The sequence below is a fragment of the Halorubrum sp. B53 genome (assembly GCF_059752395.1).
The window spans coordinates 1-55,423 of the sequence record NZ_MWTH01000015.1; the positions used below are offsets into that span (position 1 = coordinate 1).

The 55,423-nt window shown below is 69.0% G+C and carries 54 protein-coding genes and 2 tRNA genes (1 of these 56 cut by a window edge); 23 read left to right on the forward strand and 33 right to left on the reverse strand.

The window, feature by feature from the left end; translation table 11 throughout:
* Positions 1-727: 727 nt before the first annotated feature.
* Positions 728-1,288, forward strand: a complete 561-nt coding sequence (locus tag B4V06_RS12440; RefSeq protein ID WP_015910251.1) for a TATA-box-binding protein — start codon at positions 728-730, stop codon at positions 1,286-1,288.
* 115 nt (positions 1,289-1,403) lie between these two features.
* Here the strand turns inward: B4V06_RS12440 and B4V06_RS12445 are convergent, their stop codons facing one another.
* Entirely contained in the window at positions 1,404-2,606 is a 1,203-nt protein-coding gene (locus B4V06_RS12445) for a Cdc6/Cdc18 family protein (protein WP_123112306.1), read from the reverse strand.
* Between the two features lie 687 nt (positions 2,607-3,293).
* On the reverse strand, positions 3,294-4,424 hold the full coding sequence (locus B4V06_RS12450) for a DUF7544 domain-containing protein (RefSeq protein WP_498170078.1): 1,131 nt from the start codon (positions 4,422-4,424) through the stop codon (positions 3,294-3,296).
* A gap of 163 nt (positions 4,425-4,587) precedes the next feature.
* Between B4V06_RS12450 and B4V06_RS12455 the strand changes: the two genes are divergently transcribed.
* Together B4V06_RS12455 and B4V06_RS12460 are read left to right on the forward strand one after the other, a co-directional pair.
* Positions 4,588-5,454, forward strand: a complete 867-nt coding sequence (locus tag B4V06_RS12455; protein ID WP_123112308.1) for a DUF7117 family protein — start codon at positions 4,588-4,590, stop codon at positions 5,452-5,454.
* Between the two features lie 107 nt (positions 5,455-5,561).
* Complete coding sequence (locus tag B4V06_RS12460) at positions 5,562-5,789, forward strand: DUF7385 family protein (protein WP_123112309.1); 228 nt, start codon at positions 5,562-5,564, stop codon at positions 5,787-5,789.
* A gap of 4 nt (positions 5,790-5,793) precedes the next feature.
* Here B4V06_RS12460 and B4V06_RS12465 read toward each other — a convergent pair whose 3' ends face one another.
* Both B4V06_RS12465 and B4V06_RS12470 read right to left on the reverse strand, forming a co-directional pair.
* The gene (locus B4V06_RS12465; RefSeq protein ID WP_498170080.1) at positions 5,794-7,536 is read right to left on the reverse strand and encodes an MATE family efflux transporter; all 1,743 of its coding nucleotides are present in this window, start codon (positions 7,534-7,536) and stop codon (positions 5,794-5,796) included.
* A gap of 66 nt (positions 7,537-7,602) precedes the next feature.
* Positions 7,603-8,784, reverse strand: a complete 1,182-nt coding sequence (locus tag B4V06_RS12470; protein WP_255212516.1) for a mechanosensitive ion channel family protein — start codon at positions 8,782-8,784, stop codon at positions 7,603-7,605.
* A gap of 125 nt (positions 8,785-8,909) precedes the next feature.
* On the opposite strand from B4V06_RS12470, the gene B4V06_RS12475 reads away from it, so the two are divergent.
* The 5 genes from B4V06_RS12475 to B4V06_RS12495 all read left to right on the forward strand — a co-directional run bounded on the left by B4V06_RS12475 (position 8,910) and on the right by B4V06_RS12495 (position 14,758).
* Positions 8,910-9,665: a proteasome assembly chaperone family protein gene (locus B4V06_RS12475; protein ID WP_123112310.1), complete on the forward strand. Its 756-nt coding sequence runs from the start codon at positions 8,910-8,912 to the stop codon at positions 9,663-9,665.
* Between the two features lie 162 nt (positions 9,666-9,827).
* Positions 9,828-10,880, forward strand: a complete 1,053-nt coding sequence (gene trmB / locus B4V06_RS12480) for an HTH-type sugar sensing transcriptional regulator TrmB (RefSeq protein ID WP_123112311.1) — start codon at positions 9,828-9,830, stop codon at positions 10,878-10,880.
* A 77-nt stretch (positions 10,881-10,957) separates the two neighbouring features.
* Positions 10,958-11,926, forward strand: coding sequence for an aldo/keto reductase (locus B4V06_RS12485; protein ID WP_123112312.1), 969 nt, complete (start codon positions 10,958-10,960; stop codon positions 11,924-11,926).
* A 116-nt stretch (positions 11,927-12,042) separates the two neighbouring features.
* Positions 12,043-12,765, forward strand: a complete 723-nt coding sequence (locus tag B4V06_RS12490; RefSeq protein ID WP_176329417.1) for a hypothetical protein — start codon at positions 12,043-12,045, stop codon at positions 12,763-12,765.
* A 70-nt stretch (positions 12,766-12,835) separates the two neighbouring features.
* Positions 12,836-14,758 (forward strand): DEAD/DEAH box helicase family protein, encoded by a 1,923-nt coding sequence (locus tag B4V06_RS12495; RefSeq protein ID WP_123112313.1) that lies wholly within the window; start codon positions 12,836-12,838, stop codon positions 14,756-14,758.
* A 117-nt stretch (positions 14,759-14,875) separates the two neighbouring features.
* Here B4V06_RS12495 and B4V06_RS12500 read toward each other — a convergent pair whose 3' ends face one another.
* The 3 genes from B4V06_RS12500 to B4V06_RS12510 are packed head-to-tail and all read right to left on the reverse strand — an operon-like array spanning position 14,876 to position 16,646.
* The gene (locus B4V06_RS12500; RefSeq protein ID WP_123112314.1) at positions 14,876-15,430 is read right to left on the reverse strand and encodes an adenylate kinase; all 555 of its coding nucleotides are present in this window, start codon (positions 15,428-15,430) and stop codon (positions 14,876-14,878) included.
* Positions 15,430-15,876 (reverse strand): DUF5789 family protein, encoded by a 447-nt coding sequence (locus B4V06_RS12505; RefSeq protein WP_498170082.1) that lies wholly within the window; start codon positions 15,874-15,876, stop codon positions 15,430-15,432. Before B4V06_RS12505 ends, B4V06_RS12500 begins: the two co-directional genes overlap by 1 nt.
* Before the next feature lie 5 nt (positions 15,877-15,881).
* The gene (locus B4V06_RS12510; protein WP_123112316.1) at positions 15,882-16,646 is read right to left on the reverse strand and encodes a sugar phosphate isomerase/epimerase family protein; all 765 of its coding nucleotides are present in this window, start codon (positions 16,644-16,646) and stop codon (positions 15,882-15,884) included.
* 130 nt (positions 16,647-16,776) lie between these two features.
* Here B4V06_RS12510 and B4V06_RS12515 point away from each other — a divergent pair, with 130 nt between their 5' ends.
* The 3 genes from B4V06_RS12515 to B4V06_RS12525 all read left to right on the forward strand — a co-directional run bounded on the left by B4V06_RS12515 (position 16,777) and on the right by B4V06_RS12525 (position 20,999).
* Positions 16,777-18,528 (forward strand): thiamine pyrophosphate-binding protein, encoded by a 1,752-nt coding sequence (locus B4V06_RS12515; RefSeq protein ID WP_123112317.1) that lies wholly within the window; start codon positions 16,777-16,779, stop codon positions 18,526-18,528.
* Between the two features lie 78 nt (positions 18,529-18,606).
* Entirely contained in the window at positions 18,607-19,677 is a 1,071-nt protein-coding gene (locus tag B4V06_RS12520; RefSeq protein WP_123112318.1) for a Gfo/Idh/MocA family protein, read from the forward strand.
* A gap of 101 nt (positions 19,678-19,778) precedes the next feature.
* Positions 19,779-20,999, forward strand: coding sequence for a DUF418 domain-containing protein (locus B4V06_RS12525; protein WP_498170085.1), 1,221 nt, complete (start codon positions 19,779-19,781; stop codon positions 20,997-20,999).
* Between the two features lie 511 nt (positions 21,000-21,510).
* Here B4V06_RS12525 and B4V06_RS12530 read toward each other — a convergent pair.
* The 6 genes from B4V06_RS12530 to B4V06_RS12555 all read right to left on the reverse strand — a co-directional run bounded on the left by B4V06_RS12530 (position 21,511) and on the right by B4V06_RS12555 (position 24,960).
* On the reverse strand, positions 21,511-22,230 hold the full coding sequence (locus tag B4V06_RS12530) for a fumarylacetoacetate hydrolase family protein (RefSeq protein WP_498170086.1): 720 nt from the start codon (positions 22,228-22,230) through the stop codon (positions 21,511-21,513).
* A gap of 83 nt (positions 22,231-22,313) precedes the next feature.
* Positions 22,314-22,748, reverse strand: coding sequence for a DUF8048 family protein (locus B4V06_RS12535; RefSeq protein ID WP_498170087.1), 435 nt, complete (start codon positions 22,746-22,748; stop codon positions 22,314-22,316).
* A complete protein-coding gene (locus tag B4V06_RS12540) occupies positions 22,748-23,092 on the reverse strand; it encodes a MoaD-like domain-containing protein (protein WP_498170088.1) in 345 nt (114 codons plus the stop codon). Before B4V06_RS12540 ends, B4V06_RS12535 begins: the two co-directional genes overlap by 1 nt.
* Positions 23,089-23,370 carry a ubiquitin-like small modifier protein 1 gene (locus B4V06_RS12545; RefSeq protein WP_123112323.1) on the reverse strand — a complete coding sequence of 94 codons (282 nt, stop codon included), beginning with the start codon at positions 23,368-23,370 and terminating at the stop codon, positions 23,089-23,091. Before B4V06_RS12545 ends, B4V06_RS12540 begins: the two co-directional genes overlap by 4 nt.
* 97 nt (positions 23,371-23,467) lie before the next feature.
* The gene (locus tag B4V06_RS12550) at positions 23,468-23,851 is read right to left on the reverse strand and encodes a DUF7971 family protein (RefSeq protein ID WP_498170090.1); all 384 of its coding nucleotides are present in this window, start codon (positions 23,849-23,851) and stop codon (positions 23,468-23,470) included.
* A gap of 110 nt (positions 23,852-23,961) precedes the next feature.
* Positions 23,962-24,960, reverse strand: coding sequence for a phosphate signaling complex PhoU family protein (locus tag B4V06_RS12555; protein WP_123112325.1), 999 nt, complete (start codon positions 24,958-24,960; stop codon positions 23,962-23,964).
* 249 nt (positions 24,961-25,209) lie between these two features.
* Between B4V06_RS12555 and B4V06_RS12560 the strand changes: the two genes are divergently transcribed.
* Entirely contained in the window at positions 25,210-25,614 is a 405-nt protein-coding gene (locus B4V06_RS12560; protein ID WP_123112326.1) for a MaoC/PaaZ C-terminal domain-containing protein, read from the forward strand.
* Between the two features lie 63 nt (positions 25,615-25,677).
* Here the strand turns inward: B4V06_RS12560 and B4V06_RS12565 are convergent, their stop codons facing one another.
* The 9 genes from B4V06_RS12565 to B4V06_RS12605 all read right to left on the reverse strand — a co-directional run bounded on the left by B4V06_RS12565 (position 25,678) and on the right by B4V06_RS12605 (position 35,546).
* Positions 25,678-26,697, reverse strand: a complete 1,020-nt coding sequence (locus B4V06_RS12565) for a 3-oxoacyl-ACP synthase (protein WP_123112327.1) — start codon at positions 26,695-26,697, stop codon at positions 25,678-25,680.
* On the reverse strand, positions 26,694-27,923 hold the full coding sequence (locus B4V06_RS12570) for a branched-chain amino acid ABC transporter permease (protein WP_498170092.1): 1,230 nt from the start codon (positions 27,921-27,923) through the stop codon (positions 26,694-26,696). Before B4V06_RS12570 ends, B4V06_RS12565 begins: the two co-directional genes overlap by 4 nt.
* Before the next feature lie 79 nt (positions 27,924-28,002).
* A complete protein-coding gene (locus B4V06_RS12575) occupies positions 28,003-29,037 on the reverse strand; it encodes a branched-chain amino acid ABC transporter permease (RefSeq protein ID WP_123112329.1) in 1,035 nt (344 codons plus the stop codon).
* The gene (locus B4V06_RS12580; protein WP_123112330.1) at positions 29,034-29,732 is read right to left on the reverse strand and encodes an ABC transporter ATP-binding protein; all 699 of its coding nucleotides are present in this window, start codon (positions 29,730-29,732) and stop codon (positions 29,034-29,036) included. Before B4V06_RS12580 ends, B4V06_RS12575 begins: the two co-directional genes overlap by 4 nt.
* A complete protein-coding gene (locus B4V06_RS12585; RefSeq protein WP_123112331.1) occupies positions 29,729-30,661 on the reverse strand; it encodes an ABC transporter ATP-binding protein in 933 nt (310 codons plus the stop codon). Before B4V06_RS12585 ends, B4V06_RS12580 begins: the two co-directional genes overlap by 4 nt.
* Positions 30,661-32,091 carry an ABC transporter substrate-binding protein gene (locus tag B4V06_RS12590; RefSeq protein ID WP_123112332.1) on the reverse strand — a complete coding sequence of 477 codons (1,431 nt, stop codon included), beginning with the start codon at positions 32,089-32,091 and terminating at the stop codon, positions 30,661-30,663. The genes B4V06_RS12585 and B4V06_RS12590 overlap by 1 nt, the downstream gene beginning before the upstream one ends.
* 148 nt (positions 32,092-32,239) lie before the next feature.
* Positions 32,240-32,941, reverse strand: a complete 702-nt coding sequence (locus tag B4V06_RS12595; RefSeq protein ID WP_123112333.1) for a helix-turn-helix domain-containing protein — start codon at positions 32,939-32,941, stop codon at positions 32,240-32,242.
* Positions 32,942-33,112: 171 nt separating this feature from the next.
* On the reverse strand, positions 33,113-34,738 hold the full coding sequence (locus B4V06_RS12600) for an AMP-binding protein (RefSeq protein WP_498170094.1): 1,626 nt from the start codon (positions 34,736-34,738) through the stop codon (positions 33,113-33,115).
* Position 34,739: 1 nt separating this feature from the next.
* Entirely contained in the window at positions 34,740-35,546 is an 807-nt protein-coding gene (locus B4V06_RS12605; RefSeq protein ID WP_498170095.1) for an alpha/beta fold hydrolase, read from the reverse strand.
* Positions 35,547-35,739: 193 nt separating this feature from the next.
* Here B4V06_RS12605 and B4V06_RS12610 point away from each other — a divergent pair.
* The 4 genes from B4V06_RS12610 (at position 35,740) to B4V06_RS12625 (ending at position 38,606) form a co-directional block, all read left to right on the forward strand.
* Positions 35,740-35,850 (forward strand) — tRNA-Glu (locus B4V06_RS12610).
* Between the two features lie 94 nt (positions 35,851-35,944).
* Positions 35,945-37,120 carry a cystathionine gamma-synthase gene (locus B4V06_RS12615; RefSeq protein ID WP_498170097.1) on the forward strand — a complete coding sequence of 392 codons (1,176 nt, stop codon included), beginning with the start codon at positions 35,945-35,947 and terminating at the stop codon, positions 37,118-37,120.
* A gap of 91 nt (positions 37,121-37,211) precedes the next feature.
* On the forward strand, positions 37,212-38,159 hold the full coding sequence (locus B4V06_RS12620; protein WP_123112337.1) for a D-2-hydroxyacid dehydrogenase: 948 nt from the start codon (positions 37,212-37,214) through the stop codon (positions 38,157-38,159).
* A gap of 255 nt (positions 38,160-38,414) precedes the next feature.
* A complete protein-coding gene (locus tag B4V06_RS12625) occupies positions 38,415-38,606 on the forward strand; it encodes a hypothetical protein (protein ID WP_123112338.1) in 192 nt (63 codons plus the stop codon).
* A 126-nt stretch (positions 38,607-38,732) separates the two neighbouring features.
* Here the strand turns inward: B4V06_RS12625 and B4V06_RS12630 are convergent, their stop codons facing one another.
* Positions 38,733-39,299 (reverse strand): peptidylprolyl isomerase, encoded by a 567-nt coding sequence (locus B4V06_RS12630; RefSeq protein ID WP_123112339.1) that lies wholly within the window; start codon positions 39,297-39,299, stop codon positions 38,733-38,735.
* A 142-nt stretch (positions 39,300-39,441) separates the two neighbouring features.
* Between B4V06_RS12630 and B4V06_RS12635 the strand changes: the two genes are divergently transcribed.
* Both B4V06_RS12635 and truA read left to right on the forward strand, forming a co-directional pair.
* Positions 39,442-39,954 (forward strand): universal stress protein, encoded by a 513-nt coding sequence (locus tag B4V06_RS12635; protein WP_123112340.1) that lies wholly within the window; start codon positions 39,442-39,444, stop codon positions 39,952-39,954.
* A complete protein-coding gene (gene truA, locus B4V06_RS12640) occupies positions 39,951-40,904 on the forward strand; it encodes a tRNA pseudouridine(38-40) synthase TruA (RefSeq protein ID WP_123112341.1) in 954 nt (317 codons plus the stop codon). Before B4V06_RS12635 ends, truA begins: the two co-directional genes overlap by 4 nt.
* A 10-nt stretch (positions 40,905-40,914) precedes the next feature.
* Here truA and B4V06_RS12645 read toward each other — a convergent pair whose 3' ends face one another.
* Positions 40,915-41,445 carry an Rrf2 family transcriptional regulator gene (locus B4V06_RS12645; RefSeq protein ID WP_123112342.1) on the reverse strand — a complete coding sequence of 177 codons (531 nt, stop codon included), beginning with the start codon at positions 41,443-41,445 and terminating at the stop codon, positions 40,915-40,917.
* A 418-nt stretch (positions 41,446-41,863) separates the two neighbouring features.
* On the opposite strand from B4V06_RS12645, the gene B4V06_RS12650 reads away from it, so the two are divergent.
* Positions 41,864-42,871 carry an NAD+ synthase gene (locus tag B4V06_RS12650; protein ID WP_255212514.1) on the forward strand — a complete coding sequence of 336 codons (1,008 nt, stop codon included), beginning with the start codon at positions 41,864-41,866 and terminating at the stop codon, positions 42,869-42,871.
* A 27-nt stretch (positions 42,872-42,898) separates the two neighbouring features.
* Here the strand turns inward: B4V06_RS12650 and B4V06_RS12655 are convergent, their stop codons facing one another.
* Both B4V06_RS12655 and B4V06_RS12660 read right to left on the reverse strand, forming a co-directional pair.
* Entirely contained in the window at positions 42,899-44,350 is a 1,452-nt protein-coding gene (locus B4V06_RS12655; protein ID WP_498170099.1) for a M28 family peptidase, read from the reverse strand.
* A gap of 174 nt (positions 44,351-44,524) precedes the next feature.
* Positions 44,525-45,772 carry a glycosyltransferase family 2 protein gene (locus tag B4V06_RS12660; RefSeq protein WP_498170100.1) on the reverse strand — a complete coding sequence of 416 codons (1,248 nt, stop codon included), beginning with the start codon at positions 45,770-45,772 and terminating at the stop codon, positions 44,525-44,527.
* Positions 45,773-46,122: 350 nt separating this feature from the next.
* Here B4V06_RS12660 and B4V06_RS12665 point away from each other — a divergent pair.
* Positions 46,123-46,193, forward strand: a tRNA-Gly gene (locus tag B4V06_RS12665).
* A 249-nt stretch (positions 46,194-46,442) separates the two neighbouring features.
* On the opposite strand, the gene B4V06_RS12670 is transcribed toward B4V06_RS12665, so the two are convergent.
* Genes B4V06_RS12670 through B4V06_RS12680 form a run of 3 tightly spaced genes read right to left on the reverse strand, consistent with a single transcriptional unit; the run spans position 46,443 to position 48,857 of the window.
* On the reverse strand, positions 46,443-46,934 hold the full coding sequence (locus B4V06_RS12670) for a flavodoxin family protein (protein WP_498170102.1): 492 nt from the start codon (positions 46,932-46,934) through the stop codon (positions 46,443-46,445).
* Between the two features lie 44 nt (positions 46,935-46,978).
* On the reverse strand, positions 46,979-47,398 hold the full coding sequence (locus B4V06_RS12675; protein ID WP_498170104.1) for a hypothetical protein: 420 nt from the start codon (positions 47,396-47,398) through the stop codon (positions 46,979-46,981).
* Between the two features lie 58 nt (positions 47,399-47,456).
* Positions 47,457-48,857 (reverse strand): KaiC domain-containing protein, encoded by a 1,401-nt coding sequence (locus B4V06_RS12680; RefSeq protein WP_498170106.1) that lies wholly within the window; start codon positions 48,855-48,857, stop codon positions 47,457-47,459.
* 121 nt (positions 48,858-48,978) lie between these two features.
* Between B4V06_RS12680 and B4V06_RS12685 the strand changes: the two genes are divergently transcribed.
* Together B4V06_RS12685 and B4V06_RS12690 are read left to right on the forward strand one after the other, a co-directional pair.
* The gene (locus tag B4V06_RS12685; RefSeq protein WP_123112348.1) at positions 48,979-49,806 is read left to right on the forward strand and encodes an NAD(+)/NADH kinase; all 828 of its coding nucleotides are present in this window, start codon (positions 48,979-48,981) and stop codon (positions 49,804-49,806) included.
* Between the two features lie 77 nt (positions 49,807-49,883).
* A complete protein-coding gene (locus B4V06_RS12690) occupies positions 49,884-50,561 on the forward strand; it encodes a VTT domain-containing protein (RefSeq protein ID WP_498170107.1) in 678 nt (225 codons plus the stop codon).
* A 444-nt stretch (positions 50,562-51,005) separates the two neighbouring features.
* Here B4V06_RS12690 and B4V06_RS12695 read toward each other — a convergent pair whose 3' ends face one another.
* From B4V06_RS12695 to aspS, 3 genes are all read right to left on the reverse strand, one after another.
* Complete coding sequence (locus B4V06_RS12695; protein ID WP_498170109.1) at positions 51,006-51,704, reverse strand: DUF4382 domain-containing protein; 699 nt, start codon at positions 51,702-51,704, stop codon at positions 51,006-51,008.
* Position 51,705: 1 nt separating this feature from the next.
* Entirely contained in the window at positions 51,706-52,017 is a 312-nt protein-coding gene (locus tag B4V06_RS12700) for a hypothetical protein (RefSeq protein ID WP_123112351.1), read from the reverse strand.
* 200 nt (positions 52,018-52,217) lie between these two features.
* Complete coding sequence (aspS, locus tag B4V06_RS12705) at positions 52,218-53,522, reverse strand: aspartate--tRNA(Asn) ligase (RefSeq protein WP_498170643.1); 1,305 nt, start codon at positions 53,520-53,522, stop codon at positions 52,218-52,220.
* A 548-nt stretch (positions 53,523-54,070) separates the two neighbouring features.
* On the opposite strand from aspS, the gene B4V06_RS12710 reads away from it, so the two are divergent.
* Entirely contained in the window at positions 54,071-54,412 is a 342-nt protein-coding gene (locus B4V06_RS12710) for a hypothetical protein (RefSeq protein WP_123112353.1), read from the forward strand.
* Positions 54,413-54,481: 69 nt separating this feature from the next.
* Here B4V06_RS12710 and larC read toward each other — a convergent pair whose 3' ends face one another.
* Positions 54,482-55,423 carry the 3' portion of a nickel pincer cofactor biosynthesis protein LarC gene (gene larC, locus B4V06_RS12715; protein WP_498170111.1) on the reverse strand. 459 nt of this gene lie beyond the right edge of the window, so the window shows 942 of its 1,401 coding nt (coding positions 460-1,401); the start codon falls outside the window, past its right edge; the stop codon is at positions 54,482-54,484.

The following is a 55,423-nucleotide window of genomic DNA, read 5'->3' on the forward strand; positions in this document are numbered from 1 at the left end:
ACCCAGCGACCTGGATGACACCGAACTACCATGGCTCACATCAGATTTCCTCTTACGCCGGAGCGCAGGGGGCGAAATCCTCATATCGGTGAGTCGGACGAGCCGACTCTGCGAAACCGGGCCGAATTGAACGGCCCGAATCCGCGGTGCGTTCTTCGCGTTTCAACCGAACGGGCTTATACACTTAAGCACGTCGGAACGCTTCGACCGGCCGCGGTGCGGCCGACCGTTGTCCCCCGCGCCGGGGGACCTTCGCATTCATCACGAACCCCGGCTTGTACTTAACCCCGTCGAACTATCGCCGCCACGTCATGCGGTTTCTTGGTGAACGGTTGCCACGGGGAGTCGCGAGCGAAGAGCGCTCGTGACGCCCTCGACGAAAGACCGTTCGGGCGAGTGGGCAACCCCGATCCGGGCAAAGACATACGAAAGTTGTCACTGAATGAGCCGAGAAAACGGCAACCGAATCAAGAAGGAGATTCGGCCCCGCAAGTACCGAACGTCGGATATCATCGCGTGCGTACGAGAATACGAGATGAGCGGAGAGGATGAACTGAGTGAAGACGGATGCAGAGGAGAGCTGGGTGCGAGTAGAGACGGGGGCGGAGAAGCTGTGCTACGCGAGCGAAGAAAGATGCGAAACGCGCGTACCGAAACACGCCGCGAGCGAGTGGTCGTTTATACCACGGGCGTTTATAAGGGAGGGGGACACATATAAAAGCGAACGATGACGAACCCTGCTGATTCGATCGAGATCCAGAACGTCGTTGCATCAACCGGGATCGGCCAAGAGCTCGATTTGGAAGCACTCGCGGAGGACCTCCCGGGTGCCGATTTTAACCCGGACAACTTCCCCGGACTCGTCTACCGGACGCAGGAGCCCAAGGCCGCCGCACTGATCTTCCGGTCTGGGAAGATCGTCTGCACGGGCGCAAAAAGTATCGACGACGTCCACGAGGCCCTCGGGATCATCTTCGAGAAGCTCCGCGGACTCCAGATACCCGTCGAGGAGGACCCGGAAATAACGGTGCAGAACATCGTGTCGAGCGCCGACCTCGGTCACAACCTCAACCTCAACGCACTGGCGATCGGGCTCGGGTTGGAGGACGTCGAGTACGAGCCGGAGCAGTTCCCCGGACTCGTCTACCGGATGGACGAGCCGGAGGTCGTCATCCTGCTGTTCGGCAGCGGGAAGATCGTCATCACCGGCGGGAAACGCACAGACGACGCCGAGGAGGCCGTCGAGGAGATCGTCGAACGGATCGAGGGACTCGGGTTGCTCGGCTAGGCGGTCACTCGATCGGATCGGCTCGGCTCGATCGGTTGCGAGACGTCGCAACACCGACGTGCGGTACCGTCCGGTCGACGAACGTCGGAGCGACGAGTTCGCGTGCCAGTGACGGTTACGCGGCGCTGTCCTCAGTCAGTACGTCTTTAACGACGCTCGGGTCCTCCAGCAGTTGGTGTTTCGTGTAACTGCCTTCGGCGCTCCCGCCGCTGTGTTTCGACTGCTCGATGATATCGAGGAAGGCGTGCTCCTTGAGGAGGTCGCGGACGCGGCGAAGCGAGAGGCTGTCAGAGCCTTCCTGTCGACAGATGTTCTCGTAGATCTCGTACACGCGACTGGTTCTGAAGCCGTCTTGGCGTCCGTTCGAGAGCGACAGCAGCGCGAGCGCCTGGAGGACGTACCGAGAGTGGGGCGTCGAGCCGCGGATGAGCTCGCGGAAGCGGTCCGTCTCGGCGCGCTGACGCGCCTGCGTGACGAATCCCTCCCGGACGGTCGGTTCGTCGTTGCCCTGTGCGATCTCGCCGGCGTATCTGAGGATGTCGATCGCCTTCCGTGCGTCTCCGTGCTCTCGTGCCGCGAGCGCCGCGGCGCGCGGAATGGTAGACGGTTCGAGGACGTCGTCGTGGAACGCGTCCGCCCGCGCCTGCATGATCTCTCTGAGCTGGTTCGCGTCGTACGGCGGGAACACGAATTCGCGTTCACAGAGGCTGGATTTGACCCGCTCGTCCATGCGGTCTTTGTACTGGATCTTGTTGCTGATCCCGACGACGCCGAGCTTGCAGTCGGTGATCTTCCCGGCCTCGCCCGCCCGGGAGAGCTGCATCAGGATTGCGTCGTCGTCGAGCTTGTCGATTTCGTCGAGGATGATGAGCACGACGTCGTACCGCTGGTCGAGGATGCGCCAGAGCCGCTTGTAGTACGTCGACGTCGAGAGGCCCTTGTCAGGGACGTTGATCCCGGTCACGTCCGGATCATTCACGCCGTCGGCGATCGTCTGCACGGCTTGCGTTTCGGTCGTGTCCTGTGCGCAGTCGACGTACGCGAAGGTGGCGTTGACGCCCTCCTCGCCGGCGGTCGAGACGAGTCGTTTCGAGACGTACTTCGCACAGAGAGACTTTCCAGTCCCGGTCTTCCCGTAGATGAGCACGTTGCTCGGACTCTGTCCGAAGATCGCCGGGTTGACCGCGTTCGCGAGGTCGGAAATCTCGTCGTCCCGGCCGACGATCCGACCCTCTCCGGGGAGATGACTGATTTCGAGGAGCTCCTTGTTCGCGAATATCGGGTCCTCCCGAGTGAAGAGGTCGTCCGCTGCGTCCATGGGATCGACACCGGGTTTCCGGTGAAATGCGTTCCGTTTCGGACGTGTGGCGGAGGGGTTGATTGAGACACACACCGGGTTTCCGGTGAAATAGGTGTGGGTGGGGTGGGTAGTGGGTCGGCAGTAGGGTGGGTAGTGGGTCGGCAGTAGGGTGGGTGATAGGGTAGTCGGATGATGGAGTGATCGAGGGATTTAGCATCGGATTTCGGTTGCAGGGGGTGGCTTGTCACCCCGAACTATGGAGGCGAGATCTGGAGGTAAGATAGAGAGGGAGATAGGGAGGGAGATACCGATAACAGAGAATTACCGAAGGTCGAACGACGAAACGGACTCTCATCGGCTCTCAAATTCACCGGAAACCCGGTGTCCCGATGTGCAGCTACTAGTGTCCGACAGGGAACGGCTCAGTTGCTCCCATTTCCGATGAAAATCTCTCCACTATCGGGAGAGAAGTCTCTCCACGATACGAGCTAATGGAATGTACTCAAAACTAGTTTATAATTCTTTATAGAATAGACTGGCCAGATAGTTGTTCGTTTGACACTCAATCCGGGCTCCCCGTCTCAACGACACCCACCACTCTCACCCATTTCACCGGAAACCCGGTGTGTCACCCTCTTCTTAACCTCTACCGAGAGCGTCTCCACCCGTCTCAGCCCGCCCCGAACTTGAGTCGGCTCACAGCGCTCACGGGTCGGGGGAATCCACGGCGTCCGACTCCGCCGATTCAGAAACTCTCGGATCGAGATCGCGGTGGAGTAGCGCGAGATCGCCATCGATCCCACCGAGCGTCGAGACCTCGTAGGCGATGCGGTACGAGCTCGTGACGACCCTGACGGGCAGGACAAGCGCGATCAGGGACGCGACGGCGACGATGACTACAACGGCAAGCGCCGCCGTACCGGCCGTGGTCCCGACCAGCGCGCCGAGACCCCCCAGCGCGGCAGCCACGGCGAGAAGTACGAGGCCGGCGACTGTGCCTACGAGAGCGAACGCAAGGACGGCCGCGATCCCCTCGACCACCGACAGCCCGACCGAGACGATCACGTGAACGACGAGATAGACCACGAACTCCGTCCATCCCGTCCGCAACGTCCTCCAGAACCGACGCCACCCGCCGAGTACACCCGTCTCTTCGACGACTATTGTCGGGACGACGAACTCGTAGGTAAAACGGAGCGCGAGTGCGGCGATCGCGACGAACGCGGCCCCAACGAAGCCGAGAACGATGACCGGTCCGGTCGCCAGCGATCCGATCGATCCGGCGACCGAATCGATCGGACCAACGCCGATCGGCGCGTTCGCGGCGCTAGCGACGAGGACCGCGAGCGCGAGGGGGGCCATCGCCCCGGCGCTGAGAACCGCGGTGAATAGAAAGAGGCCGAGCGACTGGCGAAGTCGCGAGCGGAACGGCTGCCGTATCCGTACCTCGTTCGTCCGGAGAGCGTCGTAAAAGACCAGTCGTAGCGACAGCGAGACCACCGAAAATGCGGCAACCAAGAGAACGATCCCGACGGCGAGGACCGCGAGTACCCCGGGATCGATCGTCTCCACTAGTTGACCGGGAGTGACAGATCTCGGGTCGATCCCCGCAGAGCCCAGATCGGCTCCTGTAGAGACCGATCCGGTTTCCCCGGGGGAGATCACGCCCGCATCGGAGACGGCGGAGACGGACGCGTTCGCGCTCGCGGCGCCGCCACCACCCATCAGGAGCACGAGGAAGCCGAGCTTCGTCCAGCGGACGAGGCTGAACGGGAACAGGAACCGGCGCGTGGCGTCGACCGCGTCGTCCACGGCGTCGACGGCGTGCCAACTCATGTCCGGCGATTCTCGCGGATTATTTATAAAGCATTCTGCAGTCGGGGGCGCTCGTCGACTCCCGCTCGCCGGCTCTGCTCTCGACTCCGCTCGCCATCTCCGCTCGCCATCTCCGCTCGCAACGACCGCAGCCCTTTACGCCGGTCGGTGCGAGACACCGAACATGAAGGTCCGCGGCGAACGGGAGTGTCGAGAGTGCGAGACCCGATGGTCGTACTACGAGACGGGACGCGTCGAATGCCCGGGCTGCGGGAGCCTCCGGAGCGTCGGCGTCGACGACCGCACGGCCCACACCGACGCGCCCGCCTCGCTCGACCTCAGCGCCTACCGCACTCAGTTCGGGGAAGCGCGCGGGACGCTTCCCGTGGACGGCGTCGACGAACTCAAAACTGACCTCCGCGAGTACGTCCGCAAACGCGGGTTCATTCGCGGCGGGGAGCTGCTCCCGCTCGACGGCACGTACCTCGCGGCACGGGAGCTGCTGGAGGCGGTCGACTGCTACGACCGACTCCGAGATCCCGCGGATCCGGACCGCGAGTACCTCCTCAATCTGCTGGCCGGTGCCGACGATGGCGACCGTCCCGCGACCGGAGACGTCCCCGAACGCCTCCGCGAAGCGCGCGGAATGGCGGCGGCGCGCGCGGTCGACGAGTACCGGAGCGACCTCCTCGCCTTCCTCGACGAGCTCGCCGAGGGAATCGAGAACGACATCGAGGCTGACACGCCGGCAAGCGTCGACTTCGACACCCCAACGGTCGCCGACTCCGACATCCCAACGGTCGCCGACTCCGACACACCGACAGTCTCCGTCGACGGCGGAGATCCCGGCTCACGGATCGACCCGACCAAGGAGCTCCTGGAACGGCTTCGCGACCGAGCGAAACGAGTCGAGGCACTCAACGGCGATGTCCCCGCGGCCGACGCCGACGCGCTCGTCGACGTCGCAGACGCACTCGGCGAGTACGTACGAACCGGCAGCGATGCGGCGATCGAGCGAGCCCGGGCGCGACTGGCCGACCGAGACGCCTGAAGCGACTCGCGTGCGCGTGTCTGTCGAGCGTCGACCTGAGCCCGAATCGGAATCAGCCGTGATACTCGCGGGATCAGATTCAATTCCCGCGTCACCGACGTGCGCCCATGCCGCGATTCGACGTCCACGACCACCGTCACGCGTTGAAACAGCTCAAAGACACGGGCTCAACGGGTCTCTGGGAGAACCGGAAAGACATCTCGTGTCCGGTCTGTGACGCACCGTTCGACCGGCTGTTCACCACGCGGGAGTCGGGAACGACGTTCCCCGAGAGCGACGGCGCTCGTTTCTGTCTCCTCCGCGACGAGGACGCGATCCATCTCTTCCGGCACTGACCGCTCAGTCGCCAGCGACCGGATCGATGTCGGGTTCCGCCTCGTCGATGTACCGCTCGGTCCACGTTCCCCGAGCGAACCACGCGACGCCGATGATCGCACCGAGAATGTTGCCGAGCGCCATACCGACCCAGACCCCCGTCTCGCCCCAGCCGGCGATGAACACCAGATAGCCCACGCTGGCGACGCGACCGACCCAGAGAGTGAGTATCGAGATCACCATCGCCGTCTTCGTGTTGCCGGCCCCGCGGAACGCGCCGAGTATCACCTGCGAGACGCCGATAAAGGCGAACTCCACCGATCGAATCCGGACGTACTCGACCGCGTGACCGATCGTCGCGGGCGCGTCAGGCACGTCGCCGAGGAACGCGCCGACGATCGGCTCCGTGAACGTCACCGCGACGACGGCGACGAGGAACATCACGCCCGCCCCGGTCCCGGCCGCCAGCTTGACCGACCGCGCGGCGCGGTCCGCCCGGTCCGCACCGAGGTTCTGTCCCACCATCGTGTCGATCGCGCGCCCGAGTCCCATCGCGGGCAGGAAGACGAGCGAGATGAGCCGGTTCCCGAGCCCGTACGCCGCCACCACCGGCGGCGAGAACGTGACGACCATCGCCGTGAGCGTGATCATCGCGAGCGCGCTCGTCGTCTGCTCGACGCTGGACGGGAGTCCCAGGTGGAAGATGTCGCGGATGAACCCCACGTCGGGCTTGAGGTGACGCACCGTCACCGCCGGACCGAGACCGGTGCCGAACAGCAGCCAGAGGCCGATGGCGGTGGCGACCCCCCGAGAGAGGATCGTCGCCAACGCGGCCCCCTCGATTCCGTACCCGGTGAAGCCGGTGGCCGCGAACAGCGAGCTCTCCAGTGTCACCGGATCGAGAGCGCCGAGGACCGGGATCCCGGCGAGCCACTCGAACAGCGGGTTGTCCGCGAACCCGAAAATGAAGAACGGGTCGAGGAAGACGTTCAGAACAACGGAGACGAGCATCACCGCCATCGGCGTCCGGGTGTCGCCGTAGCCGCGCATCAGCGCGGAGAAGACGAAGAAGCCGAACATCAGCGGGATGCCGGCGAAGATGACTTCCATGTAGTCGGCCGCGAGGGGAATCACCGTCGCCGCCGTGGCGGGATCGCTCGGGAGGAGCTCCAGGGCCGGGCGGGTGTAGAAGTACCCCGCGACGCCGATGAGCACCGACAGCACGGAGACGGTGAAAATCGTCTGTCCCGCGACCATCCCCGCCGACCGGTCGCCGTCCGCGCCGGTGTACTGCGCCACGAGAATGGCGCCCGCGGTGGTGAACCCGCCCGCCACGGCGATAAGCAGGAAGATCAGCGGGAACGCGAGGCTGATCGCCCCTACCGCCTCCGCCGACAGTCGGCCGAGGTAGAGCGTGTCGACGACGTTGTACGTCACTTGCAGCAGCTGAATGACGACGATGGGCCACGCGAGTTGGAACAGCGGTCGCACCAGACTCCCCTCGGTGATCGACTCCTCGGGGACGCGGTCGTCTCCATCGCCACCATCGCCACTATTGCCACCGGATCCACCATCGCCACCGGTTCCACCATCGCCACCGGATCCATTATCGCCACCGGATCCATTATCGCCACCGGATCCATCATCGCTACCGGATCCATCGTCACTGAGGGCAGTATCACCCCCGTCACCGACGTCGTCATGCGAACCGTCACCGCCGTCATCCAGAGGAGTAGCTGTCCGATCTTCGGAGGGCTCGTCGCTCACTATCTTATAAATGGTACCTCCGTCAATCAGAGTTCCGGTTCCGGCGGGCTACGTGTCCCGGTCGTCTCAGCGCTCGTCGCGGCTGGTCGCGGTATCACCAGCCATATCGTCGCCAGTCGCGTCGTCGCCAGTCGCGTCATGATCAGATCCATCATTACCAGTCGCGTCGTCGCTCTTCGAACTCTCATCTGTCGACGATCTGTCGTCGGATTGTCGACCGGCTCGCGTTTCGTCGCCGGTGGGTTTGTCGCCCGCGCGCTCGCCCTCCGGGCGGCCGTCGTCCGGACCGCCGACCCGCGCGACGCCGGAGGTGTCGTCGAAGACGAGGTGGCGATGCGGGTAGGCCATCTCGACGTCGGCGTCCGTGAGCCGCTCGCGGATCCGCGTGTTCACGTCCGACTGGACCTTCGCGAGCTTGTACGGCTTCTTCACCCAGTAGCGGAGGCGGAGGAGCACGCCGTCGTCGCCGAACTCGTGGATGCGGCAGTCCGGGCTGGCGGTGTAGCGCGCGACGCCGACCCGGATGTCCGGGCCGCCGTTGATCACTGCGTCGCAGTCGCGGGCAGCGCGCTCGATCAGCTGTCGACCCTCGGAGATGTCACTCTCGTAGGTGACGAGCACGTCGATGGTCCGCCGCGTCCGCTCGTCTTCCGCCGAGAAGTTGGTCACGTCCCGCTCGCGCATGGCCCCGTTCGGAACGACGAGGAAGGTGTTATCGAGCGTGAAGATCTTGGTGTACCGGATCGTGATGTCCTCGACAAACCCGGTGGTCCCGTTCTCCAGTTCGATCATGTCGCCGATCTCGAACGGCTGGTCCGCGAGGATGAACACGCCGTTGATGAAGTTCCCGACGATCGGTGCGAGGATGATACCGATCACGGCGGAGAACACCGCCGTCCCGACGAGTAGGTCGGTGAACTGGAACCCGGCGGCGCTGAGCCCGAACAGTAGCGCGATGAGGATCGTCCCGACCCGGACCCCACGGACGATCGTCTGCGCGACGCTCTGCCTCGACACCCGCCGCGCCACCGGACGCCCGATGAGCCGGACGAGGAACTTCGAGACGAGCACTCCCAGCCCCACCGAGAGGAGCACCAACAGCAGTCGCGACCCGGGGAGCGACGCCAGCCGCGAGACGGCGTTCGCCACCGGATCGAGGACCTGCGCCAGCGCCGGATCGAGGACCTGCGCCAGCGCCGGATCGAAGAGCGTCCCCGAGATCGGCGCCGCGCCCGCGGGCTGTGCCATAGCCAACTCGCTATCGCCCACCCGAAAAAGGGTTTCTCCCCGAGGACGGGGGCAACGGGGAGGTCGGTGAACGCGCGAACGAGGCCTGAGTAACCACTATCACCCGTCCGAGCGAACTCGACAGTATGGCCCGCACACCGCCCACCGAACCGTCCTTCAGCGTCGCGCACGATTCCGCCCCGAGCGACGTCCTCGTCGCCGGATTCTCCTCGTTCGGCCTCGCCGGACTGACCGCCGTGGACTACGTGGTCGACGACCTCGGGCTCGAGGAGACCGGCCACATTCGGATCGAGGGGCTGCCCTCGATCACCCCGTTCGCGAAGGGACGACCGCGTCACCCGATCCGACTCTACTCCGCGGACGACGTCGACATCACCGTCCTCGTGGCCGAACAGTTCGTCCCGCCCGCGCTCGGGGAGCCGCTCTCGTCGTCGATCCTCGACTGGACGGAGGGCGCCGGCGTCTCCGAGATCGCGGTGCTGTCGGGGGTGCCGATCCCGCACGGCCCCGACGCTCACCGGACCTTCTACGTCGCGACGGACGACTACCGCGAGGCTCGGCTCGCGACAGAGAGGGACGGAGAGGAGGCAATCCCCCCGATGGAGGCCGGCTTCCTGGACGGAGCGAACGCGGCGCTGCTCGAACGGGGAATGGGCTCGCCGCTCGGTGTCGGGGTGTTCATCACGCCGGTCCACGCGCAGGCCCCGGACGTGGAGGCCGCGGTGCGGCTCGTGGATACGGTGAACGGGACCTACGACCTCGGGATCGACTCCGAGCCGCTGGCGTCGTTCGCCGCCGAGGTCCGCAAACACTACGAAGGGCTCGCCGAGCGGATAGAGGAGGACGAGCCGGACGGCGCCTACGATCGGATGTACATGTGACGGCCCACGCGAATCGACTTACGTACATGTACTATCGCTTCGAACCAAATACCTATCACAGCGACGCTGGTCGACGGATCGTCTCAGGGGATCTGACTCTGAAAACGCGTGCAACTCGACTCATAGTAAAAACCTATATCCGAGGGACGTATCGTCACCAGCATGACCGACGATCTCCGCGACACCCTCGATCACGTCGGGGACCGGTTCAACCTCGGCGAGTACGAGATCGACGCCTACCTCGCGGTGCTGGAACACGGCGAACTGACGGCGAGCGACATCGCCGACCGGACGGACATCCCGCAGCCGCGCGTGTACGACACGGTCCGAAGCCTCTCGGACCGCGGGCTCGTGGAGCTGCGCGAGTCGCGGCCGATGAAGATCGTCGCCGTCGACCCGGACGACGCGTTCGGCGACCTCCGGTCGTCGTTCGCCGAGATGGTCGACGAGCTGGAGGCGCGCTACACCGCGCCGACGCGGGAGACCGAGGCCGTGTCGCTAGTGAAGTCGCGCTCGACGATCCTCCGGTACCTGGAGGAGGTCATCGGCGGCGCCGAGTACGAGCTCGCCGTCTCGCTGACCCCCGGCCTGCTCCGTCGGTTCCGCGACGACCTCGCGGCGAAGGTGGCCGAGGGCGTCAGCGTCGAGCTCCTCGTCACGCCCGCGTCGAAGGCGCCGGACCCGGACGAGTTCGACTACCTCGAAGTCTCGACCATCGCCCGGGCACGCCGCGGAATCACCACGCCCATCCTCGCGGTCGCCGACGGGGAGTACTCCGTCTACGCCACGCAGGACGCCCTCCGTGACGACCGCGAGCGCTACGGGGTCATCTTCAACCGGTCCGCGCTCGGCTTCCTCGTCTCCGGCTTCTTCGGCACCGTGCTGTGGACGACCGCGGAGACGCTCGCCACTAACGGGGCGGATCGACCGTTCCCGCGCCGCTACGCGTCGATCCGCCGAGCCGTCAAGGACGTCAAGGAGTTCGGCGAGGACGACTTCTACGCCGCCGTCGAGGGACGGGACATCGAGACCGGCGAGGAGGTGACCGTCCGCGGCCGCGTCGTCGATCTCGCGTTCGAGGAGTCCGAGGAGGTCGCCTCGCTGATGGTCGAGACGGCGTCTGGGCGCGTCGAGATCGGCGGGCGGGTCGCCGCCCTCGAGGACGTCGAGGGACAAGAGATCGTCATCGGTCGCGACGAGCCGCCGGCGCTGTAGGCCGACCCACCGGTTCAATTTAAATATCCGATCGCGCAGCCGCCGCGATTTATTAGTCGGGGCGCTGCCCGTTCCGTATGGAATACACGACGCTGGGAGACACCGGGACGAGCGTCAGCGAGCTCGCGCTCGGCTGCATGAGCTTCGGGAGCGGGCACGAGTGGATGCTCGACGAGGACGAGGGCCGCGAGCTCATCGAGCGCGCCGTCGAGCTCGGGATCACGTTCTTCGACACCGCAAACGTCTACTCGAACGGAGAGAGCGAGGAGATCCTCGGCGACGTGCTCGCCGAGTACGACCGCGACCGGTTCGTCGTCGCCACCAAGGTGTACGGCGAGATGGACGAGTCGAACCCGAACTCGGGCGGGCTCTCGCGGAAGGCGATCGAACAGGAGCTGCAGCACAGCCTCGACCGGCTCGGCATGGACACAGTCGACCTGTACCAGATCCATCGCTGGGACGACGACACGCCGATCGAGGAGACGCTGGCGACGCTCGACGACGCCGTCCGCCGCGGTCAGGTCAGATACGTCGGCGCCTCCTCGATGTGGGCGCACCAGTTCGCGGAGGCGCTCCACGCGAGCGAGCGCGAGGGGTACGAGCGGTTCGTCACGATGCAGAACCTCTACAACCTCGCGTACCGCGAGGAGGAGCGCGAAATGGTTCCGCTGTGCGAGAAGAAGAACGTCGGGATGATCCCGTGGAGCCCGGTCGGCGCCGGCTACCTCGCGCGCCCCTACGAGCAGGACGACGCCACGTCCCGCGGGGAACACGAAACGGAACTCGGGCGCCCGTACCGCGAGGGCGGCGGCGAGGAGGTCAACCGCCGGATCGAGGAGCTGGCCGACGAGAAGGGCGTGCGGATGGCCCAGATCGCGCTCCGCTGGGTGGCCGGCAAAGACGTCGTCGACGCGCCGATCGTGGGCACGTCGAGCGTCGAGCACCTGGAGGACGCCGTTGAGGCGCTCGACGTGACGCTCACGGAGTCGGACGTGGAGTGGCTGGAGGAGCCGTACGAGCCGGTCCGTGTCTCCGGGCACGAGTAGCTCGCGCCCGGAGCGCAACCCGCGGCGAACGCCCGCCGATCGTCCGACGCCGATCCGCGGACCGCACCCCTGTGTCGCCGTAACACACTTAAGAGCACACTCTGTACGAACACTCAGTGGCATCCCGACAGGGCGGGCCGGGGGACGGCGAGTCGCCCCGTCCCGGATCGACGACGGAGCGTCGGACCGCGTCCACGACCGCGCCGGCGGGGTCTCGCCGGCGGGCGGCGAGGTCGGATTCCCTCCCCTTCGACCCGGAGACAGGCGACTCGCGGCGCCGGAACTCCGCTTCGGACCGACGGTCCTCGGTCGCGCGAACCGCGGAGGACCCGCCGATCCGCGACCCGGGGCTCTACGCGCTCACCGATCACTTCCGCGACCGGCTCGAACAGCCCGGTCGCTACGTCTCGACCCGCACCGTGAGCGACGCGATCCGGCGCGGACAGCTCCGGTGGAACCGGACCGACGGCTGGCGGTTCGCCCTCGTCGAGGGCGGGATCCGGTTCGTCGTCGTCGTCGGCGACACGGAGACGAACTCCCCCGTCGTCGTCACCGGCTGGACCGAGGTGGCCGACCGCGAGGCGGCCCTCGACGCCCGCCGATGGGACCCCGTCGACGTCGACACCATCGCCGTGCGAGCGGCGCTCAGCGAGTCGTCCTCGACGCCGATCCCGGACCGGATCCGCCCCCGGACCGTGACTCGCCCGTTCGTCGTCGGCGACCACCGCCTGAAGACCGAACCCGGCGAGCCGTACGTCCGCTGTGCCGACTGCGGCTGCCGGTTCCGGTCGAAGGACGCGATCACCTCCCGCGGCTGTCACGGGCGCTCCGGTCGCTGACAGCCGGGCCGTACCACCCCTCCCGCCCGCGGACGCTACCCCTTTCAGCGTCGCGCCCGAATCGGTTCTAATGACCGACGAGCCCGGCGCGTCCGGCGAAGCAGACGGCTCCGGCGCCGAGGACGACGCAACGGCCGACACCGACCTCTCGCTGGACCGTTTCCACGAGGCGCTCGAAGCCGAAGAGCGACCGATCGCGACGGCCAGCGAGGTCGCTCGCCGGCTCGGCACGACGCAGTCGGCCGCCCGCGACGCGCTGGCCGCGCTCGTCGACCGCGGCGACGTGGACCGGCTCGACGTCGAGAGCGACCCGGTCGTCTTCTACCCGACCGACTGGGGCCGACTGGCGACCCGCGAGCGCGTCGTCGCGTTCCCGAACCGCCGCGAGATCGTCGTCGACCGCCCGACGCAGTACACCCGGGCACGGCTCTCGCAGTTTGCGCACCTCGTCGACACCACCGGGACGGAGCCCGGCACCCGCGGGTACCTCTACCGGATCCGTCAGGAGGACGTGTGGGCCGCGCCGTTCGACGACGCCGACGCCCTCATCGCGAGCCTCCGGTCGGTGCTCCCGTGCCGGTACGAGCACCTCGAGGAGTGGATCCGAGACCAGTGGCGCCGCGCGCACCGCTTTCGCCTCTACACGCACGAGGACGACTACGTCGTCCTGGCGGCCGCCGCCGAGAGCCTGATGGGCAACGTCGCGGACCAGCACCTCGACGACGACCACCTCCGGGCGCCCATCTCGGAGACGGAGGCCTGGGTGAACGAGGAGGCCGTCGCCGAGGTCAAGCGCGCCCTCTACGACGCGGGCTACCCGGTCGAGGACGACCGCGACCTCGACGTGGGCGACCCGGTCGACGTCGACCTCACGACCGACCTCCGACCCTACCAGGAGACGTGGGTGGAGACGTTCCTCGAGCGCCGCTCCGGGGTGTACGTCGGTCCGCCGGGCTCCGGGAAGACCGTCGCCGCCATCGCGACCATCGCGGCGGTCGGCGGCGAGACCCTCATCCTGGTCCCCTCCCGCGAGCTCGCCGGGCAGTGGCGCGAGGAACTGCTCGAACACTCCACGATAGACCCCGCCGACGTCGGACTGTACCACGGCGGGCAGAAGGAGATCCGGCCGATCACGATCGCGACCTACCAGATCGCCGGGATGGACCGCCACCGCAGCCTGTTCGACTCGCGAAAGTGGGGACTGATCTGCTTCGACGAGGCCCATCACGTCAGTGCCCCGGTCTACTCCCGGACGGCCGAGCTCCAGAGCAAACACCGGCTCGGGCTCTCGGCCACGCCGGTCCGCGAGACCGGCAGCGAGGAGGAGATCTACACCCTGATCGGCCAGCCGATCGGCGCCGACTGGGACGAGCTGTTCGAGGCCGGCTTCGTCCAGGAGCCGGAGGTCGAGATCCGCTACGTCCCGTGGCGCGACGAGCTGGCGCAGAACGAGTACGCCAGCGCCGACGGCCGCGAGCGACGCCGGCTCGCCGCCGAGAACCCCGCGAAGATCGAGGAGATCCGGTACCTGCTGGCCGCTCACCGCGACAAGAAGGCGCTCGTCTTCATCGAGTTCCTCGACCAGGGCGAGGCGATCGCGGACGCGCTCGGCGTCCCGTTTATAAGCGGCGAGACGCCCCATCACGAGCGCGCGGAGCTGTTCCGGCGGTTCCGCGAGGACGGAGGGAGCGACGACGGCGAGGAAGCGGGACCCGGTTCGGACGTAGACGACCTCGACACCCTCGTCGTCTCCCGCGTCGGCGACGAGGGCATCGACCTCCCGAACGCCGAGGTCGCGGTCGTCGCCAGCGGGCTCGGCGGCTCCCGCCGGCAGGGCTCCCAGCGCGCGGGCCGGACGATGCGCCCCGCCGGCTCAGCGCTCGTCTACGTGCTCGCGACGCGCGGCTCCAGCGAAGAGGAGTTCGCGCAGCGGCAGATGCGACACCTCGCGCGCAAGGGCGTGCGAGTGCGGGAGACGAACGTCGCGGAGTAGCGGTCGCCGACGTCGCGGAATCGCGGTTGTCGACGTCGCAGAGTAGCGGTCGCCGACGTCGCGGAGTCGTCTACGGTCGGTCCGGTCCCGCGAGGAGGACCGACCGGAGTCACCCGGTCACAACGTCTCGGCCATGCGCTCGGCGGCCTCTTGGATATCGCCCTCGTTTTCGATGAACCGAACGGGCGCGTTCTGGTCGCGCGCGTACTGGAGCGCGGCGGACCGGTTGAGGTCCTGCTCGAAGGAGATCTTGCGCTCGGTGGCCGCCCGCGTTTCGCGGTCGCTTTCCCGTCGGCGTTCGAGAATCGTCTCCGGCTCCGCCTCCACGAGGACGAACGCGGTCGGCGAAACGTCGTGGAGCACTTCGACTGGCAGCCCCTGGATGTACCCGGCCGACGTTTCGACCGCCAGGTGCGTCGAGAGGAGAATGTCCGCGGTTTCCGCCTCTTCGGCGACGAACTCCCCCGCGCGACGCTGGAGGCGGCGCGTCTGCGTTTGAGAGAGCTCACCGAGTTCTTTCCGTTCGGTCGTGATCCCGCTCGTCGCGGCCTGTTCGAGCATCACGTCTCCGAAGTTAATCAGCCTGTACTCCTCTCCGAGTCCGCGCCGAACCGCCTGACAGACGCTGGAGAGCCCGACACCGGTGACTCCCGACACCAGCGTGACCGCCATCAGAAGCTCACCTCGCTCTCGTCGTCGGCCTGCTGCGGCATCCCGCCGCGGTCGTCGTAGTACCGGCGTCCGATGAACTGCGCTCCGACCCGCGTCATCAACGTGTCGTAGAGGTCGTCGGCCGACGCGAACTCCTCCACCTCGGACCGCTCGATGACCGTCCGGATCGTCGTGGCCTCCCCGTCCGGAGGTGAGAGCTCCGTGCTCCCCACCGTCTCTAGCACCGTATCCCGTGACGCCGGAAACTGGAGTTTCCGTGCGAACAGATCGCGTGTCTCTGGTAAACGCATACAAGACATATGACACTGAGTAGTAAAGTAGCTACGTGTGTGGTCCCGGCCAGCGGAAGACCCCTCGGGCGGTTCTCCCCCGTCTCTCACGCTTTCAGGTGCGAGGGCGGGCGGAGCGCGGTCTGACCCTGTCGAGCCCATCGATCCCGGGATCATCGCGCTCAGCGCAGCGCCCTTCGGAGCGCGTCAGCCCCCTGCTCGATCGACGCGATCGGGTCCGAGGGGTCGTCGTGCTCGTAGACGAGCCACTCCGCGTCGGCGTTCCGCGCGCTCGCGACGACCGCGTCGAGGTCCACGTCGCCGTCGCCGAGCCCGACCGATTCGCCGCGGGCGACGTCGACGTCCGCGGCGTGAACGTGCGTGATCCGGTCGGCGTGGTCGTCGATCAGCGCTGCGGGGTCCGCACCGCCGGCGAGTGCCCAGCCGACGTCGACCTCGAAGCCGACGGAACCGTGGGTTCGGTCGATCAGCCGTTCGAACGCGGGAGCGCCGTCGAGAGTCGCGAACTCCTGATCGTGGTTGTGGTACGCGAACCGGATCCCCTCGGCGTCGAGCGCGGACGCGAGGTCGTCTAGCCGCGCCGCGGCCGCGTCGATCGCGGCGGCGCTCTCGAAGTGCTCCGGGTCGAGCCAGGGGACGACGAGGGTGTCGACGCCGAGTCGATCGTACAGGTCGAGCGTCTCTTCGAACTCCCCTTCCAGCCACTCGGCCGGAACGTCCTCCAACGCCTCGATCGGGACGTGCGCGGACGCGGCGTCGAGCCCGTTCCGATCGAGGGCGGCGAGCACGTCCCCGACCGGCGACTCGCGCGCCCGATAGGCGAACTCGACCCCGTCGTAGCCGGCCTCCCCCACGCGGTCGAGAAGGTCCGGAAGCGGCGCGTCGAGCGATCGAAGCGAGTACAACTGAACCGCGATCTCGACCATGTCCCCACTCACTCGGCCAGCGACGTATCCGTTCGGATCACTCGCCGTCGCGTCGATACTGACCCCCACGCCGGCGCCCCGTATTCCGCCTCGCCGAAGGTTTCAACATCCGCTCCGTCGACCTCGAAGTATGGTCACCGACGAGTCCCCGTCCGGCGACGATCCATCGTCCGGCGACGAGCCCTCGACCGGTACGGAGCCGGGCGCGGGCGAGGCGCCGACCGTCGCCGAGGCGGTCGTCGACCGCATGCTCGCCCGCGGGATCGACGTCGCCTTCGGGATCCCCGGGAAGCAGACGCTCCCGCTCAACCAGGCGCTCGCGGACCGGGACGCGGGGTTCGTCGTCGCGCGTCACGAGACGGCGGTCACCCACCAGGCGTGGGGGTACGCCGAGACGAGCGAGCCCGGGGCGATGGCGGCCACGGTGGTCGTCCCCGGGCCGGGAGATATGAACGCGATGAACGGGCTGAAGAACGCCCTGAACGACTGCGTCCCCCTCCTCCACCTCGCCGTCGAGACCGAACGGGAGGTCCGCGGCGGCGACGGGATCCACGAGACGCCGCCAGAGACGTACGACACGGTCGTCAAGGAGAACGTCCTCGTCGACTCACCCGCGGGCGCGGTTCCCGCGGTCGCCGACGCGATCCGCGTCGCCCGCGAGCATCCGCAAGGCCCGGTCCGCGTCGGGATCCCGAAGGACGTCCTCGCGAGCCGGACGCCCCAGCCGTCGGTCGGCGAGCGCTCGCCGAGCGCGCCGCCGGCGCCCCCCGACGACGCCGTCGACCGCGCCGCGGAACGCCTCGTCGACGCCGACGTCCCGGTAATCATCGCGGGCGGAGGCGTGCGACGCGCCGGCGCGAGCGACGCGCTCCGATCGGTCGCGGCGGCGCTCGACGCCCCGGTCGTGACCACGTATAAAGGAAAGGGGGTGTTCCCGGAGACGCACCCGCTCTCCGCCGGGGTCCTCTGCGGGGGGTCGAGCACGGCGCTCCGGGAGCTGCTCGCCGCAGCCGACATCGGGCTCGTCGTCGGATCCGACCTCGACGCGGTCGCGACCGCCTCGTGGTCCGTGTCGATGCCGGACCGGCTCGTCCACGTCACCCTCGACGGCGACGACGTTGGATTCGGCTACGAGACCGAGCTCGGGATCGTCGCCGACGCGGACCGGTTCCTCCGGGCGCTCGATGACCGGCTCGACGGGGGAGATCCGGCATCACCGGCACTCCGAGGCGCCGACCGCGCCGAGGCGGTCAGATCCGCCGACGAGGAGCGGTTCGCGGCGCTCGCGAGCGACCGCGATTCCGCCGACCCACTCCGATCCGTCGAAGTCCTCCGCGAGGTTCGCGAGGCGCTTCCCGAGGAGACGGTCGTCACGGCCGACGCCGGCGGCTTCCGGCTCTGGACGCTCGTCTCCTTCGCGGCGGCGGGCCCCCGCTCGTACGTCAACCCCGGCTCGTGGGCGACGATGGGGACCGGCCTGCCGTCGGCGATCGGCGCGAAGCTCGCGAACCCCGGCCGCGACGTGGTCGCGCTCACCGGCGACGGCGGGCTCATGATGTGCGTCCACGAGCTGCACACGCTCGCCGCGGAGGGGATCGACGTCACGGTCGTCGCGCTCAACAACGACGACTACGCGATCATCAGCGAGGAGGCGTCGCGGTCGTACGGCTTCTCCGAGGGCGCGTACGGCTGGGCGGACGCGGGGCTCGACCTCGTGCGCGTCGCGTCCGGGATGGGCGTCCCCGCGGAGCGCGTGACCGACCGAGACGCGGTCGGCGACGCGGTGGACGCCGCCCGGCGCCGCGACGGGCCCGCGCTCGTCGAGGTCGTCACGGACCCAGGGGAACCGCAGGCGAGCGAGTGGATGACGCGGGATCGGTGACGAGGAGGCGCTTCGGGGCGATATCGCCTCTACGAATCGGAGCGTGAACCTTAACAACATTCGTTGTGAATCCCGTCCATGACTCACGCGAACGACGTCGCCGTCGGCATCGTCGGGCTCGGCGGCATCGGCACCCACCACGCGACGAAGCTGAGCGAACGCGGCGCGAACCTCGTCGGCGGCATGGACATCGACGCCGACGCTCGACGGCGGTTCCACGAGGAGTTCGGCGTCCACGCCTACGAGAGCGAGGCGGACCTCTACGAGGAGTGCGACGCGGTCCTGATCACGACGCCGAACCGGTTCCACGAGGAGTACGCGACCTCGGCGCTCGAGGCCGGCCTCGACGTGCTCCTGGAGAAGCCGCTCGCGCACACCGTCGAGAGCGCGGAGCGTATCGCCGCGGCCGCCCGCGAGGCCGAGGGGTTCTGTATGGTCGGGTTCAACAACCGGTTCGCGGAGCCGGTGCAGGTGATCAAGGGGTACCAGAACGAGGGGCGGTTCGGCGAGACGACCCACGTCGAGGCGAACTACGTCCGGCGCCGCGGGGTCCCCGGCCGCGGCTCGTGGTTCACCTCGAACGAGGTCGCCGGCGGCGGCGCGCTCATCGATATCGGCGTCCACGCCATCGACCTGGCGCTGTACTTCCTCGACCACCCGGAGGTCGTCGAGGTGTCGGGCCAGACCCGCTCCGAGTTCGGGAACCGCGACGACTACTCGTTCGTCCACATGTGGGGCGACGACAACGGCGCCGACGGGTTCGACGTGGAGGACTCCGCGTCGGCGTTCATTCGCGACGAAAACGGCAACACGGTGTCGCTGGAGGTCGCGTGGGCGACGAACCGCCCGACGAACGACGAGTTCGTGATCCGGGGGACCGAGGCGGGCGCGACGTTCGATCGCGGCAGCGACGAGCTCACGATCCACGAGGCGAGATCCTTCGACGACGACCAGCACCACTTCTCCGACGCCGAGGTCGAGACCCGCGAGGGCGACAGCCACGCCGCCGAGCAATCGACCTTCCTCGAAGCGGTCGCGGCGGGCGAGGCGCCCGCGATCAACACGGTCGACGAGGCGCTCTCCGTCCAGCGCGTCATCGACGCGATCTACCGGTCCTCGGAGCGCGGCGAGGCCGTCAGGCTGGACTGAGCGGGTCGTCGGCCGGTCCGTCACACGAGTCAGTTCGTCGCGTCGGCCGCTCCCGCTATCCGAACCTATTCGGTCCTGCGGTCCCTCCTCGGAGCCAACTCGTGACACGCGACGCCGGTCCGACGCCCCCCTCCGAACGCATCGTCAGCCTCGACGCGCTCAGAGGCTTCGCCCTCCTCGGAATCTTGCTCATCAACGTCTGGGTGTTCGCGATGCCGGAGGCGAGCCTGTTGAACCCCACCGTCTACGCGGACGCCGCCGCCTACGGCGACTTCACGGGCGCGAACTACTGGGCGTGGTTCGCCGGCCACGTGTTCGCGCAGTCGAAGCTCATCACGCTGTTCTCGGCGCTGTTCGGCGCCGGGGTCCTGCTGTTCGTCGACAGCAAAGAGGAGAAGGGCCAGGACGCGGTCCGGCTCCACTACCGGCGGACCGCGGCCCTCATCGCGATCGGGCTCATGCACGCGTACCTGCTGTGGTACGGCGACATCCTCGTCGCCTACGGGTTCACGGGGCTGTTCCTGATCTCGCTCCGCGACCTGGACGCGACGCGGCTCGCGGCGCTCGGCGGGATCTTCCTCCTGTTCGTCCCCGCCACGGAGCTGTTCGCCGCGGTCAGCATCGGCGGCGACGCGATCGCGTCCCAGTGGGCGCCGAGCGAGGCCGCGTTGCGTCAGGAGGTGGCGACCTATCGGAGCGGCTGGCTGGCGCAGATGGACCACCGCGTCTCCGCCTCGTTCCAGCGGCAGACGACCGGCTTCATCGGCTCCAGCTTCTGGCGGATCGGCGGCGTGATGCTCCTCGGGATGGCGCTGTACCGCTGGGGCGTGCTGACCGGCGAGCGCTCGGCGCGGTTTTATAAACGACTCGTCGCCGGCGGGGTCGTCGGCGTCGCGATCGTCGTCGCCGGCGTCGCCTACATCGAGGCTAACGACTGGAGCGCGGGCGCCGCGCTGTACTGGCGGCAGTTCAACTACGTCGGGAGCCTCCTCGTCGCCGGCGGCTACCTCGGGCTCGTCATGCTGTACGCGAAGCGGCGCCCGGAGGGGCCGGTGACGAGGACCTTCGCCGCCGTCGGTCGGACCGCCTTCACGAACTACCTGCTCCAGACCGTGCTCGCGACCTCGATCTTCTACGGCCACGGCCTCGGCCTGTTCGGCTCCGTGACCCGCGTCGAGCAGTACGGGATCGTCCTCGCGATCTGGGTCGTGCAGGTGGTGCTGTCGGTGGCGTGGCTCAGTCGCTATCGGTTCGGCCCCGTCGAGTGGGTCTGGCGGACCCTGACGTACGGCGAACGGCAGCCCATGAGAAATCCGGACTAATCAGATTCCCAGGCTGTACTCCAGCGGCTCACTTATAAATAATCGATACTGGATCGACAGCGAACACGTCCAAAGCCCCAGCCGTGAGGCGGGCGCACGCTCGCTGTCGTTCGAAAGGCGCTCTGCGCCTTTCGTGATGTCGTCAGAATCCATCGGATTCTGACTGCTAGCCGGAAATCAGAGATTTTCGGCGATGACGAAACGGCGAAGCCGTTTCGAACCACGCGCTTCGGTCGCTCACTTCGGTCGCTCCCTGCAGTGCTTACGTCGTCATCAGAACGCTCCGCGTTCTGATTGGCTCACGAGAGCAAAGCTCTCGTGAACGCCTGCGCCCGCCTCACGGCTGTCCCTTTGAGTCCCGCCCCGCACAGCACCTCACGCCTCCCCAGCCTCGTCGGACCGGCGCGGCTGCGCCGGTCCGACTCCCTCGTGCGGTCTGCTCGCGCCCTTCGGGGCGCGAGCAGGCGCACGCCAACCGCGTCTTTTTAAATGGGTTCCTCGAACTTCGCACCTACTCCCTGTCGACGACTCGGTTCGAGAGCGTCCCGACGCCCTCGTAGGTGATCTCGACGCACTCGCCGGGCTCGACGAGCCCGGGGTTCGCCGGGCTGCCGAAGGCGACGCAGTCGCCGGGCTCGAACGTGAACCGCTCGGAGAGGTACGAGACGATCTCGTGGGGCCCGAACAGCATCAGCTCGGTGTTGGCGTCCTGGCGCTGCTCCCCGCCGACCGTCGTCGAGATGTCGAGGTTCGTCGGGTCGACGTCGGTCTCGATCCACGGCCCGAGGGGGGCGGAGCCGTCGAACGCCTTCCGCGCGGTCCGGCCCTGTTGGTCGAGCGCGTCGACGTCGTTCATGATCGTGTAGCCGCGGACGACCTCCGGGACGTCCTCGGGGTCGAGGTCGCGGCAGCGCTCGTCGATGACGGCGACGAGCTCGCCGGCGTACGTCAGCTCGTCGGTCCAGTCGGGGTACGCGATCGGCTCGCCGTGCGCGAGCAGGCTCGCCGGCGGCTTGATGAAGAAGTCGGGCTCCTCCGGGCGCTCGTACTCCATCTGGTCGAGCGTCTCGACGTAGTTCCGCCCGACGCAGTAGAGCGCGCTCGGGTCGCAGGGCGGGAGGAGCCGCCCGTCGCGGCCGACCTCGTAGCGTCCGTCGTCCGCGACGACCGTCCCGTCCTCGTAGCGTCCGGAGACCGGCCCGTCCGGCGTGAGCAGGCGTGCGAGTCGCATGGCGGCACGTCCACGCGGGGGCGTCGAAAAGGCGTCGGTCGCGGTCGGTCGTTCTCAGTCGTCGCGGACGCGGTCGGTCGCAGTCAGTCCTCGGCGCGCTCGCCCGAAGTCCCGATCACGACGCCCGACCGGATCTCCAGCGCGGTCTCGAACTCCTCGCGCCGCGTCCGTCCCGATCCCGCGCGCTCGACCGCCGTCTCGTGGGCGCGGGCGACCGCGTCGCGCTCGCGGTCCGTGAGCTCCAACCGCTCTCCCACGTCCTCCCAGTGCTCGGGCTCCACGAGGAACGTCTCGCGATCCGGCTCGGTGGCGATGCGCTCGTACCGCCGGCGGTAGTCGTCGATCCGTGGCCCGAGATCCGCCTGCACGCGGGCGAGGAGGGCGGGGAGCCGCTCGGCGGGGACGCTCGCGAGTGCGGCGGTCTTCACGAGGGCGGGCCCGTCGATCGGGTAGTCGCCCGGCCCGTCGCCGTCGGGGGCTTCTCGACCCGCGCCGTCGGCCTCCTCGTCCCCGCCCATCAGCCGCCGGCCCGCATCGCCTTCTGCCGGTACTTCGGGAGGAGCTCCGCCAGCGCCTCCGGATCCCCGACGAACTCCGCGGTCACCTCGGTGAGCGTGATTGCGGCCGCGGCCGTGACCGTCTCGGCGCTGAGCGCGACGCGCCACCCGTCGCCGTCCACGCGGGTCGCCTCCGCCGGGTCGTCCGTGCCGACGAGCTCGCCGCCGAGGTTGACGAGGTAGTGGGCCGCGAGCCGCCGCGAGATCCCGCGGTACGCGACCGTCTCGCGCTCCCAGCCCTCCTCCGCCGAAGGGAGCTCGTCGTCGGACTCGCCCCCGTCGTTCGCCCCGCCGTCGACGGTCATGCGCCGCCGGCCACCGGCGGGAACACCGAGAGTCGGTCCCCGTCCTCCAGCGCCGTCTCCAGCCCGTCGAGGTGGAGCACTTCGCGGCCGTTCTTCAGCACGTTGATCTGGGGGGCGAGATCGCCGTCGACGATCAGGCGGCCGGCCATCTCCTCGTACTCGTCTTCCAGCTCCCGCAACACGTCGCCGACGCTCGATCCGTCGGCGAACTCCGCCTCGACGGTCTTCCCGCCGGCGGCCTCGCGAAACGTCGCGAAGAACCGCAGTTCCAGTTCCATACCCGGTTATCGGAGCCCCGCGGCTTAAAAACGGGCGGCTGCGGGGATCCCTGCGAGGCGATCGACCGAGTCGGCCGCAACACGAAGCGGCGGACCCCTACAGGTCGGAGAGCCGGATGCCGTCCTCGACGAGCCGGAAGTTGCGCTCGCGGCCCAGCTCGTCGCCGAGCCACTCGTGTTCGTACAGCTGTCCGATCAGCTCCACGTAGAGGTTCCGCCACGCGATGGCGTAGATCGGCGACTGGCCCCACGCGCGCAGCTCGGGGACGTACTCGTGGTACGTGCTCGCCTGCGTCTCCATGCGCTCGACCGCGTCGGCGACGACCTCGGCCGCCTCCGCTGGTTCGGCCCCTTCGATCTCCTCGTTGATCCGCGACTGGATCCCGGCGATGGCGCGGCGCATGTCCTGCTCCGCGGTGCCGTCCTCCTCGGGCAGCGACTCGACGACCCCTCGCGGCACGCCGAGTTCTATCTCTGGCATGCCGAAGGCTCCGGCGGCGACGCTCAAAAAACCCGCTCACCCGGCGATCCGCTCGGTGTCGGAGGGTCGGCGCTGCCGCTCCCTCGATCGCGTTTTTCCGCCGTCGGCGCTCACGGCGTCGGCGCCGCCTTCTGAAGGGCCGTCTCGGCGATGTTGCCGCCGTAGTCGGCCGACCGGAGCACGGAGTCGACGACGAGCCCGAGCAGCTGTGCTCGCGCGGGGTCCAGGTCCCGGAGCAACTCGTCGATCGCGCGGACGCGCTCGTCTATCGCCCTGACGCCGGTGCGGGCCTCGTTCGCGAGACGGGTAGCCTCGTCGCTGTCGTCGGCGAACAGCGCGTCCATCGCGGTGTCGATCACCTCGACGGCGTCGCCGTGGAGCTCGCTGACCGCGTCGACGACCTCGTCGGGGAGCGGCTCCTCGATGTTGAGCGTCAGGTGGCCGATCTTCGTCGCGTGGTCGCCGATCCGCTCCAGCTGGCGGGCGCTGGAGTGGTAGTCGAAGCACTCCTCGCGCGGGAGCCCGAGCTCCTCGGCCGCCTTCGGCGTGCGGAGCGTCGCCCGGAAGATCCGGGAGACCACGAGCCACAGCCGGTCGAGGTCGTCGTCGCGACCGATCACGTCGCGCGCGAGGTCGTGGTCGCGCTCGGAGAGCGCCGCGATCGCGTCCTCCAGCATCGACAGCGAGATCAGCCGCATCCGGGTGACGGCGTTGTGGATCGACAGCTCCGAGGAGTCGAGCAGGTCCCGGATGACGACCCGGTCGCGGGTCTCCTCTAACACCTCCAGCCCGACGAGGCTCTGGACGGCCTCGCGGACCGCGGAGCGTTGCTCCGTGGTGATCTCGGTGCCCGCCAGTTCGATCACGTCGAACCCGCTGACGTACATCGTCGTCACCGCGCGCGTGAGCGCCTGCCCGGCGAGGTCGCTGATGTCGAGCGTCCCGCGCGTGCGCTCCTCCTCCGACCGCGGCGTGAGGAACAGCGAGTCGCCGTCGGGGAAGAACTCGATTTCGGTGCCGGCCTCCACGTCGTTGTCGGTCGCCCACGTCTTCGGGATCGAGACCGTATACGTCGAACCGCCGGTGACCTGCACCTTCCTCGTTTCCATGCATCGGGATAACACACGTTATCCCTTAAATCTATCCAAAATATATACTCCTTGTTCGCCCGGTATAGGCCACATTAAACGGTGTTTATGCGGCGTACACGATGCGTGACGGAGGGTGACAAAGAGATGCCTGATATCTAAAACCCAATTTATATAGTAATATATATCTCTCGTGACGTCGGTCGCGCGTCCTCGGACGTTCGAGGGTGAACCCCGGGCTTGAGGCGTCCGGACGCGGATCGAAAACGTATGCCAGTCGCGAGCGTCGGCGAGACGGCGTCCCACGAGGTACAGGTCACGGCGGAAGCGATCGACGCGTTCGCCGAGCTCTCCGGCGACGAGAACCCGATCCACCTCGACGACGCGTACGCCGCGGAGACGATGTTCGGCGGACGCGTCGCGCACGGAATGCTGTCGGCCGCCGCGGTCTCGGCGGCGCTCGCGTCGCTCCCGGGCGATATCATCTACCTCGAACAGGAGCTCACCTTCGACGCCCCCGTCCGCCCGGGCGAGGCGGTCCGGGCCGCCGTCGAGGTGGTCGAGGACCTCGGCGGTGACCGACTCCGAGTGCGGACGGAGGCGTTCGTCGACGCGCGCGACGAGCGCGTCCTCGACGGCGAGGCGACCGTCCTCTCGCTGGCGCACGAGGAATAGCGGCGAAAGGAGTGACCGCGAAGGGAGTGACGCGGCTACCGCGTCGCTCACTTATAAATCAGCTCACCCGTGCCAGCGGAGCACCGTCGCCGCCCACGTGTACCCGGTGCCCGCGGCGAGGAAGCAGACGAGGTCGCCGGCGGCGAGCCGACCGTCGGCGATCCCCTCCTCGACGGCGAGCGCCTGATCGACGCTCTGGACGTGACCGTACTCGTCGAGGTAGTACCCGTGCCGCTCGGGGTCGAGCCCGAGCTCCGCCAACACGCGGTCGTGGAACGACCGCTTCATGTGCGTGAGCGCGACGAAGTCGAGGTCGCCGCGGTCGAATCCCGAGCGCGACAGCGCCTCATCGGCGACCGACAGGAACGCCGGCAGCGAGACCGGGCCGAGCCGTTCTTTCATTCCGTCCGGGTCGGGGACCTGAAGCGTGTGGAGCCCCTCACGCACCGTCGCCTCGCTCGGGGGGCGCTTCGACCCGCCCGCCGGCATCACCACGTCGTCGGCGAAGGAGCCGTCGGTCTCGGCCGCGCTCTCGTGGACCGTCGCGCGGGCCCGGTCGCCGGGGTCGGACTCGACGACGAACGCGCTCGCGCCGCTCCCGAAGTTGAACATGAACGACGCGTCCTCGTCCCTGTAGTCGACGAGGTCCTCCTCGCGGCTCGCCGAAACGAGCAGCGCGGTGTCGGCCTCCTCGACCGCGAGCTGGGCCCTCGCCTGTCGGAGCGCGATCGGCGCGCCCGCACAGAGCGTGTAGCTTTCGGTGGCGTAGGCGTTCTCGGCGCCGAGCGCCTCGCAGATCGCGGCCGCGGCCGACCACACGACGTGGTCTTTGAACTCCGAGCCGTGATATAAGAGGAGGTCGACGTCACCCGGGTCGACGTCGGCGTCCGCGAGCGCCTCGCGGGCCGCCGTCTCGGCCATGTCCGTCGCGTGGTCGCCGTCGGGCGGGCAGACGTGTTTCTCCGTCACGCCCATCTTCTCGACGACCACTTCTTCGGGAATCCCGCTGATTTCGGCGATCTCCGCGCCGGCGATCGTATCGGGCGGGACGTACGTCCCGAGCCCGGTGACTCCGACCGTCATCGGCGGTACCTCCGCAGTCGCTCCGGCAGCCGCTTACCGACGGTCCCGCCGAGGCGGTCGCGCACGGTCCCGAGGATCCCGTTCGGGACGAACAGCACGAACAGCACGAAGACGATCCCGAGGTACAGCGGCGCTCGTCCCGCGAGCGCTGTGTTGACGAACAGCTCGACGCTGAGCCCGGCGATCTCGGTCTCGAGGACGGCCGCCGGGACGCCCTCGCGGATGTACGTGGCGAGCCCGCCGCTCTCCGTGGAGAGCACGTCCTCCAGCCACTGGTGGAACGCCGTCCCGTACAGCGGTCCGGCCAGCGTGCCGAACCCGCCGATGATGGTTGTGATCAGCGCGTCGGCCGTGACGAGGAAGAAGTACGAGTTGTCCGGCGACACCGACCGGGAGTACGCGGCGAAGATCCCGCCGGCGACGGCGCCGAAGAAGCCGCTGATCGCGAACGCGGCCAGCTTGAACCGGTAGGTCGGGTAGCCGACCGCGCGGGCGCGCTCCTCGTTCTCGCGGATCGCGACCATCACCCGCCCGAACGGGGAGTGGAGGATCCGCTGCATCGCGAAGTACGAGACCAGGACGACGGCGCCGAGCGCGTAGTAGGAGACGACCGTCGCGGAGACGTCGATCCCCAGCCCGAGCAGATTCTCGATGCTCTCGCCGGTGAGTCGACCGACCCGGAGGCTCAGCCCGTCCACGTACGGTACCCCGATCGCGAGCCCGTCGCCGCTTATCGTCGCTCCCTCCTGGGGGTTCGAGGAGACGTACCCCCACGACCGGATCAGCTCGTAGATCACCTGCGCGAACCCGAGCGTGATCATCGCGAAGTAGACGCCGGTGAGCCGGAACGAGACGGAGCCGATGACCACCGCCAACAGCGCGGCGAGCAGCGCGCCGAGCAGCAGCGTGATCATGAACGGCGTCCCGCCCGGGATCCCGGGGATCTGTCCGTTGGCCGCGAGCACGACGAAGTACGCCCCGGTGCCGTAGAACGCGGCGTGGCCGAAGGAGAGGTAGCCGGTGTAGCCGCTGACGAAGTCGAAGCTCATCGCGAACAGCCCCATGTACAACACGGCGATCATGAACGTGATCCCGGGGAGGAACGCCGCCGTCTCGGCCGCCAGCGGCGACGATTCCAGCGCTCCGTTGACCGGCGGATACAGGAAGAAGACGAGGACGACGGCGGCGTGGACCGCGTGGTCCCGGAGGTAGTCGGCGAGCGTCACGGCGCGGTCGTCGCCGCTGATTTCCGCGTCGTCGCGCCCGGCGTCGTTCCCCGCGTCGTCGGCGGGGGAGGCGGGGTCGCTAATGGCCCCCCACCTCCTCGACGCCGTAGAGCCCCTGTGGCCGGACGATCAGCATGCCGACCAGAAGCAGGAAGATGGTCACCTCGGAGAGGCCCGAGAAGGTGACGGCGCCGGTCGTGAACAGCCACGTCGTCACCGAGTCCGCGATCCCGACGATCCCGGCGGCGACGACGGTCCCGCGGAAGCTCCCGAGCCCGCCGATAATCACGACGACGAACGCGTACAGCAGCACGTCGACGCTCAACAGGACGCTCGGGCCCCAGATCGGGTCCCACATCAGCAGGACCCCGCCGACCGCGGCGAGCCCCGTCCCGACGCCGAAGACGACGGTGAACGCCCGGCGGACGTCGATCCCGAGCGCCTGCACCATCTCCGTGTCCTCGCTGCCGGCCCGGATGTACAGCCCGTACAGCGTGCGAGTGAGGAACAGCCAGACGGCGACCAGGACGACGCCGCCGATCAGGACCTCGAACAGGTAGAGCCGCCGCACCGCGATCCCGAGGAAGTCGGTGCGCCCCAACAGCACGTCCGGAGTGGTTCCCATCGGCGCCTGCCACTGCGGGTCCGGCTGGATCCCCCGCAGCGTCAACACGATCCGGGCGATCTCCTCGATGATCAGGGAGACGCCGAACGTGAGCAGGATCTGGTAGGTCGGCGTCCGGTCGTAGATCGGACGGATCAGCTTCAGCTCGATGACGCTGCCCGCCGCGGTGGTGACGGCGAAGACGATCGCCATCGCGGCGAAGAAGACGCCGATCGTCGCGAGCGTCCCCGTCCCGGAGCCGACGACCAGAACGAGCACGAGTCCGCCGAGGTACGCGCCGACCATCGTGACGGCGCCGTGCGCGAAGTTGAGCACGCCCATCAGTCCGAAGACGAGGGTGAGCCCCACCGCGATGGTGAAGTAGACGGCCGCCTTGCCGAGCCCCTCGACGAGGACGCCGATCGCCGTCCGGAGCCCGTCGACGGCGCCGCCCGTCGCGAGCAGCGGGGCCGGGTCCGCGACGCCGAGGGAGAGCGCGGTCGCGCTCATGCGGTGAGGTACCTCCGGACCCGCTCGTCGTCGCTGGTGACGCCCTCGGTATCTCCTTCCTCGACGACGACGCCGTGGTCGACGAGGTAGAACCGGTCTGCGAGGTCCATCGCGAGCCGGAAGTTCTGCTCGACGAGCACCATGGTCGTGTCCGCGGAGGCCGCCCGGAGCGCCTCGACCACGTCGCTCACGATCTGCGGGGCGAGCCCCTCGCTGGGCTCGTCGACGAGCAGCAGGTCGTTGTCGCCCAACATCCCCCGGGCGATCGCGAGCATCTGCTGTTGGCCGCCGCTGAGGTCGCCGGCCTCCTTGTCGGCGAACCGCTCCAAGGCCGGGAACAGGTCGTACGCCTCCCCCAGTCGAGCGTCCGGGTCGGCGGCCGCGTGGGCGGCGACGCGGAGGTTCTCGGCGACCGTCAGGTGTGCGAACACCCGCCGGTCTTCCGGCACCCACCCCATCCCCCGTGCGGCGATCTCGTGGGGCTCGAGATCGGTGACGTCCTCGCCCTTGAACCGAACCGTCCCGCGCCGCGGCGGGGTCAGCCCGAGCGCGGTCCGCAGCGTCGTCGTCTTTCCGACCCCGTTACGGCCGACGAGCGCGACAATCTCGTCGTCCTCGACGGACAGATCGAGTCCCTGCAGGATGTGGCTCTCGCCGTAGTACGTGTGGACGCCGTCGAGTTCCAACATGCTCACCGGGCGTCACCCCCGCGGTTCGGAGTCGGCGACGACGCGAGCCTCCGAGCGGCCGACGGACCGATCCGCCGTCCCCCGTCCGTCGCCGCCGTGGAGCCGTCGCCGTCGGGCGAGGCGTCCGTGCCCGTCTCCGTCGCGTCGCCCTCGCGGCCGTAGCCGCCGAGGTACGCCTCGCGGACCGCCGGGTCGTTGCGGACCGACTCCGGGGGACCGTCAGCGATGAGCTCGCCGCGGTGTAACACCGCGACACGGTCCGAGATGCCCATCACCACGTCCATATTGTGTTCGATCAGCATCACCGAGTGATCGGCGGCGACGTCCTCGATCAGCGCGACCACGTCGTCGACGCCCTCGCTGGAGACGCCGGCCGTGGGCTCGTCCAGCAGCAGGAGATCGGGGTCGCCCGCGAGCGCGACGCCCACCTCCAAGCTTCGCTTCTCGCCGTGGCTGAGGTTCTTCGCGACGGTCTCGCCCTCGCCCGCGAGCCCGATCCGATCGAGGATCCGGCGAGCCTCCGCGTAGTGCTCGTCGAACCCCTTGACGTTGCGCCAGAGCTTCCACGCGTCGGCGCCTCGCGCCGCCTGCGCCGCGATCCGGACGTTCTCCAGCACCGTGAGCGTCGGGAAGAGGTTCGTGATCTGGTACGACCGGTGGATGCCGGCGAGCGCCGTCTCGTGGGGCGGGGCGTCCGTGATGTCCCGGACGCCGCTTTCGTCGGCCCCGCCGTCTCCTCCCTCGCTCGACGCGAACCGGATCGCGCCGTCGGACGGCTCCAACACTCCGGTGAGGAGGTTAAAGAACGTCGTCTTCCCGGCGCCGTTCGGCCCGATGAGCGAGCAGAGCTCGCCGGCCTCCAGCGCGAAATCGACCTCGTTGACGGCCGTGATCCCGCCGAACCGCTTCGTCAGCCCGTCGGTTTCGAGCAGCATCACAGCGAGCAGCCGGCGTCCTCCTCGGGGACCATCACGTCCTCGGCGTCGAGGCGTTCGAGGGGCTCGCCGGGCATGATCGGCGCGTCCCACGTGTCGGCGTACTCGTCGCTGGTGGGCACCGGCCAGGCGACGGTCATCTGGGAGGCGGCCTGGTTGTTGTGTTCCTGGAACGTGTAGCCGTCGGCGCCCTTCGGCGTGTCGGCGACCGTCATGCCGCGCAGCGCCTCCGCGATGTCGGCGCCGTCGGTGGACCCGGACTCCGTGACGGCCTGCGAGAGCGCCGAGGCGGCCGTGAACGTCCCGGAGCTGAACAGGTCGGGGACGATGTCGTACGCGTCGACGTGCATCTCCCGGAACTCCTCGTTGATCGGGTTCTCGTACTGGTTCCAGTGGTACCGGCTGGTGAACGGCCCCAGTCCCGCGTCCCGGATGTCCTGCTCGGTGAAGTCCTCGCCGAGCGCCGACTCGATGGTGCCGCCGATGAGCTTGGTCGTGAGCAGCGCGGCGAAGCCGCCGAACACCTGCACGTCGAAGGAGATCGCAGAGGTGAGGAACTGCGGCAGCGTCGACGCGGTGAACCCGCCGACGACGCCCGTCGCGCCGTCGGAGACGGCATCCTCGAAGAGCCCGTCGAACTCGGAGTAGCCGACCTCGACGAACCGCGGTTCCAGCACCTCGACCCCTTGGCTCTCCAAGACCGCGGCGTAGTTTTCCGCGACGCTCTGCCCGAACGCGTTGTCGGACGCGAAGACCGCGACCGTGTCGATGTCGAAGTTCTCGGCGACGTACGTGCCGCCCGCCCGCGCGTCCATCGCCGTGTGCTCGCTCGCGCGGAACGCCAGCGGGTGACAGAACTCGTCGCTCACCGTGATCCCCGCGTCGGCCGCGGGGCCGATCAGATACGGCACATCGGTCTCGTCGACGACGGTGTCGATGAGCCGCCGCGCGCTGTCCGAAGACGTCCCCCCGAAGAGGATGTCGACGTCCTCGTCGAGTACGAGGTTCGTCGCGACGTTCTGGGCGGTGTCGGGACTGAACCCGGTGTCCTCGACGATGATCTCGTACGTCGGACCCCCGTCGGCCTCCACGGTGTAGGTGCCGGGCGTGAGCTCCGAGACCGGGTCCACGTCGTGTTTGTACGCCAGCCCGGAGTAGAACCCCATGAGGCTGATCTGCCCGTAGTACTGGAGGTCGCCGGAGGTGGGCTGGAGCGCCCCGATCCGGACCGTCTCCCCGGAGAGGTTGCCGCCGTCGCTCCCGCCGGAGCCGTCGCTCCCGTCATCGCCGGAACTCCCGTCGGAGCCGTCACTCCCGTCGGACCCGTCGCCGCCGTTTCCGCTACAGCCGGCGAGGCCGGCGAGGCCGACCCCTCCGACCGCCGCGCCAGTTCGTCGAAGATACGATCGCCGTGTGGTCACGTCTCGCATACCTATATCGGTGTGACCACACCCGCAAAAGGGGACGAGTTAAGATGTTAACAAGCGGCGCGAAAACGCGGAAAATCCCCCGAAACACGGGGTTCGGACGACGAACATCCGATTCGCCGATCGCTCCTCGTGGACCGCGATTCCCGGGTCAGTTCATCCGGTCGAGCGCCTGCACGACGCTGCGGAGCAGCTTCTTCTCCCCGCGCCGCATGTTCTTCGAGACCGCCGCCGTCGACACGTCGAACTCGTCGGCGAGCGTCGAGAGGGTCGCCTCGCGGGGCGACTCGAAGTAGCCGGCGTCCGCGGCCGTCTCGATGGTGTCGCGCTCGACGTCGGTGAGGTCGCGACAGGCGTCGAGCATCGTGGAGGCGGCGTTCGCGTTGCGCATGGTGTCGAACAGCGACTCCATCGCCAGCTTCGATCGGTCCTCGACGACGAACTCGTTGCCCTTCTCTAAGTCGTGCAGCGCCGCCTCCGTGGTCGCCTCGTCGTCGAAGCCGACCTGCCACTGTTCGGAGCCGTTCGCGATCCGGAACGGGCCCGTGATGTAGCCGCCGTGGTCGGTGATCGTCGACATCGCGTTCGTCTCCTCGATGACGGTCCGGATGATCGCCGTCCCGTCCCGCTTCGAGAACAGCTTGTACTCGGCCATGTTCTCGTGGTCGCGGAGCGTCGAGAGCCCCTCTCCAAGCTCGTAGCGGTCGGGGGACTCCACGAGCAGCCGGGTCTCCAGCTGTTCGGCCGCCGTGTCGAGCTGCCAGTGCATCGCGGAGAACCCGACGTCGTGGTCCGCGGAGGTGTCGATGAACGGGCAGTCGAACTGCTCCATGTCCATCGTGACGTCGATCATGGCCCCTCCTTATCTTCTACATATATAACGGTTGTTCCTTAGAAAACCGCTCGCGGCGCAAAGCGACCGAAAACACCGATCTCGGGGCGAGTGTCCGATCTCGGAGCGAGTGTCCGATCTCGGAGCGAGTGTCCGATCTCGGAGCGAGTGTCCGATCTCGGCGACCGCAGGTCACTTCCCGAACCGGTCTTTGATCGCGGTCCGGTCGATCTTCGACGGACCCGAGGTCGGCATCTCGTCGACGAACGCGAGCCCCTTCGGCACCGCGTACCGGGCGACGCGGGAGGCGAGGTGCGAGCGCAGATCGTCGAGCGTGAGCGACTCGTCGCCGACGAGAACCGCCTTCCCGACCGTTCCCCACTCGTCGCTCGGGACGCCGATCACGACGGCCTCCTCGATCCCCGGGTGGTCGGTGAGCGCGTCCTCCACGCGGGGCGGGTAGACGTTCTCGCCGCCGGAGACGAACATGTTCTTCTTCCGGCCCTCGATGTGGTAGTAGCCGTCCGCGTCGACGCGGGCGAGGTCGCCCGTCGACACCCAGTCGCCGAACGTCTCCGCCGTCTCCTCGGCGTTGTTCCAGTACCGGTCCGCCGCCGCGGGCCCGGCCAGCTCCAGCTCGCCGACCGTCCCGTCCGGGACCGGACCGTCTTCGTCGACGACGCGCGCGTCGACCGCGAGCGCGGGGACGCCGACGCTGGCGGTCTTCTCCGGCGGGAAGCCGTCGGGCATCGCGAAGTTGTTCGGGCCGCACTCGGTGAGTCCGTACCCCTGCGAGATCTCGACGCCGCGGTCTCGCCACGCGTCGATCACGCTCTCGCGGCACGGGCCGCCCCCGCTCTTGACGAACCGCAGCGAGGAGAGGTCGGTCTCCGCCCACTCGTCGTGGCGGGCCATCATCCGGAGCACCGCCGGAACCGCGACGAGGGTCGTCGCGTCCTCCCGCTCGACGTCGGCGAGGACGCGGCCGGGATCGACCTCGGGGCTCAACAGGATCCGCGCGCCCATCTGGAGGAAGGGGACGGTGAGCACGTTCCACCCGCCGGTGTGGAACATCGGGAACACCATCGGCGTCACGTCGTCCTCGCGGAGCCCCCACGCCGTGATCGTGTTGAACGCGTTCCAGCGGATCGCGCCGTGGCTGATCACCGTCTCCTTCGGCGTCCCCGTCGAGCCGCCGGTGTGGAGGAAGAGGTGCGGGTCGGCGAGCGAGACCGCGGCGGTCTCGACCGGCGAGCCGTCGTCGGGGAGGTCGTCGCCGAGCGTGCGCCACGCGCTGTCCCCGTCGGTCGCGATCGCCCGGACCGGCGGCTCGACGTCGGCGCGCTCTAAGGCGTCGACGGCGTCGCCCTCGAACGGCGTCTCGACCGCGAGCAGCGCGGGGTCGACGTCGCCGAGGACCGCCGCGAGCTCGCGCTCCGCGAGCCGGTGGGAGAGGGGAGCCAACACCGCCCCGACCTTCGCCGTCGCGAAGAACAGGTCGAGCAGCTCCACGCGGTTCCGCGAGACCACCGCGACGCGGTCCCCGCTCCCGACGTCGACGTCGCGAAGGAACCGTGCGGTGCGGTTGGCGCGCTCGTCGAGCTCGGCGTACGTGTACTCCTCGCCCGCGGCCGTGTCCGTGACGGCGACGCGGTCCGGCGAGAGCCGCGCACGTCGCGCCGACAGCGACCCGACCCACTCGTAGGCGCGGTCGCCGTGCGGGTGTGGTCGGGGATCGACCGCACCGCCGGCGTCGTCGCCGTCGGGCGCGTCGCCTCGGCCGCGAGCGCCGTCGGCCCCGGGCGTGTCGTCCGACATCTCAGGCGACCCCGTCGAGGAACGACCGGATCCTGCCGTCGACGCTCTCTCGCTCCTCGATGAAGAAGAGGTGCGGGCCGCCGTCGACTCGTTCGACCGTCGCGTGCGGCAGGAGCTCGGCCAGCAGGTCCGCGTTCCCGACCGGGAGCACCCGGTCGGCGGTGCCGTGGAGCACCAGCGTCGGGACCGAGAGCTCGCCGAGTCGGTCCGTCGCGTCGAACGCGGCGACCGCGGCGGCCTGCGCCTCCCGGCCCACGGGCGTCGCGTCGCCCGTCAGCCGCCACTCGACGATCCGGTCGACGAGCTCGGACTCGCGCTCGTAGAAGTCGTCGCTCACCGCGGGCTCCATCAGGTATCGGACCCGCTCTTTCGGGCCCGCGTCCTCGGGCGCCGAGAAGATGTGCTCCCGCACGTCGGGGGGCATCTCGGGGGCGTCGTCGCCGCCGGGCGACGTACACAGCAGGGTCAGCGAGGCGACCCGGTCGTCGGTCAGCGCGAGCTCTTGGGCGATCATCCCGCCCATCGAAGCCCCGCAGACGTGGACACGGTCGACGCCGTGGTCGTCGAGGACGGCCTGCGCGTCGGCGGCCATCTCGTCGATCGAGTACGGCCCCTCGGGCACGTCCGAGTCGCCGGTCCCCCGGTTGTCGGGCCGAAGGATCTCGTACCCGTCCGCGAGGTCCTCGGTCAGCCACCGCCACATCCAGCGACCGTACCCCAATCCCTCCAGCAGGAGCACCGTCGGCCCGTCGCTCGTCCCGTCGACGGCGTAGTCGATCCCAACGCCGTCGCGTGTCGCTCTCGGCATGCCCATACCGAAGACGCCACGGCGCATCAACCCGCACGTTAACGTTTCAACCACCCCACCGGTATCCGGCGAACGCCGCACTTCGGGCTCGGCGTCGACACGGGAGAACCCGGAGACTGGACCCCTGTCGAGCCGTCCCACGGTGCGGGGAGTTGAGAAGAGTTAAATCGGATGCGGCACAAGCGGGAATCGCGCTCGGTTGGTGTAGTCCGGCCAATCATGTTGGCCTTTCGACGGATTCGGCGCGACGCCGCGCCGGTTCGGAAGTCAGCCGACGACCAGGGTTCAAATCCCTGACCGAGCACTTCTCACACACCTACGCCGCCAGCGGCGGCGTCGTCCTCGCGACCGCCGCGTCGAAGGGGAAGAATCACCACGCTCGCCGACGAGGCTCCGGTATGAGCGACGACCCCGAAGGCGACGACTCGCGCTTCGAGACCCGCGCGATCCACGCGGGACAGGAGCCCGACCCCGAGACCGGCGCGCTGATGACGCCGATCCACGCGAACTCCACGTACAAACAGGACGCGCCGGGCGACCATCGCGGCTACGAGTACAGCCGGACCGGGAACCCGACCCGGACCGACTTAGAGGCGAACCTCGCGTCGCTGGAGTCGGGGAGTCACGCGCGCTGCTTCTCCTCGGGGATGGCCGCGATAAACACCGTGCTGAACCTGCTGTCGGCGGGCGACCACGTCGTCGCCGGCGACGACGTGTACGGCGGCACCCACCGCATCCTCACGCAGGTGTACGACGAGTACGATATCGACACCAGCTTCGTCGACACGACCGACCACGACGCGGTCCGGGCGGCGTTGCGCGAGGAGACGGAGCTCGTGTGGGTGGAGACGCCGACGAACCCGCTGATGAACGTCAACGACATCGGCGCGCTCGCGGACATCGCGCACGAGCACGACGCGCTCTGCGCGGTCGACAACACGTTCGCGACGCCGTACCTCCAGCGCCCGCTCGAACACGGCGCCGACATCGTCTCGCAGTCGCTGACGAAGTACCTCGGGGGCCACTCCGACACGATCGGCGGCGCGCTGATCGTTGACGACGAGGAGCTCGACGAGCGGCTCGGCTTCTACCAGAACTCGGTGGGCGCGACGCCCGGGCCGTTCGACTCGTTCCTCGTGCTCCGCGGGACGAAGACGCTCCCGGTGCGGATGGACCGCCACTGCGAGAACGCGATGGAGCTCGCGGAGTGGCTGGAGGACCACGACGACGTGAGCCGGGTCTACTACCCCGGGCTGGAGAGCCACCCGGACCACGAGCTCGCGGCCGAGCAGATGAACGCCTTCGGCGGGATGCTGTCGTTCGAGTTCGACGGGAGCCTCGACCAGGCGTCGACGGTCGTGAGCGAGACCGAGGTGTTCACGCTCGCGGAGTCGCTCGGCGGCGTCGAGAGCCTCATCGAGCAGCCGGCCGCGATGACCCACGCCGCGATCCCGCGCGAGGAGCGCCTCGCGGCCGGGCTCACGGACGGGCTCATCCGCGTCTCCGTCGGCCTCGAACACGTCGACGACATGAAGGCCGACCTGCAGGCCGCGTTCGACGCCGCCTCGGAGTAACGGGAGCGAGCCGCCGACTCGTCCCGTCTCGAAGCCGGCACCCTTCGCCGCACGGGCACCCTTTATAACGGTTGCGCCGAGTGGCGTCGCCATGAGCGATCCAGACGTACTCGTGTTGCGACAGACGATCCACGGCTCGGACGCGTCGGACCTCGTCGCGTCGCTCCGCGAGCGGCTCCCCGACCAAGAGATCGGGCTGGCGCGGACGCCGGCGGAGGAGCGCGAGCTGATCGCGACCGCTCGCGTCGCCGTCGGGCTTCACATCGACGAGGAGCTGCTGGCCGCCGCCGAGGAGCTCGAGCTGTTCGCCTGCGTCTTCGCCGGGACCGGCCACCTCCCGAGCGACGCCCTCGCGGACCGCGGCGTCGCCGTGACGAACGCCTCGGGCGTCCACGGGCCGAACATCGCCGAGTACGTCGTCGGATCGATGATCACTCACGCCCGCCAGTGGCCGCGCGCGCACCGGCAGAAGGCGGAGCGCGAGTGGCGCACCTACGAGACGACCGAGGTGTACGGCTCGACGGTCGCGGTCGTCGGCCTCGGCGCAATCGGGCGGACGGTCCTCGACCGCCTGAAATCCTTCGACGTCGACACGGTCGGGGTTCGGTACTCTCCGGAAAAAGGCGGCCCGGCCGACGCGGTGTACGGCTTCGACGAGTTCCACGAGGCGATCGCCGACGCGGAGTACGTGGTGATCGCCTGCCCGCTCACGGAGACGACGCGGGGAATGGTCGACGCGGAGGCGCTCAAGACGATGCGCGCCGACGCCGTCCTGATAAACATCGCGCGCGGGCCCATCGTCGATACCGACGCGCTCGTCTCCTCGCTCCGGAACAGCCGGATTCGCGGGGCCGCGCTCGACGTGACTGACCCCGAACCGCTGCCCGAGGACCACCCGCTGTGGGGGCTCGGCAACGTCACGATCACCCCGCACAACGCGGGCCACACCCCGCACTACTACGACCGCGTCGCCGACATCCTCGCCGGCAACCTCGACCGGCTCGAAAGCGGCGAGGAGCTCGAGAACCGGGTGGTGTGAGCAGGTGACATAGACGGTCACGTATCCCAGACGGTCACGTAGCAACGCGTCCCTCGCGCTCGACCGATCCCGTCGACCGCGCCTCCCTCGCGCTCGGACGCGGGCGACGCGGTTCGACTTGCGCGCCTCGGCGGCCACGGAGCGCGAAGCGGTCGCTCGCTGACTGGCGCGAACTTACCACGACGGGGTTACCAACTCCGCCGAACACGATCATTAGCAAGCATTATACGTCAGTTGCGTCCAAACTATCGGTCGATGCACGGTGAGTCCCTCCAGCGGCTCGCGATTCTGTTGGGCGTGATCGCTTGCTTCGGAGCGATCCGGATCTACGGACAGGGGTTCGGCTACGTCTGGCCGTATACGGCCCTCATATGGATCTCGGGGATCGTCGGAGTGTACGGATTACACCGGTCCCGCGAAGAGCGTCTCGCTCGGGAAGACGCCTGACCGCGAATTCGCTCGATGACAGGCGTGAGCGAAGCCGGGCGTCTCGAACGAATCCGAGCCGAAGTGTCCGTCTACTGAGAGCGTCGACGGCCCTCTTTATTTATAAAAAAACTCCGCGAACGCGCTTTACTCGTCGACCGTGACGCCTTCGATCTCGACCGCGTCGCGGGGCTCGTCGCGGCGGTCGGTCGGTACCGAGCCGATCTCCTCGACGACGTCCATCCCGTCGATGACCTGTCCGAAGACGGCGTGCTTGCCGTCGAGGTGCGGGGTCGCGTCGAGCGTGATGAAGAACTGCGAGCCGTTCGTGTCTGGGCCGGAGTTCGCCATCGAGAGGATGCCGGGACCGTCGTGGGTGAGGTCGTCGTGGAACTCGTCGTCGAACTGGTAGCCGGGGCCGCCGCGGCCGTTCTCCTGCGGGTCGCCGCCCTGGATCATGAAGTCCTCGATGACGCGGTGGAAGACGTTCCCCTCGTACAGCGAGTCGCCCCGGACCTCGCCGCTCTCGGGGTCCTCCCACGTGTTCGTGTCGCGCGCGGGGTCGGCGTCCGCGGCGGGGTCGTGCCGCGCCAGCCCGAGGAAGTTCTCCACCGTCTTCGGGGCGCGGTCGGCGAACAGCTCGACGACGACGTCGCCGTGATTCGTCCGGAGCGTCACCTGCGGGTTGTCGGGGTTGGAAACCGCTCGTGCCATGTCACCGTGGACGGACGCGCGCCGGAAAACCCTACCCATCCGCGTCGTACCCGTCTGCGTCTACCGTCCGTGTCGGCGTGGGCGACGCCGACCGCTCTCGCGCGCCGGTATCGTTTTGCACCCGGGCCGAGCAGTGTTACGTATGTACGATGATATCCTCCTGCCCGTCGCGCCCGGAAGCGAAGCGAACGACGCGGTGCCGCACGCGGCCAGCCTCGCCGAGCGCTACGACGCGACCGTTCACGTCGTGAGCGCGGTCGACACGCTGGCGGAGACGCTCCGCGGGCCGCAGGCCGGCGCGTTCGCCGAGCGCATCGAGACCGCGGCGCAGAACCGCGTCGAGACGGTGACCGCGGAGCTGGAGGCCGCCGGCGTCGACGTCGTCGGTTACGTCCGTCAGGGCGAGCCCGCCGACGTCATCGAAGACGCCATCACCGACCTCGGGGTCGACATCGTCGTGATGCCGAGCCACACCCGCAGCGGCCTCCGCCGGGTCCTCCTCGGCAGCGTCACCGAGAAGGTGGTCCGCCTCTCCCCCGTTCCCGTGGTCACCGTGCCGATAGCCGACGAGACGCCCGAGGAGGCGGCGGAAGCGGAGCCCGAGACAAGCGAAGACTCCGACGAGGGCGACGGGTCGACCGAAGACGAGGCGTGACCGCGACCCGCGCGTTCCGGGTCGCGTACGACGGCCGCGAGTTCGCCGGCTTCCAGCGCCAGCCCCACGCGACGACCATCGAGGGGACCCTGCTGCGGGCGCTCGCGAACCACGGGATCCTCGACCGCGGCGACGGGCCGACGCACGCGACGCCGCCCGGCTACGCGGCCGCGGGCCGGACCGACGCCGGGGTTTCGGCCGTCGCCCAGACGGTCTCGTTCGAGGCACCGGAATGGCTCACGCCGCGGGCGTTCAACGGGCACCTCCCCGGCTCGGTGCGGGTCTGGGCGGCCGCGGACGTCCGCGACGGATTCCACGCGACCCACGACGCCGACCGGCGAACCTACAGGTATCACCTCTATGCGCCGGAGGCGGGAGCCCCCTCGGCGGACCCGGCCCACGCCGTGGACGACGTGCGCGTCCGCGACGCCCTCGATCGGCTCTCGGGGCGCCACGACTTCCACAACCTGACGAGCGACGACGCGGGAACCGTTCGGGACCTGACCGCGACCGCGACCCGGGACGACGACCTGCTCGTGCTCGAGGTCGCCGCCGACGGCTTCCCGCGCGCGCTCGTCCGTCGCCTCGTCGCCGCGGTCCGGGCAGTCGGCCGCGGACAGACTGATTTGTCGCGAATCGACCGCCTGCTCGACTCGGATCCGGTGCCGGGCGAGATCGGCGTCGGGCCCGCGCCGCCCGAGCCGCTGGTGCTGTGGGACGTCGCGTACGAGGGAGTCTCGTTCGATGTCGATCGGGAGGCCGCCGAGAGCGCCCGCGTCGCCTTCGGAGAGCGGTATCGGACCGCCCGCGACGTCGCCGCCGCGACGGGAGCGATCCGCGATCGGGTCGCGACCGGCTATCGGAGAGAGCCCGGCGAGCGGGGCGACGGCGATGACGGGAGGCCCGTCGACGACGGCAACGATGGTGCCGACGGCGACGCCGCTTTTTAAATTCCCGCGGTCACGTGGCGGCGTCCGCGGGGGTCTCCATGCCCTGGATGCGCAACAGGAGGGTGTTGCCGTCGACGTTCGTGGCGTCGACGACGCCCGAGAGTCGCAGGCCGGCCGCCGGGGTCGGACCCACGGTGACGTGATCGCCCGCTTCGAACGGGCTGACCGGACCGCGGATCACGAGCTCGGCGCGGCAGAGCTCGGGGTTCGCGACGCTCGAGAGGTCGATCTCCTCGACGTTGACCCCCTCTACCGGGTCGCCCTCGACCGCGACCGGCGTGGACTCCGCGTCGTCCATCCGCTCGACGCCGAGGGTGTCGTAGGCGCCGTCGGTGGGCACGTAGCCGCCGTCGGGACCGGGAACGCCCTCGACTAACCGGAGGTCCCGGAGGCTCTGCATCCGGTTCCGAACCGTGCCGGGGTTCCGGTTTATCGACTCGGCGATCTCCCGCCCGGACACCGGCCGGTCGGCGTTCTCCGCGAGGTTCACGAGCGCGGTGAGCACGCGCTTCTGGCTCGACGTGAGCTGTATCGCTGACATGGACAAACGGTGACTATTGTACTGGATAAACGTTTGGCTATACCGGACTTATATTCTTAATATAGGCATCTTAGGGAGTTCTAATTGAGAACCTATGTCTTTTTCCCAAAAAACACTACATTCGGATTCTAGACGTGCCTTTTCGAACGCTCAGTTTATATATCGGACACTTATCCCCGTTTTAGTTGCGTCTCGTCAAACGATATTCGAGAAAATAGTAAATACATCGTGGAATACGCATTATTCCTTATACACTTGGCACCGTGAGTATTTATCCGTGCGCTCGGAAGCGACGGGTAACTCATGAACCGTCGAACCGGCGGTCGACCGCGGCCGCATCGCCGCCGAGCCGCGGTGACGGATCGCGTCACGCGGTGGAGTCGGAGACCGACGATCGGAGCCAACGGGGGACCGACCGATGGATGAGCGCGGGTCCCCGGCGTTCGACGGCGACTCGCTGACCGAACGCGAAGCGGTCGGGGTCGCCGCGGGCGCCCGCGACGGAGCCGAAGCGACCGACGGCTCGGTCGCCGACGGCGCGGCCGACGCCGCGATCGTCGACGAGATCCTCACCGAGGGGCCGACCGGCGACGACGGCCCCGTCGATCGGGGGCTCGCCCCGGGCGACCCCGTCGTCGAGCGCGAGCGCGTCCGGACGTTCATCGAGTCCTCGATCGGGGCCGCAGACGCCGACGGGGTCGTGGTCAACATGAGCGGCGGCCTCGACTCCACGGTGACGGCGGCGCTCGCCGTCGAGGCTCTCGGCGCCGACCGCGTGTACGGGCTGATACTCCCGTGTAACAAGGTCGGAGCGCACCACGCGCGCGACGCGGAAGCGCTCGCGGACGCGCTCGGGATCGAGCACGACACGGTGCACCTCCACTCGCTGTTCGCGCAGTTCGGCGCGGTCGCCCCGGACCGCTTCGACCTCCACGACGAGCCGATCCTGTCCGGCAACGCAGTCGCGCGGCTCCGGATGACGCTCGCGTACCTCGCCGCCAACGCGACGAACCGCCTCGTCTGCGGGACGTCGAACCGGAGCGAGCTGCTGCTCGGCTACTTCACGAAACACGGCGACGGCGGCGCGGACGTGCATCCGATCGGGCACCTGTACAAGACCGAGGTCCGCGCGCTCGCGTCCGAGCTCGACGTGCCGGAGTTCGTCGTCGAGAAGCCGCCGACCGCGGGGTTCCTCCCGGGACAGCGCGACGCCGACGACCTCGGCGCCCCGTACGACGTGATCGACCGCGTGCTCCGGCTCGGCGTCGACCGCGGGCTCGACGCCGCGACGATCGCGGAGCGCCTGTCGGGGGAGGACGCCGACACCGAGATCGACGAGGAGACCGTCGACGATCTGCTCGCGCGACACCGCGCCACGGACCACAAGCGCTCGACGCCGGCCGTCCCGACCGGCCGCGGGCGATAGCGGTCGGACCCCCGCGGTCGACTCGCGCTACTCCCAGTTCTCGGGCCAGAGGTCGGCCGCGCGCATCCCCGTCTCGAAGTCGGCGTCGCGGAACTCGCCGACGAGACGGTCCCGGCCGAGCCGGGGCACGTCGCGCTCGCCGGCCGCGAACTCGCGGACGAGCAGCGCCGTCAGCATCGCGTGCTCCCGGATGTTGCGGTCGTCGACCTTGTCCCGGGTGTCGGCGTGCGTGTGCCCCCACCCCCGCCCGCGGTCGCCGGAGTCGCTGTGGAGCTGGAGCGCCGGTACCCCGCGCCGGACGAACGGCCACTGGTCGGAGAAGGGGTGGGGCTCGGCGTCCACCGCGATCGGCTGGCGGGTCGCCGCCGACACCGACTTCGCGATCGAGGCGGCGGCGTCGGAGGCGTGCGCGAGCGCGACGAGGTTCCGGTGGCGCCCCGCGCCGTCGACGTTGATCACGCCTCGCACCCGGTCGAGATCGACCGTCTCGGCCAGGTGCTCCGCGCCGAGCAGACCGACCTCCTCGGCCCCGACCGCGACGACATCGACGCCGATCGGGAGCTCCGCCTCCGTCAGGATCCCCGCCGCGGTCGCGACGGTGGCGATCCCGCAGCCGTTGTCGAGCGCCCCCTCCGCGACGTCGTGGCCGTCGTAGTGGGCGATCAGCAGGAGCCGCTCGTCAGTGTCCGGCCCGACGCGCCCGACGACGTTCCGGCTCTCGCCGGGGGCGGTCGTCGCTTCGACCGCGAGCTCGGCCTCGGCGGTCGCGTCGGTCGCGCCTGAACCGCCGACGTCGCCCCCGACGCCCCCGCCGACCGCGTACTCGCGGAGCCACGCGCCGGTCTCCTTCGAGACGCCGACGGCGACCGCGTCGGCCTCCCCGCCGAACGTCAGCGAGCCGGTCGGCGGGAGCTGGCCGTCGAGGTGGTTGACGAAAATAAACCCGACCGCGCCCGCGTCGATCGCGTACCCGAACTTCTCCATGCGGTGGACGAACCGCCCGCCCGACGGCGTCGTCGTCGAGGCGACGACGATCCGATCCTCGACGTCGCGCTCGTCGACCTCGGCGGGGGTGCCGTACCCGACGTCGACGAGCTCGCCCGCGACCGCGCCCGCCGGCGAGTACGGGAGCGCGATCGACTCGAACTCGCGGGCGGTCTCCCCGCCGGCCCGGTCCGGGACTCGGACCCGGAGCTCCGCGCTCCCGCGCTCCCACGCGTCGAGTCCGAAGGCGTCGGTGTCGACGTCGGCGACGCCCGCGCGCTCGAACGCCTCCGCGACGACCGCCGCCGCGCGGCGCTCTCCGTCGCTCCCGGCCATGCGGCTCCCGATCGCGGTGAGATCGGTGAGGAGGCGCCACGGCTCGTCGTCGGTCCACGCCCGTCCGAGTGCCGGGGCGAGCGCGGCGCGTCGCTCGCGGACGCGCTCGACGGCCTCGGGATCGGCGGCCACGTCGGTTCCGGTCGGCTGTGAGTGCATGGAAACGTGTCCGTCGGCGGGCGGTTAAGCGTGTGCCTCCCGGCACCCGAAATACGCCATGAGAACGGCGACAGATCCGCCGGACCAAGCACCGTTGGCCTGGTTAATGCAGGGTACTGTCCCGCGCACGGCGACCGCAATCGCTCGGCCGGAGGTCAGCGTCGGACTGACGCGTCACTCGCCCCCCACCTTCGACGTCACGCGGAACGTCTCCGGCGGGTTGAGGATCCCCGCGACCGTCCCCATGGAGTGGATGACGGTGATCACCGGTGCCAGCGGGAGCGCGAGCGCCCACTGACGGTGGTCATCGCCGTAGTAGACGACGCCCAGGAGGAACCAACCGAGGGTACACAGCGCCAGCCCCATGGACGCCGCGAAGAACAGCCCGCTGTACGCGATCGTCACGCTCAGGAGCGACAGCGGCACGACGAGCAGCGTGACGATCGGCGAGAGCGCCCAGGCGTAGTTCCGCAGACGGGTCAGCAGCTCGTACCGCAGCGGGAGCATCGTCGACGCCTGCACGTTGCCGGCCGCCCAGCGGCGGCGCTGCTGCAGGATCTCGTACAGCGAGGGCGGCGCCTCGTTCCGGCAGACGGCGTCCGCCAGCGCGAACGTCACGTCGAACTCCTGGAAGGCCGCCCAGACGAAGGCGGTGTCCTCGACGAGCGTCTCGCGGTCCCACGTCGTCCTCTCCTCGACCTCCGTCCGAACCGCGATACCGCCGCCCCACGCGAACAGCGGGATCGAGAGGCGCGCGAACGCGCGTTGCTCGTACTGCACGCCCATCCGGTAGACGTCGGCCAGATAGCTCAGATTCGACCCCGTACGGCGCGGCTTCTCGCGGAGCTGGACGATATCCGCGTCCGGAAGCCCGTTGAGCGACTCGATAATGCTGTCCTCGTCGAGGTACAGCACGAACTCCTTCTGACACGTCAGGGCCTGCCGTGCCCACTCCTGTGCGCGGCCCTTCCGGACCGCCCGACTCGTGAACTCGTCCGGGACGACGTGGACCGTCGCCCCCGTCACGTCGATGGCCGATTCCGCGACGACGTGGACGTCGTCGAGCCCCTCGGGCAGGGAGTCGACGGTCTCCTGAACCACGTCGGCGGCGTCGACGGTCATGATCCGGACCTGCATCTCCTCGAGCCCGTACTCGTTCGGGGGCGTCTCATAGCCCGCGCCGACGACCGTCGTGAGAACGAACCACACGAGCGCGGTGGCCCCGAAGAGCAGCGTCACGCCCCACAGGGTGACGCCGAACAGCGACGCGAGGCCGCCGTCGAGGACGGTGGTGGTCGTCGCCTGCGCCTGAGCCGGAGCGCTCCCCGGGCCAGACAGTACCGTCGGCGCGAACAGCGTCGCCGCACCGCCCACGAGGAGCGCTAGCGTAACCGCGACCAGTCCGATGCGTTCCGTGTTCATCGTGTCTCCCCCTGGCTCCTCTACCCCTATGAACCGTCCAAACGCTGGCCCGGAGTTCAGCCGTTTTTCGGTCGAGTTGGCGGTTTTAATCCGGTGTAATCCAACTTAATCGGGTGACTGCGGTACGATGGTGACTGATCGCACGTGAACTGCTAGCACCCTCCGTCTATCGCGGAAATATCGTCTCACGGCCCGGTCGCAGTCCCGCGCGCACCGTCCCGCGGGCCGGTACCGAAGACCGGACCTCTCTCACTGATGCGGAAGCGGGCGCGTGATCCGCGGACGCGAACGGTCCTGACCACCGTCCAAAACGCTATGTTAAAGTGCAGCCAAACGGACGTTCCGATAGGGCACCGTTGGTCCAGTGGTAGGACATTAGCTTCCCAAGCTAATAGCCCGGGTTCAATTCCCGGACGGTGCATTTCTCGAACGTAGTGAGAGAAATCACCGGACGGAATTGAACCCTGGAAGTCGCAGCCCGGAACGGTCGAGCGAAGCGAGACCGCAGCCCCGGAACGTCTTCCTCTGGTTCAATTCCCGGACGGTGCACTCCCTTCGATCGTGCACCGTCCGTTGTCACGCTCGCTCCGCTCGCGTGACTCCCGGACGGTGCAGTTCTCGAACGCAGTTAGAGGGATCACGGACGATAAATTCGACCGTGACGCCCTCGTCAGTGATCGGTGTCTGACGGGACGACCGCGTCGCAGAACCGCGAGACGCCGGCGTCGCAGTCGGGCGTGTCGATAGCGTCGCGTTGAACTCGGAGCGTGGCGCGGACGTCCGCACCGTCTTCCCGGAGCGTCGAGACGATCCGTCGCAGATACCGCTCCTCGTCGAACCCGCCGTACGTCAGAAAGACGCCCGTCGGGCAGCCCTCGAGGGAGGCCCGCCGGAGAAACTCCGTGAACGGCGGACACGAGAGCGTCCACTTCGGCGTGCCGAGGAAGACCGCGTCGTACTCGCGGAGGTCCGTTTGGATCGGTTCGATGGGAACGCTCGATCCGGGGACGGCCGAGCGGAGGAGCCAGTCGGCGTATCTGCGTTCTTCCGCCGGTCGAATCCGGTTGACCGTTGCCTCGGAGAATCGCTCGGCGACCGTCTCGGCGATGCTCCGCGTGGTACCGGTCCGAGAGTAGTACGCGATACAGACGTTTGGTGGCAACAGGTGTCTCTCGGCGTCGCCGCAGTTAAACGGATCGTAGCCGATCAGTCGCGTTGTCCGGCTAACACCCGCCGGAGGCCGTACTCCACGCCGCCCGCGGCCAGCGCCGCGCCGAGCACGACGACCCACGCGATCAGGTACCAGCCGAACGGCGTGGGATCGACCGGGGTGGGAGTCACGTCCGGAGCGACGTACACGGACCACGTCCCGTACGCCGACGCGGCGAGCGCGGCGGCGACGGCGACCGACGGGGCCACGAGTCGGGTCTCGACCAGAATCGCGACCGGGACCGCTCCGAGCAACAGACCGCCGACGGCGACGTACCCCGAGAAGGGAGAGGGGCCGACTGAGAATCCGAACCAGTCGGCGAGCGCGCAGGCGACGGTCAGGTGAGCAAGGCCGGCGAGCAGACCGCTTCCGAGTGCTCGACGGGAGGGATGCAGTGCCGCGATCGCGGGGGACATGCCGATCCGTTGCGCGATGCGGTTTATAAAGCCATTCCGCTGTACGCGAACGCGTCCGTCAGAAGATGTTCGCCTGCCCGTACACGGAGATCCCGCTTTCGGTGATCTCGTACGGCTTCGTCTCCCGGGAGTGGTTCGCGTCGCGGATCTTCTGGATCTCGACCGCGAGCCGCGTCTCGCGGAAGTCCGAGCCGCGGATGTACTGGAGCACGAACACCGCGTCGGTGAGGTACTCGACGATCCCGTGTCTGGAGGCGTAGGGGTTCTCCTCGCTGGCCTCGGAGGTGAGCAGCGTCGTCACGCCGGCGTTTTTCAGCGACCGGGTGAAGCCGAACACCTCCGAGCGCCGCTTCGCCGGGTGGTCGTACATCATCTCCAGGAGCGAGACGGAGTCCAGCACCAGCCGGTCGGCGTCGAACTCGGCGATCAGCCGGACGAGGTCGTTCCGGATCGACGCGAGCGAGTTCGCCATCTCGATGGGGTCGATGGCGACCACGGCGAGTCGGTCCTCGTCGGCGTGCTCGCGGAACGACCAGCCCTTCTCCGTCGCGGTCGAGAGGATCGATTCGCGCGTCTGCTCCAGCGTGATGTAGATCCCCTTTCGGTCGGATTCGAGCGCCTCGTTGAGGAACTGGAGCGCGAACGTCGTCTTCCCGGTCCCCGCCCCGCCGATGACGGAGAGCAGGGAGCGACGCGGGACCCCGCCGAGGATCATGTCGTCGAGCCCCTCGATCCCGACGTCGGTGCGCTCGATCGTCGACTCGAACTCGTCCGGGTCGACGTCGAACTCCGGCTCGCCGCCGCCCGCGTCGCCCACGTCGCCCGGTCCGCCGCCCCCACCGAACTCGCCGAAGCCGAAGTCGTCCGACGATCCCCCCGCGGAGTTCCGGTAGCCGCCGAACGGGTCGTCCTCGCCGAACGAGCCGCCGCCGAAGGGGTCTCCCCCGCCTCCCGACCCGCCGAAGGGGTCGTCCTCGCCGCCTTCTGACCCGCCGAACGGGTCCTCACCGCCATCGCCCGTTTCGGACGAGCCGGCGCCGTCGAAATCGAGACCGCCGGAGTCGCCCTCGCCGAAGTCTGGGCCCCCGGAGTCGCCCTCGCCGAGGTCAGTGCCGCCGAACGACCCGCCAGCGTCGTCGCCGAACCCGTTTCCGAGGTCCTCCTCGGCCGGCGCTTCGGTGGAACTCTCACCGCCGGGCGAACCACCGCCGAACGGGTCGTCATCGCCGAACGAACCGCCGCCGAAGCGATCGCCCTCGGTGCCTTCGTCGCTGTCGTCTCCGTCGGCCGTGCCGTCGTGTTGCCGGCTTTCGCCGTCGTCCGTCTCCGCTTCGCGGTCGGCCTCTCCGGTCTTCGGATCGCCGCCCTCGGCGTCGTCCGTCTCACCGTCGGCCGAGCGGTCGGACTCCCCGTCGAGGTCGCGCAGCGCGCGCTCGAACCAGTCGTCCTCCTCGCTCATCGTCCCAGTCGGCCGTTGGCGGTCGACATGTATCCGGCAACGCGGGCGGTGGGCTTGAAACTTTCCGGAAGCCGTGGTCGAAGTCCGCATCCTTTTGTCCGGCGGCGAGAACGCGGGACACATGGAGATCGGCATCGTTGCGCGGAAGGGGAGCGAGCGCGCGGAGAGCCTCGCGGCGGAGCTGCGCGACGCGGTCGTCGCCGCCGGGGAGTCGGTCTGGCTCGACGCGGAAACCGCCGACGCGCTCGGCGAGGGCGACCGCGGGCGGTCGGTCGACGCGCTCGCCGACGCGGACCTCGCCGTGGTGGTCGGCGGGGACGGGACGTTCCTCTTCGCCGCGCGCAACGCCGGCGACACCCCTATCGTCGGCGTCAACCTCGGCGAGGTCGGCTTCCTCAACGCCGTCCCTCCGGCGGACGCCGAGGAGGCCGTGCTCGCCGAGGTCTCGGCGTTCGGTCGCGGCGAGCTGGACGTCCGGGAGGCGCCGCGGCTCGCGGCGCGGGCGGGCGACTGGACGTCGGTGCCGGCGGCGAACGAGGTCGTGATCCAGAGCGACCGCCGCGGCCCCGGCGCGGGCGTCGACTACGAGGTGCGCGTCGACGGGAGCCGCTACTCCGGCGGCCACGCCGACGGCGTGCTCGTCGCGACGCCGACCGGCTCGACCGCCTACAACCTCTCCGAGCGGGGCCCCCTCGTCGGCCCGGGAGTGAGTGGGCTCGTCGTGAACGAGATGGCCGCCGACGAGGGGATGCCCCCGCTCGTCGTCGACGTCGACGCCGCGGTCACGGTGGCGGTCGAGGGCGTCGACGAGGCGGTCGTCGTCAGCGACGGGCGCAACGAGACGACGCTGGAGGCGCCCGTCGAGGTGACCGTCGAGCGGACGACGCCGCCGATGCGGATCGCCGGCCCGCCGTCCGACTTCTTCGAAGCGCTCGGGAAGCTCTCCTGAGAGCGACGAGGCCGGCAGCGACGCCCGCGGCGACGCCGGCCCACAAAGCGTTTATTCCCCGGAGCGAACCGTCGGCTGTGAACCGCCGGTTCGTCCTGCTCGGATACGTCGCCGCGGGCGTCGCCGTCACGGTCGCGGCGGCCGTCGCGTGGCTCGCCTCGCCCGAGGCCGTCCTCGGGCGGCTCTCGCTGCTCGCCGATAACCCGATCCGATACGGCGTCGCGCTGCTGGCGCTGACGGCCGTCAGGCCCCTCCTAGCGTGGCCGACGACGCTGCTCGCGGTGGCCGTCGGGTTCGGGTACGGCTGGGCCGGCGTCCCGCTCGGCGTCGCTCTTTTGGTCGCGACGGCGATCCTCCCCTACCGGCTCGCGCGGGCCGGTCGGGTCCGCGCCCGCGGCGCCTTCCGGGCCGCGGACCGCCTCTGCGACGCCGGCGAGCGACTGGCGACGGCGGCCGGCGGCGTCCGGGCCGTGGCTGCCACTCGGCTGCTTCCGATCCCCTCCGACGCGGTCTCGGTCGGGGCGGGGGCCGTGGGAATCCGCCGGCGACCGTTCCTCCTCGGGACCGCGGCGGGCGAGCTCCCGTGGGTAGTCGTCGGCGTCGCGGTCGGCGTCTCGCTCGACCGGCTCGCGGCCGGCGACCTCTCGGTCGTCGACCCGACGGTCCTCGTCGCGATGGCCGGCGTCGGGGCGCTGCTGCTCGCCGGGCCGCTGTATCGGACCTTCGTCGGAGAAGGGCCCGCGTCGACGGCGTGACCGTCTCGGCGGGCGAGAGATCGCAGCCGTCGGTGGATCGCGGCAGGGGAGTCGATCGCGGCTGCGCTGTCGGGGGAATCACAACGGCGCGGTCAGTGGATGGTTCGCAACCGCGCGGTTGGATAGTTCGCGGCTACGCTCTCGGCGGGTGGTTCGCAGCGACGCGGTCGGCAGAGGGATCGCGACTGCAGGCGGGACGTACCGACCGCCCGGACGCCAGGGGCCTCCGAACGGTCGAAACGAACCGTGTGCCTCCTGTGGGACCGATGCCGGCGTGCATTCCCCCGGTCCCCGATTCCCGGGACCGTCCCAGCCCTAACCCCGAAGCCGCGGCGGCGCCCTGAGGGGGCACCGCCCGGACACGGCTTCAACGGGGGACCGGGGTCGTCGCATCGGCGGTTTCGGCGCGAATCGATACGGACTCGCGCGGAGTTCCGTTCGCGATTACGCGTCGCCGTCGCTCTCGTTCGCGTCGTCCCCGTCGGACGCCCCGTACGTGACCTCGATCCCGCGCGGGACCGGGCGCAGGAGGTACGTGCCGTTCCCGCGCCGCACCGGCGCGAAGTCGGCGGTGAAGCTGGTCCGGGTGTTCTCACGGACCTCGAACTCCTCGTTGAACGTGAGCGGGGCGTTCCCGGGGAGGTCGATCTCGGCCTCGTCGCCGCCCTCCAAGGTACCGTCGACGTTCGAGACGTCGAGCTGGAGGAACTGGTACGTGCCGACCTCGAGCTCGCGCTCGTCGATCAGCTGCGTCTCGCCGTCCTGCAGCTGCACGAGGTCCGCCTCCTGCGACTCGTCGAACTCGAAGTACTCGCGACCCGCGGGCTCGTCCGCGTCGTCGTCTCCGTCGTCGGTCTCGTTGCCGCCGGCGTCGTCGCCGTCGGTCGTGTTCCCGTCGTCGGTCTCGTTGCCCGCCGCGCCGCTCTCGGCGCCCTCGGGGCCGAGCCAGATCCCCTCGATGGTGACCACGAGCGACTCGAAGTCGCCGATGTCGGCCGGCTGGTCGGTCACGCGGGTCGCGAGCGTCCCGGTCGCCTTGCCGACGCAGCCGGCGAGGCCGGCGGCCCCGAGCGCGGCGGCGCCAGTCGCCTGCAGGTAGGTTCGCCGGGAGACCGCGTCGGGGTCGGGCGCGCGGTCCGTCACGTTACGCACCCCCCTCGTCGGTCTCGCCGTCGTCGGTCTCAGCGTCGTCGCCCTCGGCGCCGTCACCGTTGCCGGCGACGTCGCTCACGGTCTCGCCGAGATCGTCAACGCCGCCCGACAGGAACTCGTTCACGTTGTTCAGGATGTCGCCGACGAAGTCGGGCACCTGGTCGGGCAGGTCGCTCGGCGGGCCGGCGTCGCCCGAGCCGTTGTCCGGACCGGGCGTCGCCGCGACGGCGCCGGCGGCCGCGCCGGTGCCGACTAATACCACCGTGGCGAGCGCCACGATCAGTGTCGTTCGGATCGCGTTCATGACGATTCGGACTCGGAGCGCTATCCCCTTTAATGGCGTACGCCGTTCAGCCCAGTTTGGTCCGAATTAACTCGGTTTAATCGCGGGGAAGCGGTTTGTCGGGGCTGATTTCTCTCCCGAAGTCGGAGACGGGTAGCAACTTATAAAGGAACGGTGGAACGACCGAGGTCGGTAGCGCGGCCGCAGGCCGGGCGACCCGCTCAGGGCTCCAGCCGGTTCGGATCGCGCGGGAACATGATCGCCTCTTTGATGTTGTCGAGATCGGCGACCTTCTGCACGAGGCGGTCGATGCCGAGCCCGTAGCCGCCGTGGGGCGGGGTGCCGAAGCTGAGCGCCTCGATGTAGAACTCGAAGTTGGCCGTCTCGACGCCCTCCTCCTCCATGACCTCGACCATGCGCCCGACGTCGTGCTCGCGCTGGCCGCCCGAGGAGAGCTCCTGTCCCTTATAAATGAGGTCGAACTTCCGGGAGGCGATCTCGTCGCCCTCGACGTCCTGCATGTAGTAGAACTTCTCGTCGGGGTAGCCGACGACGAAGAACGCGGGGTGGCCCCGCTCCTCGAAGTGCTCGCCGAGCAGCTTCTCCCCCTTCGTGTCGAGGTCGGTCGGGTCGTCCGGGAAGTGGCCGTACTCGGTCTCTAAGATGTCGAGCGCCTCGTCGAAGGTGATCCGCGGGAAGTCGTCCTCGGGCACGTCGAGGTCGACGTCGAGGAGGTCGAGCTCGCGCTCGGCGTTCTCGGCGGCCTCGCGGAGCGCGTACCGCAGCGACTCCTCCTGGACGTCCATCACGTCGTCGTGGTCCTCGATGTACGCGAGCTCGACGTCGAACATCGCGATCTCGGAGACGTGTCGGGAGGTCGCGAAGTCCTCGGCGCGGAACGCGGTCCCGGTCTCGTAGACGGCCTCGTAGCCCGAGGCCATCAGCATCTGCTTGTACAGCTGGGGGCTCTGCGAGAGGAAGGCGTCCTTGTTGTAGTAGAGGATCGGGAACAGCTCGGCGCCGCCCTCGGCGCCGCCCTTCGAGATGAGCGGCGTCTTGATGTCGACGAACCCCTCGTCGTCGAACCACTCCTCCATCGCCGTCATCAGCTTCGAGCGCAGGCTGAACACGGCGAGCGTCTCCGGCTTCCGGAGGTCGAGCGCACGGTTGTCGAGCCGGGTCGAGAGGTCGACCTCGATGTCCTTCGATATCTCAAGCGGGAGCGGGGAGTCGGCCTCGTCGATGACCTCGTACTCGGTCGGCGCGATCTCGACGCCGCCGGGGGCCTGGTCGCTCTCCAGCGGCTCGCCGACCACGCGGACCACGTATTCGGCGCCGACGTCCTGGACGGCCTCGAACAGCTCCGGCTCGCGCTCCTCCTTGAAGACGACCTGAATGAGCCCCTCGCGGTCGCGCACGATGAGGAACACGAGGCCCCCCAAATCGCGGATCTCGTGGACGTGGCCGGCGATGGCGACCTCGTCCGCGTCCGGTTCGACGTCCGACGTGTGGATTCGCTCGATCATGACGGTGGCTGCGTTACGTGTGTCTGGTCGGGCGTTCGGCATAGGCCTGTCGTCTCGCCGTCGACGGAACCCGTCGCGCGCGGCGGTCTCACCCCGCCTCCGCGCCGGTCCCTTCGACCGGACCGACCGCCGAATAAGTCGCGTGCTACCAACCCGCAACCCCGCCATAGATTTAATAACCATCCGACATATCAACCTGTCAACGGCGCACTCGCGCCGCCGGAGTCCACGCGTGACCCACTTCCGTTCCACCGCCTCGGCGTTCGCCGCCCTCGCCAGCGGCGCGCCCCTCGGCTGGAACGGCTACGGGACTCCGGGTACACGGTCCGTCCGGCCGACCGCGTAACGCGCGTCGGCTGGGGAGAGTCCCCCGCGGGACGGACCGCACCTGTCCTCTCCAGCCGCCGCCGTATCGACAGCGGAATCGCGCCGACCGCGACCGTGCCCCCTCGCGAGCGCCGACGCCGCTTCCGCCCGCGCTCCCGCGGGCGTCGAGAGCGACGCCGGCGGTCGAGGTCGCACCGCGTTCGACTCGCGGCGAGGGGCTCATGGCAGCAGCCATCCGCACGCAGACGGTGGAGGCGACGGTGACCGTCCGAGTCTCGCAGGCGGCCGGCGGCGACCTCGTCGCCGGGGCCCGTCAACAGTTAGAGCGGGTCGACGGCGTCGCCGTCGACGACCTGACGATCGCCGGCATCCAGCCGGGGCTCAACGACACCACAGTGGAGGCGGTCGCGACCCTCTCCGTCGACGGCGAGCGCCCGGTCGCGGACCCAGACAGGCGCCCGGAGACGGACGCGCCCGGCGGCGTCGCCGACCGGGTCGCGGAGCGACTGACGGACGGGTTCGGCGTGGATCCCCAGCGTGTCGAGCGCGTAGAGGGCGGATGAGCGGGACGGGGACCCGGGGACCGGACCCCCGGGCCAGCCCGAAACGGTGAGCCGGGCGACAACGGGTGGCTACTCGCCGATCTCCTCGCGAACCCGCGCCTCCGCGCGCCGGAGCACGTCCCGGATCGGCAGTCCGGCGGCCTCGGCGACCGCGGCCGCGTCGTCGTACTCGGCGCTCACGTCGTAGACGTCGCCGCCGGCGGTCGAGGCCACCTTCACCGTCACCTCGTGGTCGTCGCCGTCGATCGAGAGGGTCGCCGTCTCGAAGGCGCGCCCCGCGATCCACCGGTGGCTCGCGCTCGACTGTCGAACGCCGAGGGTGCCCGTCTCGCGGGCGAGCCGCGCCGCGACCGCCTCGGCGTCCGCGGGCTTGCAGATCACCTTCACGAGGTGCCCCGGCCGCGACTTCTTCATCGTCGTCGGAACGACGGTCACGTCGCGGGCACCGGCGCTCGCGAGGGTCTCCTGCAGCCCGCCGAGCACCTCGGGAGCGGCGTCGTCGAGGTTCGTCTCCAACACCGCGATCTCGTCGCGAACGAGCCCGTCACCGGCCGGCTCGGTCGCGGCGTCCTCGCCGCGCTCGTCGCTCTCGCCGACGAGCGCGCGGAGCACGTTCGGGTGGTCGGGAAAGGTGGCCTTCCCCGCGCCGTAGCCCGCGGCGTCGACGTCGAGGGCGGGCAGGCGGCCGACGCCCTCGGCAACCGCGGCGAGGATCGCGGCCCCGGTCGGCGTAAGCAGCTCGCGATCGACCGGGCCGCCGACCAGCGAGAAGTCGGCGCCGGCCGCGATCTCTGTCGTCGCCGGCGCGGGGACCGGGTAGACGCCGTGGCTCATCTCGACCTCGCCGCCGCCCGCGGCGACGGGAGTCGTCACGACTCGCTGGGGGTCGAGATCAGTTATCAGGAGCGCCGCTCCCACCACGTCGGCGATCGCGTCGTCCGCGCCCACCTCGTGGAAGTGCGTCTCGTCGAGGTCGGTGCCGTGGACCGACGCCTCGGCGCGGCCGAGCCG

What these genes read in the sequence shown, in the direction of transcription:
- B4V06_RS12680 (WP_498170106.1), bottom strand. Translation starts at nt 48,857, where the DNA reads ATGAGCGAGGAGGACGACTGGTTCGAGCGCGCGCTGCGCGACCTCGAC.
- B4V06_RS12540 (WP_498170088.1), bottom strand. Translation starts at nt 23,092, where the DNA reads ATGACCGTCGACGGCGGGGCGAACGACGGGGGCGAGTCCGACGACGAG.
- B4V06_RS12630 (WP_123112339.1), bottom strand. Translation starts at nt 39,299, where the DNA reads ATGGCACGAGCGGTTTCCAACCCCGACAACCCGCAGGTGACGCTCCGG.
- B4V06_RS12600 (WP_498170094.1), bottom strand. Translation starts at nt 34,738, where the DNA reads ATGTCGGACGACACGCCCGGGGCCGACGGCGCTCGCGGCCGAGGCGAC.
- trmB (WP_123112311.1), top strand. Translation starts at nt 9,828, where the DNA reads ATGACCGACGATCTCCGCGACACCCTCGATCACGTCGGGGACCGGTTC.
- B4V06_RS12555 (WP_123112325.1), bottom strand. Translation starts at nt 24,960, where the DNA reads ATGGAAACGAGGAAGGTGCAGGTCACCGGCGGTTCGACGTATACGGTC.
- B4V06_RS12470 (WP_255212516.1), bottom strand. Translation starts at nt 8,784, where the DNA reads ATGGCACAGCCCGCGGGCGCGGCGCCGATCTCGGGGACGCTCTTCGAT.
- B4V06_RS12590 (WP_123112332.1), bottom strand. Translation starts at nt 32,091, where the DNA reads ATGCGAGACGTGACCACACGGCGATCGTATCTTCGACGAACTGGCGCG.
- B4V06_RS12445 (WP_123112306.1), bottom strand. Translation starts at nt 2,606, where the DNA reads ATGGACGCAGCGGACGACCTCTTCACTCGGGAGGACCCGATATTCGCG.
- B4V06_RS12550 (WP_498170090.1), bottom strand. Translation starts at nt 23,851, where the DNA reads ATGCCAGAGATAGAACTCGGCGTGCCGCGAGGGGTCGTCGAGTCGCTG.
- B4V06_RS12475 (WP_123112310.1), top strand. Translation starts at nt 8,910, where the DNA reads ATGGCCCGCACACCGCCCACCGAACCGTCCTTCAGCGTCGCGCACGAT.
- aspS (WP_498170643.1), bottom strand. Translation starts at nt 53,522, where the DNA reads ATGATCGAGCGAATCCACACGTCGGACGTCGAACCGGACGCGGACGAG.
- B4V06_RS12645 (WP_123112342.1), bottom strand. Translation starts at nt 41,445, where the DNA reads ATGTCAGCGATACAGCTCACGTCGAGCCAGAAGCGCGTGCTCACCGCG.
- B4V06_RS12585 (WP_123112331.1), bottom strand. Translation starts at nt 30,661, where the DNA reads ATGCTGCTCGAAACCGACGGGCTGACGAAGCGGTTCGGCGGGATCACG.
- B4V06_RS12700 (WP_123112351.1), bottom strand. Translation starts at nt 52,017, where the DNA reads ATGAACGCGATCCGAACGACACTGATCGTGGCGCTCGCCACGGTGGTA.
- B4V06_RS12620 (WP_123112337.1), top strand. Translation starts at nt 37,212, where the DNA reads ATGAGCGATCCAGACGTACTCGTGTTGCGACAGACGATCCACGGCTCG.
- B4V06_RS12515 (WP_123112317.1), top strand. Translation starts at nt 16,777, where the DNA reads ATGGTCACCGACGAGTCCCCGTCCGGCGACGATCCATCGTCCGGCGAC.
- B4V06_RS12545 (WP_123112323.1), bottom strand. Translation starts at nt 23,370, where the DNA reads ATGGAACTGGAACTGCGGTTCTTCGCGACGTTTCGCGAGGCCGCCGGC.
- B4V06_RS12535 (WP_498170087.1), bottom strand. Translation starts at nt 22,748, where the DNA reads ATGGGCGGGGACGAGGAGGCCGACGGCGCGGGTCGAGAAGCCCCCGAC.
- B4V06_RS12450 (WP_498170078.1), bottom strand. Translation starts at nt 4,424, where the DNA reads ATGAGTTGGCACGCCGTCGACGCCGTGGACGACGCGGTCGACGCCACG.
- B4V06_RS12635 (WP_123112340.1), top strand. Translation starts at nt 39,442, where the DNA reads ATGTACGATGATATCCTCCTGCCCGTCGCGCCCGGAAGCGAAGCGAAC.
- B4V06_RS12615 (WP_498170097.1), top strand. Translation starts at nt 35,945, where the DNA reads ATGAGCGACGACCCCGAAGGCGACGACTCGCGCTTCGAGACCCGCGCG.
- B4V06_RS12625 (WP_123112338.1), top strand. Translation starts at nt 38,415, where the DNA reads ATGCACGGTGAGTCCCTCCAGCGGCTCGCGATTCTGTTGGGCGTGATC.
- B4V06_RS12510 (WP_123112316.1), bottom strand. Translation starts at nt 16,646, where the DNA reads ATGGTCGAGATCGCGGTTCAGTTGTACTCGCTTCGATCGCTCGACGCG.
- B4V06_RS12655 (WP_498170099.1), bottom strand. Translation starts at nt 44,350, where the DNA reads ATGCACTCACAGCCGACCGGAACCGACGTGGCCGCCGATCCCGAGGCC.
- B4V06_RS12685 (WP_123112348.1), top strand. Translation starts at nt 48,979, where the DNA reads ATGGAGATCGGCATCGTTGCGCGGAAGGGGAGCGAGCGCGCGGAGAGC.
- B4V06_RS12455 (WP_123112308.1), top strand. Translation starts at nt 4,588, where the DNA reads ATGAAGGTCCGCGGCGAACGGGAGTGTCGAGAGTGCGAGACCCGATGG.
- B4V06_RS12660 (WP_498170100.1), bottom strand. Translation starts at nt 45,772, where the DNA reads ATGAACACGGAACGCATCGGACTGGTCGCGGTTACGCTAGCGCTCCTC.
- B4V06_RS12460 (WP_123112309.1), top strand. Translation starts at nt 5,562, where the DNA reads ATGCCGCGATTCGACGTCCACGACCACCGTCACGCGTTGAAACAGCTC.
- B4V06_RS12710 (WP_123112353.1), top strand. Translation starts at nt 54,071, where the DNA reads ATGGCAGCAGCCATCCGCACGCAGACGGTGGAGGCGACGGTGACCGTC.
- B4V06_RS12605 (WP_498170095.1), bottom strand. Translation starts at nt 35,546, where the DNA reads ATGCCGAGAGCGACACGCGACGGCGTTGGGATCGACTACGCCGTCGAC.
- B4V06_RS12505 (WP_498170082.1), bottom strand. Translation starts at nt 15,876, where the DNA reads ATGATCCCGGGATCGATGGGCTCGACAGGGTCAGACCGCGCTCCGCCC.
- B4V06_RS12675 (WP_498170104.1), bottom strand. Translation starts at nt 47,398, where the DNA reads ATGTCCCCCGCGATCGCGGCACTGCATCCCTCCCGTCGAGCACTCGGA.
- B4V06_RS12595 (WP_123112333.1), bottom strand. Translation starts at nt 32,941, where the DNA reads ATGATCGACGTCACGATGGACATGGAGCAGTTCGACTGCCCGTTCATC.
- B4V06_RS12485 (WP_123112312.1), top strand. Translation starts at nt 10,958, where the DNA reads ATGGAATACACGACGCTGGGAGACACCGGGACGAGCGTCAGCGAGCTC.
- B4V06_RS12575 (WP_123112329.1), bottom strand. Translation starts at nt 29,037, where the DNA reads ATGAGCGCGACCGCGCTCTCCCTCGGCGTCGCGGACCCGGCCCCGCTG.
- B4V06_RS12565 (WP_123112327.1), bottom strand. Translation starts at nt 26,697, where the DNA reads ATGACGGTCGGAGTCACCGGGCTCGGGACGTACGTCCCGCCCGATACG.
- B4V06_RS12495 (WP_123112313.1), top strand. Translation starts at nt 12,836, where the DNA reads ATGACCGACGAGCCCGGCGCGTCCGGCGAAGCAGACGGCTCCGGCGCC.
- B4V06_RS12650 (WP_255212514.1), top strand. Translation starts at nt 41,864, where the DNA reads ATGGATGAGCGCGGGTCCCCGGCGTTCGACGGCGACTCGCTGACCGAA.
- B4V06_RS12530 (WP_498170086.1), bottom strand. Translation starts at nt 22,230, where the DNA reads ATGCGACTCGCACGCCTGCTCACGCCGGACGGGCCGGTCTCCGGACGC.
- B4V06_RS12560 (WP_123112326.1), top strand. Translation starts at nt 25,210, where the DNA reads ATGCCAGTCGCGAGCGTCGGCGAGACGGCGTCCCACGAGGTACAGGTC.
- B4V06_RS12500 (WP_123112314.1), bottom strand. Translation starts at nt 15,430, where the DNA reads ATGGCGGTCACGCTGGTGTCGGGAGTCACCGGTGTCGGGCTCTCCAGC.
- B4V06_RS12520 (WP_123112318.1), top strand. Translation starts at nt 18,607, where the DNA reads ATGACTCACGCGAACGACGTCGCCGTCGGCATCGTCGGGCTCGGCGGC.
- B4V06_RS12440 (WP_015910251.1), top strand. Translation starts at nt 728, where the DNA reads ATGACGAACCCTGCTGATTCGATCGAGATCCAGAACGTCGTTGCATCA.